Raw genomic sequence first — 56,399 nt, forward strand, 5'->3', positions numbered from 1 at the left:
AGGAAGCGTACCTGGCGATCAAACTCGAACAGAAGTACTCAAAGGAGCAGATCCTGGAGATGTACTTGAATAAGATTTATTTCGGCCATGGTGCCTATGGCATCGGAACAGCTGCTAAAACCTATTTTGATGCGGACAAACTTGATCAGCTTAAGCTTCATCAAGTGGCCCTGCTCGCCGGACTTCCAAAAGCCCCGAGCAACTATGACCCGCTCACGCATCCAAAAGAAGCGGAACAGCGCCGAAACGTTGTATTAGGACAGATGCAAAAGTATGGTTTCATCACAAAGGCCGAAGCGGATAAAGCAAAAGCCACTCCGGTAACAGACGGCCTGCGTAAAGGAAAGCTGCAGGAAACACGGGTTCACGAAGCATACCTGCAGCAAGTCATCAAAGACCTTCATAAAATTAAAGGCATGGAAGATGTCGATGTCTTTGCCGATGGTCTGAAAATCTACACGAACATGGATACAAAAGCTCAGGAAACAACGGAGGATGTGCTTCAGAACGCCTCATTCCTGCGTAATGAGAATAAAAAGCTTCAATCCGGTATCGCGATTGTTGATACGAAGACCGGTGGAATCCGGGCGATCGGCAGCGGACGCGATGAGAACCTAATGAGCGCCTACTATGCTTCTGGAAATCCAAGGCAGCCGGGATCTACGATCAAACCGATCCTTGACTACGGCCCTGCGATCGACAACATGAAGTGGGATACCGGGCACATTCTGAAAGATACACCAGTTACAATCAATGGCGCGACCATCAATAACTTTAATAATGAACAATTTGGAGAAGTAACGATGCGCAAGGCTCTAGAAAAATCGGAGAATACACCTGCCGTCCGAACATTCCTTGAAGTCGGCGAAAGCAAAGCAGTCGATTTCGCCAATAAGCTTGGTATCAAGATTGACTCTGCACCTCCAGCTTATGCGATCGGCGGATTCCAAAAAGGGATCACCCCACTTAACCTTGCGGGTGCCTACGCCGCTTTCGGAAATGAAGGCGTCTATACCGAACCGACAACGATCCGGAAGATTGAGTTCCCGAACGGACAGGTTGTAAAACCAGAGACAAAACCAGTCGCTGCGATGAAGGATTATACTGCTTATATGATCACCGATATGCTGAAAGGCGTCATGAGAAGCGGTACAGGAATTATGGCGAACGTCCCAGGCCTTAATATCGCCGGTAAAACGGGAACGACCAACCTTCCTAAGGAAATCCGAGAACAGTACGGCATCCCTAAGAGCGCAACGAACGATGCGTGGATGGCAGGATATACAACCTCCTATTCCGCTGCTGTTTGGACCGGATACAACAAATACAAAGATGAAGACGGCGTTCACTATCTCGATACGAACCAAAAAAACTATTCCAAGTTAATCTTTAAAGAAGTGATGAGCCGCTTAAATCACAGCAACACTGACTTCAAGAAACCGAACTCTGTAGTAGATGTAACACTTGAAAAAGGAACACATAAAAAAGCAAGCGAATTTACACCTGATGATCAGAAAACGACCGAATTATTTGTTCGCGGAACGGAACCAAGCGAAGTTTCTAACAAGTATGAGAAACCAGCTTCGATTGAAGGCCTGACCGCCAAGTACGATGATAAGAGCAAGTCCATTGATGTGAAATGGAATTACAAAGGCGGCAAGGGCAAAACGGTCTATAAGGTAGCAGCGAGCGTTGACGGCGCAGCTGCTGCTGAACAGACGATCAGCGACAAGAAATTCACCGTGCCAAACGCAGAACCTGGCAAGACGTATACCTTCCAGATCGCAGCGGTTGAAACAGATACTGGGAAAGAGAGCGACCCTGCTCAAACATCCGTAACCGTACCAGGTGAACAGCAACCGCCTGCAGAAGGACAAACGCCTGATCAGGGGAATAACCCTGGACAAGGAAACAACCCGGATCAAGGGAAAAAACCTGGACAAGGGCAGGAAGGCAGCAACCCAGGAACAAATCCTGGAGACAACACCAATCCTGGACAGGGAAATAACGGCGGCAACAACGGCCAGCCTGATCAGGGCGGCGGCCAGCAAGGAGGCGGAACGGAGCCTCAGAATCCGCCAGGACAAGGACAGCAGGATCAGCAACAACGAAAACAAGAAAAGAAACAGCAGCAAGAACAAGGCGGTTTCCCTTCCCTCCCAGACTTAAATCAATAAAGTAAAATAAAACAGGCCATCGCCGTATGCGGCGATGGCCTGTTTTATTATTGAAACCGGATCGTATAGCGGTCCTGAAGGTAGTTCCATAATCCCGGATAATCAAAAGCAAGGTTCCAGAAACTTGCTCCTCCCAGCCGATATTCATCGATCAGATCAAACTTTGCTTTCATGCTGCGGTAATCTTCAAACCAAACCTTATGCTGCTTCTTCTCTTTATCCCAGTATTCATAATATGGAGCCTGAACGTCTTCTGCGTATCGAACAGCGGTTTTCCTTTTTCCTGCGAGCTGCAGCGCCTGAACCGGGCTGAGGGCTTTAGCTTGCGGCCCGCCTTGGACGTAGGGAAGTGTCCAATCGTAGCCGTACAGGTTGATCCCCATCAAAATCTTGCTTCTTGGTATCGCTGTTACTGCATAATCCAGCACCTTTTTTACTTCGTTGATCGGGCTGACCGGGAGCGGAGGGCCTCCGCTGTATCCCCATTCATAGGTCATCAGGATCACATAATCAACAGTCTGTCCATGTGCTTTATAATCGTGTCCTTCATACCAGACGCCTTTTTGTTTTTCTTTAATCTTCGGCGCGAGCGCCGATGTGGCAACATAGCCCTCTTTGTGCATGCGGTCGGTAATATTCCGCAGAAACCGGTTATACCGTTCTTTGTTTTGCCGCCCAATATATTCAAAGTCTACGTTTACCCCTACGTACCCTTTTTCTTTCATGATCTTTACAGTGTTCTCAATGACTTTATTGCTGATCTCAGGACTTTTCAGAATAGTCGTCGCTAGTTCCTGGCTAAACGCGCCGTCTTTGATCGTCGTGATCGAGATAAGAGGCCTGACGTTCTCATTTTTTATCTCACGCAAAAAAGAGCTGTCGTCAAGCGGCTTTAAATCACCCTTTTCGTTCACTTCATAGCTGAACAGCGATATATAGCTTAGTGCTTTTGCTGCTTTTTTAAAATTTTCCCTTGATTTTTCAGATGGTTCTGCAAATGCATTTATCGTCAGCGTCCTCTTCCTCTTTTGCGGGACATTCAGCGTCTGTCCTTCCTTCAATGGCTTGTCATCAGCCTCGGGATTGGCCTGCTTCAGCTCAAATACTGTGACTCCAAGCTTAGAGGCTACCGTTTCAAACGTATCCCCTTTTTTAGCTTTATAAATGAATGGCGCGGGTATGAGCAGCGTCTGCCCGACAGTCAGGACATCCTGAGCACCAAGAGCATTTACGGAAGCGATCTCTTGCCAGGGCAGGTTATAAAACTGAGAGATTTTATAAAGCGAGTCTCCCTTTTGAACCACATGAATCTGCATAGCTCCCCCTCCTACACGTTCTCATGAATTAGTCTATGTAGGGAGAATTTGTCCATATTCCGGTCAGCCATTGTGTTTGATGGCAGCCGCCTTTTTCTGAAGCTCCTGAAACAGCTCGTTCAGCTGGATATAAGAATGATAATGATCCGGCTCTGAACAGATCATCTCGAGGCGTTCTATGACATTCACTGGCTTGATATCCAAAGGTTGAATCTCTTCTTTCCATCCTAACAGGTTGCCGGCAGGCTGGCCGTTGCACCACATCAAAGCCTGCAGAAAACAGCCCAGCTGGAAAATCATCGGATTCCTCGCTTCTTTTCTGTTTCTCTCGGAAAAGAAGGATCGGATAACTGAGCTTGCCGCTTTCCAATTAACAAACTTTGCTTCTATTCCTTGTTTTTGTTGAGTATGCGGAGAAGGCCCCATACCGTTATAAAAGAGGAGTTCTTCCAGAAAAGGGACGTAAGCATCCCTTTCTTCCAGCTGCTCTTCATTGCCGAAAAAAAGGGGATGCCTCATGGATTCAGGAATGTTAAGCATTGGAGCGCGGCGAGTCTTTCTTTAACTTTACTTTCATACGTTTTTGGCCTTCGCGGCATAGTTCCAGGAGTGGACATTCGGGGCACTTCGGGTTTTGCGCTTTGCAATGATACCGTCCAAAAAAGATCAGCCTGTGGTGGGTGACACACCAGTCTTCTTTTGGAACTTTTTTCATCAGCGTCTCTTCCACCTGCAGGACGGAATCCTTCCATTTACAGATGGCAAGCCGCTTGCTGACCCGCTCAACATGGGTATCGACAGCTATGGCCGGCAAACCGAATGCGACTGATACTACGACGTTCGCTGTCTTCCGCCCAACGCCTGGAAGCTTCGTGAGTTCATCCCTTTCTTCCGGCACTCTTCCGCCGTATTCGTCCAGAAGAAGCTCGCACAGCTTTTGAATATTTTTAGCTTTATTGCGGTAAAGTCCGATGGAGCGAATATCATCCTGCAGTTCTTCCAAAGGAACCTGCAGGTAATCTGCGGGTGTTTTATATTTTGCGAACAGGCCCGGTGTAACTTTGTTCACCAGGGCATCGGTACATTGTGCAGACAGGAGTACGGCGATGGTCAGTTCAAATGGATTGCTGTGGTTCAGCTCGCAGTGTGCATCCGGGAACATCTTGCCGATCGTGTCTAGGCAATAGGCGATCTGTGATTTATTAAGCATCGTAACCTCCAGAATTCTTGTAGAGCAGACATAGAAAAATAGACGAGGGTCACTCGTCTACGATTGCTCAAGCCAGTTATAAACGGGAACCGAGAACTGATTGTGGCTCTCAGATTGCTCTGCCGCCCGCGATGTTCCGCGGGTTTGCCGCGCTCTGAACTTCTCCCCGTACGTTCTGGCTTGTTCGGGTGTCTGTATATTATTTTTCTTCCATTCGAACAGAATGCGATCGATATACCGGAAGTTCAGCTTTCCGCTGATCACCGCTTCTTTTAGCGCTGAAATGATCAAAGCAGGCGAGTGCCTGTCCTGGTCGATCCATATTTTTAACGTTTCGCATTCCATCGGCGATAGCGGCCTTCCGAATTCACGTTCAAAGATGGAGTAGACGTTTTCTTCATCTTTTTCTTTTTCCTGCTGATCCTGCTCCGCTTCTTGGCTTGAAAGCAAGGAGAGCAGCTTTTCCCAAAGCGGGTTCAAAGAATAGGCTTCATAGTACATGCCTTTTTCACCGTCTTCGAAATGGTCGATCTCCAGAAGCCCCTGCTGGATAAAACTTCTGAGCAGCGCCATGCATCTTGCAGCTGAGATGCTCATCCGTCCAGACAGTTCTTCCGGTGTCGGAAACGGGTTTCCGGATTCTATAAATGTGTGGACATGAAGAATCAGCATGCATTCTTCATCCTGCAGCCCGATGGCCCGGTAATGTTTAAACAATACATGGGGTATAGAAACCGTGCCTTCAGACAGCCATTTAAGAAACAATGCCTTTTCCATCATAACACCCCTCCTTCATCAGTATACCACGATCAACCCAGCTTCCTGCAATCATGATGAAATCGTGATAGACGAAATGAAGCAAATGGGCATCACTTAGATGGCTAAACGGTGAAAAACCTCCGAAAAAGGAGGTTTTCCATCATCATGGATATAAACGGTTTAACAGTCTTGGGAATGGGATGGTCTCACGTACGTGTTCTGCACCTGTGATCCAAGCAACCGTACGCTCAAGCCCCAGGCCAAAACCTGAATGCGGAACGCTGCCGTACTGGCGCAGCTCGAGATACCATCTGTAGGCATCGTCTGTCAGTCCGTGTTCTTCATAGCGTGCTTTCATGAGCTCCAGGTCATCGATACGCTGGCTTCCGCCGATGATCTCTCCGTATCCTTCCGGAGCGATCAGATCCGCACAGAGAACAACGTCATCACGTTCTGGATGAGGCTTCATGTAGAATGCTTTAATCTCTTTTGGATAGTTCGTGATAAAGACAGGCTTGTCAAAGCTCTCAGCGATGGCTGTCTCATGAGGGGCACCAAAATCGTCTCCCCAATCAATGTCATCGAACCCCTTGTCTTTAAGCAGTGTAATCGCATCATCGTAGGATATGCGAGGGAACGGAGCTTTCACGTTTTCAAGTTTGGAAAGATCGCGGCCAAGTATTGTCAGTTCAAGCTTGCAGCGCTCAAGGACTGATTGAACCACATGGCTGACAAACTGCTCTTGAATCTCGAGAGATTCTTCATGCTCAACAAACGCCATCTCAGGCTCGATCATCCAGAATTCGATCAGGTGGCGGCGAGTTTTTGATTTTTCAGCACGGAACGTCGGGCCAAAGGAGAATACCTTCCCGAGAGCCATTGCTGCAGCTTCCATATAGAGCTGCCCGCTCTGAGAAAGGTAGGCATCCTCATCAAAATATTTTGTATGAAACAGTGTGGTCGTTCCTTCTGCCGAGCTTCCAGTAAGAATCGGCGGATCCACTTTGATGAACTCATTCTTATGGAAGAATTCATACATGGAATGGATGATTTCGTTTCTTACTTTCATAATCGCGTGCTGGCGTTTGGAACGAAGCCATAGGTGTCGATGGTCCATCAAGAACTCTGTTCCATGTTCTTTCGGTGTGATCGGATAATCGACCGCTTCATGGATCACTTTCACATCTGTAACCACCAGCTCAACACCCGTCTGGGAACGGTCGTCCTGCTGAACTTTTCCAGTTACATAAAGGCTTGTTTCCTGAGCAAGGCTCTTTGCAGTCATCCAGATATCTTCAGCGACTTCAGCTTTAACGACGACTCCCTGGACAAAGCCTGTCCCGTCGCGCAGCTGCAAGAACGCAATCTTACCGCTGGAACGCTTATTGCTCAGCCAAGCACCTATGGTAACGGTTTGATCGATATGGCTTTTTAATTGGGATATAGTAGTTTTCACGTGACACCCTCCAAAATATTCTATGTATAAGTGATTATCGTCTAATCACTTACAAAAATCAAATAAGCCTGTATAGATTATTTGCTGTTTTTCTTCATGAAACGTTCAATGCGCTCCAGTGCCTCTTCAAATTTCTCTTGAGAAGTGGCATAGGAAAGCCTGACGTTATCCGGTGAGCCGAATCCTGATCCCGGCACGAGAGCAACCTTTTCTTCCTCAAGCAAGGCAGACACCCATTCGTCTACTGTTTCAAAACCGGTCAGCTTGATCGCTTCTTTTACATTAGGAAACAAGTAAAAGGCACCCTTTGGTTTAACGCAGGTAAAACCGGGAATCTGGATCAATTTTTCATAGACGGTATCCAGCCTGGATTCAAAAGCTTTTCTCATCTCTTCAACCGGCTCCTGGGTTCCTTCATATGCTGCAATCGCCGCATATTGGGAGATGGTCGTCGGATTGGATGTGCTGTGGCTGTCCAGGTTCGTCATCGCCTTAATGATCGCACTGTTTCCAGCAGCATAGCCAATCCTCCAGCCTGTCATGGAATGAGACTTGGAGACGCCATTAATGATGATGGTCTGTCCCTTCAGTTCAGGTGAGAGCTGGGCAATGGAGGTATGTGATGCCCCGCCATAGATCAGCTTTTCATAGATCTCATCAGAAACGATCAGGATGTTATGCTTCAAGCAAACCTCTCCCAGCTGCTTCAGTTCGTCTTCTGAATAAAGAGATCCGGTTGGGTTGCTTGGAGAGTTGATGATGATCGCCTTTGTTTTATTGTTCACTGCCTGTTCGAGCTGTGAAGGAGTGATCTTAAAGGCGTTCTCTTCTTTGCCTTCTACATAGACCGGAACACCTCCGGCAAGCTTCACTTGTTCAGGATAGCTGACCCAATATGGAGTAGGAATGATCACCTCATCGCCGTCATTAAGCAGGACCTGAAAAAGCGTATACAATGATTGCTTTGCCCCTGTGCCTACAACAATTTCAGCCGGTGAATAGTCCAGGTTCTGATCTTCTTTAAACTTTTGCGAAATAGCATGTTTCAATGAAAGCAGGCCGCCGGAAGCCGTATATTTTGTATGGCCTTCCTTCATCGCGCGGTAAGCGGCTTCGATGATATGGTCCGGAGTGTTGAAATCGGGTTCTCCTGCTCCAAGACCGATCACATTGTGCCCTTCAGCCTTCAGGGCGTTAGCCTTTGCTGTTATTGCCAATGTAGTTGATGGTGTCAGTGCTTTAACTCGGTTTGCCAGTTCCATTTCTTTCATCCCTCGCTTTTAGATTTCTTGTTTCATACTATATTTTTTATAGCGTTCACCGTTCTCAAAATAGCCGTAATAAAACGTATATCTTCCTTTTTCATCCAGATAGACAGCTTCCCACAGCACTTGATCATGCTCCATGCCAAGACGGAGATTGACCCATTTTTTCGGGTTCAAATTCCTGTCGACAAAGGCCTTCATCTGATTCTTGGTCAGTCCGTCGATTTGTTTAACAAGCTTTGTTTTATTCTTTGGACCAACGAGAACATAGACTTTTCCGTTCTTTGCGGATGTCCCTTGTACGGTCTCATACGCCTGGTTTCCGTGATAATATTCCACACTGTCGATGCGGGACAATCCATACTGGTCCTTGGCGATTTCCTCCGCTTTGCTTTGGCCAGCTTCCTGGCCCGACAGGATTTGCCGATACATTGAGATTCCCTGCCAAAGAATGACACCTGCACAGGCAATCCCCAAAATAATCCACCATTTTTTCATTTTCGGCCGCCTCTATGTCTTATAGATGGTAAATATCATTGTATTTTCGTCGTGGTCATCAAGTGCCAGGCCAAACATCACATCTTTTGTTTTCAGCGTTTTGTTCAGCTCAGTCACAACTTTATACAAGTCCGGCGATTTTTTTACTTTTACCGTGGAAAGAACTTCAATCTTGCTTTCCAAAGTACTACCTCCTTACAGCTGCCATAATTACAGGCGAAAACGGGACTCACCAGGAAATCGGTGCTGTGCTGCCGTTCCCGCTTTATTCGTCTCGTTTCCTACTATATCAAACTTCAGCCCATTTTGGGACAGGCTTCTGCTATCATTTTTCATGATTCGTTCAGCCAGCCTTCAAGATCGATCAAAAGATCGTGCATCAATCCTTTTTGCACTGGAACTGGAGGGAGAGACGTAATAAATGACTTGCCGTAGCGCGTTTCTGTGATCCTCCTGTCAAAAACAAACACGACACCGGTATCCCGCTGTGTACGGACAAGCCGGCCAAATCCTTGTTTAAAGCGGATGATCGCCTGAGGAAGAGAAAGCTCCATAAAGGGATTGCCGCCCTCGCTTTTCAGTTTCTCCGCTCTCGCCGCGGTTACCGGATTATCCGGTGGAGTAAAAGGAAGCCGAATGATTACGAGGCAGGAAAGATCATCTCCCGGGATATCGATCCCCTCCCAAAAACTGCTCGTGCCGAAAAGGATGGACTGTTCGAACTTCTTAAAGTTCTTTGTAAGGCGTGCACGGCTGCCGCTGTCAATTCCCTGTCCGAACAGAACAAAGTCATCTTGCGCGATGATTCCTTTAAAGACGTTGTACGTTTCCCGGAGCATATCGTTGGACGTAAACAAAACGAGCATCCGTCCTTTTGTGACTTTTGCGATATTGTGAAGCTGGCGGGCGATCACAGCGACGAATGTCTCCTGATCCACTTCATTGATCAGAGGGACATCTGTCGGCACCATAAATTTCACCTGCTGGTCATAAGAAAAAGGAGAAGGAAGATTCGCAGTCATCGGCCCGAAATCATCAAGTCCGAGTCTTGACGTCATATAATGAAACGAATTCCTAACAGACAAAGTAGCTGAAGTCATGATGACACTATTTTTCTTGGCGAAGAATTCATCGGCCAGCAGCTCACTGATCACAATGGGTTTGCTGTATAGATAGACCGCGTTCTTTGCGCCCTTCGCTTCGACCTCAAACCAGAAAACCTCGTTATCATTGACTTCTTTTAGCAGATGGCGAAGCTTTTCTTTCTCTTCCTCAAGCTGGTTTCTCAATCCGTCGAAATCAGCCAGCAGACCTTTTTGCGCAAAGTTCAGATGTTCTTCCTTTTCACCTGCAAGCTTGTTCACTTTTTTTAGCGATTTCCCAAGGTCACCCAACCCGAAGAGCACACGCTCGACCATCTCAAGGATCGCCTGCCACATTGCGCTCTTTGTGTCCCGTCCGCCGTAACGGTAGCTCACACGGCCAAAGTCATTCATGCTGCTCTTCTTGGCTTCCAGCACGTAAGCCCGTATGGAGCGGAACAACTCGTCTATCTCCATCTTTGCTTCAGGCAGCTCCTTCGCGATCTGTTCCAGCACGGGCTCAAGCCCCGGCAGTTCAACAGTCTCTATCAGCTGATAAAGCTTTTTCACCAGTCCGCTGTCATCGTCGTGTCCAATACGTTCAAGCAGTCTCGTAAATACGAAGTAATCGGTCTGAATGCCGAAATGGTCGCTGACCACTTCTTCTACATGATGAGCCTCATCAATGATGACTTCTTTGTAGGAGGGCAAGAGCTGCGCATCGGATTTAACATCGCTGAAGAGCAGTGCATGATTGGTGATCACAAGATCGGATGCCAGTGCGGCTCTTCTTTTTCTATGATAGAAACACCTGGAGTACCAGGGACAGCGGTGGTTCAGGCACGAGGCAGAATCGCTTTTCACCTGATGCCAAAAAAGTTTGCCTCCTGATGCGAGGTTCAGTTCTTCAACATCTCCTTGATCTGTCTCCGTCAGCCAAACGAGCAATTGTGCTTTCGTAAGGTTTGTATCATAATTATCTTCTGAATGATCATCCAGCGACTGTTCAAACTTTCGTAAACAAAGATAATTGTTGCGCCCTTTTAGGACCGTAGCATGGAATGGAAAAGGCAGGATATTTTTCAAAATGGGAATGTCCCGTTCCAACAGCTGCTGCTGAAGCTGGATCGTATGTGTGCTCACTACGATCGGCCGGTCTTCCCGTTTTCCATAAAGGATTGAAGGGATCAGATAGCCCATTGACTTTCCTACTCCTGTTCCAGCCTCGATCATCGCATGCTGATGATCCTCCATCGCATCGTACACCATTTCCATCATCTTCTGCTGGCTCTCACGTACTTCATAATGTTCCATTTCCTGTGACAGATCTTCCAATAATGCAGAAGGATCCATCTTGATCTGCAGCGCATTCTCCTCTTTCTCGATTGGAGAAAAAGACTTCAATACTAGCTGCCTGAAATAGTCCATTCCATGATCATCTTCTATTTTGGAAGATTTCAGGATGATCAGATCCCCTACGATCTCCTCCAGGCTGCTCTGCATCTTTTTAAGAAACGGATCCATCCGCTGCAGTGTGAGCAGAGGAAGCCTGGACAGTCTATGCAGCAGTTCGATCAGCAGGTAAGCCGTCACTTCAGCATCACTGTCCGCTTGATGGGGATTCTCATGAACAATGCCAAGATAATCTGCCAGCTGGCCGAGCTGATATCCATCAGCATGCAGGAGCAGAATCCGCGAAAGTTCAACCGTATCCAGAAGGGGGCCGGTAAATCGCTGATATCCGCTGTTTTCAAACTCTTCCTGCAGAAAGTTCAGATCAAATAGGACGTTGTGGGCAACAAAGTAGGACCCTTCAAGCATCTGCAGAATAACGGGAGCCACCTCTTCAAACAGTGGAGCATCCGCGACCATTTCATCGTTGATGCCGGTCAGCTGTTCAATAAACGGCGGAATGGGTATCTCCGGGTTAACAAAGGAAGAAAACCTGTCAACAATTATGTTATTTTCAACAACAACGGCACCGATCTGAATGACACGGTCTCCGCGGGCAGGAGCGTTTCCTGTAGTTTCTACATCTATGACAACATAACGGTTGTTCATCCTTTTCACCTCGGGTCAAGCGGCTCGGTATTCAATAAATGAATCCAAGTCCTTTATGTAAATAGAAAAACCCCTTTAGCAAGGGGTTAAAGAATCGTTGAAGCCGGTTCATAACCTAGTATTTCAGTAATTGAGTTATTTTCATCCATGATCGCCACTCTCGGCTGGTGGAACGGAACTTCCTCTTCTGCCATCATGGCGTAGGAGATCACGATGATAACGTCTCCTTCCTGAACGAGCCGGGCAGCAGCACCGTTCAGGCACATCACACCTGTGCCGCGGGGCCCCGGGATGATATACGTCTCAAATCTGGCTCCGTTGTTGTTGTTGACGATCTGCACCTTTTCGTTGGGCACCATGTCAACCGCATCCAGGATATCCTCATCTATTGTTATGCTTCCCACGTAATTTAAGTTAGATTCTGTTACGCGGGCGCGGTGTATTTTGCCTTTCATCATTGTTCTGAACATATGAATCACCTATGGTTCCTTCCATCAGGAATTATGGTTAGATTATCAATCAGTCTCGCATTCTTAAACTGAACGGCGAGCGCGATGATCTTTTTCTGGTCTGCTGCTGAAGCTTCTTCAAGTTCCGGATAGGACAATATCTCAAAATAGTCCACTTTCCCGCTTGTATGCTCCTCTAAATACTCTATCATTTTTTCTTTGATGTGTATAACATTTTTCCCTTCCAAGAGACGAGCTGCTGCCTCCTGGAGCGACCGGTATAAGACAGGCGCCTCCTGCCTCTCCTGAGGTGAAAGATAAACATTCCTTGAACTTTTTGCGAGCCCGTCTTCTTCTCGGACGGTAGGACAAGGGACGAGTTCGACCGGAAAGTTCAAGTCTGAGATCAACCCTTCCACGACCGCCACTTGCTGTGCATCTTTCATCCCGAAATAAACCCTGTCAGGTGAGATGATATGAAACAGCTTGGTCAAAACGGTGGCCACGCCGTCAAAATGGCCTTCCCTCGTTCTTCCGCAAAGAGCATCCACCCTCTTGTTTACCCTCATGGTGACTGAAGGCTCGGAAGGATACATATCCTGTACCTCCGGATAAAACAAAGCGTCCACACCATAGTTCAGGGCCACCCGTTCGTCTCGTTCAAAATCCCTCGGATAACGGTCAAAATCTTCGTTTGGGCCAAACTGGAGCGGATTGACAAAAATACTCAGTACGGTAAGAGCATTCTCTTTTCCCGCGCGTTCCAAAAGTGAGGCGTGCCCCTCGTGTAGATAGCCCATCGTCGGTACGAAGCCAATGGTCCTACCCCCGGTCTTCGCTTCAGCACTGAACGCCCTCATCTCGCTGATACTTGTGATGATTTTCACTTTATTTCCCTCCGTACAGCGCTTCTGCTTCTTCCGGCTTCATCGTAAATGAATGCTCTTCAGCAGGAAACGTTCCTTCTTTTACTTCAGTAATAAAGTCTGCAATCCCCTTTTGCATAGCCTCCGCCGAATGGGCGAACATCTTCACAAATTTCGGAACATGATGAAAACCGTAACCGACCAGGTCATGATACACGAGCACCTGGCCGTCGGCAGAATTCCCTGCACCAATGCCGATAACAGGAATTTTCACAGACTCCGCAACGAGCTGTGTCAGCTGTTTCGGTACACATTCAAGCACAAGAGCGAAAGCTCCCGCCTCTTCGATCGCAAGGGCATCCTGGAGCAGCTGTTTTGCCTTTTTCGATTCTCTTCCCTGTACTTTATAGCCGCCAAGCACGCCAGCTGTCTGAGGTGTAAGCCCGAGGTGGCCGATGATTGGAACGCCCGCATCCACTAAATATCCGATCGTTTCGATCACATTCTTTCCACCCTCAAGCTTAAGAGCATGGGAACCTGTTTCCTGCATGATCCTCATTGCGTTCTTCACCGTCTCCGCTCTGCCGGCATGGTAGCTCATAAAGGGCATATCAGTCACGATAAACGTGTTCGGTGCCCCTCGTTTTACAGCGCGGGCATGATGGATCATATCCTCTACGGTTACCGGTACTGTCGAATCGTACCCAAGTACCACCATTCCGAGCGAATCGCCGACGAGAATCATATCCACTGCCGCTCGTTCGGCGAGCTGGGCTGATGGAAAGTCGTATGCAGTAATCATCGTGATCTTTTCTTTCTGTTGCTTCATAGCCGAAAAACTTTGCGTGGTCTTCATCCTTTTTCCTCCTTTTTTGGGAGGAACAGAGGAAAAACCCCTCAAATAAGCAGAGGGGTCCATTGCATCTTTAACATTTCCAATCCCTCTGTCCCGGTCCTTGATGGATCTAGGCAGATGTAAAGCTATCTGTCACACGTTCAAAGAAAGTGCAGTTCCCGCACTGCGGGATACCACCTTTTCTACACTTTATAATGTACCATATTATTTATGTTCCGGGTATCTCAATATCCGCTGAATAGATCGAATGCACCTTTCCGTTATCATCTTCAAGGAGCAGGATGCCTTCATCAGTAATTCCTTTGGCCACGCCCTCAAGCTGCTGGCTCGCTGTCCTCACTTTGATCCGCCTTCCGATGCTGTGGGCATATCCTTCCCACAACAGTTTGATCAGCCCAAAGCCATTGTTTAAATATTCACGATAAAGAACTTCCATCTCTTCAAGAATGGCTGCGATCAGATCGGCTCTTTTCGTCTCATTTCCTGATTCGATCTTTAGCGATGTTGCGATCTTCCTGACATCTTCATTAAAATCCTCGCCTGTTACATTCACGTTCAGGCCAATCCCGATGATCACAGCGTGCACGCGATCAGATTCCGCCTGAAGCTCCGTCAGAATGCCGACTGTTTTTTTGCCGTTGATCAAAATATCGTTCGGCCATTTGATCTCTGCATGCAGCCCTGTCACTTTGTAGATTGCTTTCGTGACACTGACAGCAGCGAGAAGAGTGAGCTGCGGCGTTTTTTGAAGGGGGATTTCCGGCCGCAGGATGAGGCTCATCCAGATTCCGGTGCCCTTTGGAGACTGCCATGGCCTTCCTAGTCTGCCCCTGCCGCCTGTCTGTTCGTCAGCAACTACAAGCGTACCCTCCGGCTTTTGTTCATAAGAAAGCTTTTGTGCGATTTCCTGTGTGCTTTTCACCGATTCTTCATACACGATGTTCTTGCCTAATACATCTGATTTCAGACGGGCGCTGATCTCATGCTCAGTCACGCGGTCGGGAGAAGACACGATACGATAGCCTTTCCGCTGTACGGCTTCAATCACGTATCCTTCTTTCCTCAGCTCTGTGATATGCTTCCAGATCGCCGTACGGGAGCAATTCAGCTCATCACTGATCTGCTGTCCGGAAACAAACGTATTTCCATTCTCAATAAGCATCTGAAGCAAATGCTGTCTCATTTTCCCTTCCAACTCCTCACCCACTCCAAGATGGCCCTTTTTTCATTTAGAACTTTTCCTTCAACTACCCCGTGTTCGATCCTCTGCAGCATCTCCTGTATCCAGGGGCCTTTCTCTGATTCATCAAGACTTACGATGTCCTTCCCGTTTACAGCAAGCTCTTTCCGCTGATGAATCGGCAGTTTTTGAAAGCGCTGCTGAACAGAAACAAGATCCTCATCCACAATCCGGCCCTTCAGTGCATTTCTCACCCTCTGACAGGACACTGCCTGCAATTCTCCCAATTCATAAAGATCGTGCGGCCGCAGTTCCTCCTTGTCCAGATAACGGATGAGCTGCAGTACCGAACGGATCAAAGAATTGGACTGCTTCCAAGCTTTCAGGAAGACGGCTGGATCTTCCTCCCCAAGGAGAAACAGCAGCGCGGCCCACCTTTCTTCATCACTCTCCAAGCAGGCCCACTCCAAAGCATGCAATCGTTCTGAAGAGCTCCTGAAACGGTTGAGCTCAGGAAGGGAGGAAACCACCCCTGTTTCAAACATAAACCTGAGGCATGAAGATGCTTCTATACCTCTTAAAAGTTTTATAAACTCAGCAGCGAGGCGTTCCACTGCAATCTCTTTTAATTCATCAGCCAGTCTTTTAACCGCTTTTTCTGTTTTCTCTTCAAGTGTAAAACCCAAGACAGCCCAAAAACGGAGAGCTCTCATGATACGGAGCGGGTCTTCCATAAACCGCTTTTCAGCGTCTCCGACCGTTTTGATTTTCTTTTCCTTTAAATGCTGCCGTCCGCCGAACGGATCGTGCAAATTTCCGGCCGTATCCATCGCCATGGCATTGATCGTAAAATCTCTTCTTGAAAGATCTTCGAACAATGAATCAATATACTCCACAGAAGAAGGATGACGGCGGTCAACATAAGTGCCTTCTTTTCTGAAAGTAGTCACCTCATATGAATTATGCTGTTCACGCACGATAACGGTCCCGTGCTCCATGCCGACAGGGATCGTTTTTGCAAAAAGCGAACACACCTCTTCTGGAAGCGCAGAGGTGGCGATATCAATATCTCCGATGTCCCGGTTCAAAAGGTAGTCCCTCACACATCCGCCAACCATATACGCCTGGTAGCCGGCTTGCATCAGCCGGTCCATGATAATATGTGCTCCGGCAAAAAGATCGCTCATGATTATCCTATCCTTTTAGCACACTGTAATATAAATCCTCATAATCTCCTACAATCTTAGAAGAATGGAAATGATCCCTGACGTGCTGCATCGCTTGATAGGCGAACGTCTGCTGTTTGTTCTCATCCGTCAGAATAGAAAGGGAGGCCGCTGCGATGCCGTCTATGTCTCCCAGCTCGCAGATATAGCCGGTCTCTCCGTCCAGAATCACTTCTGGAATGCCGCCAATATTCGTACCAACAACGGGCACCCCGCACGCCATAGCTTCAAGAAGAACAAGGCCGAAGCTTTCTTTCTCAGAAAGGAGGAGCTTTAAATCACTGATCGAAAATAGTTCTGCCACATTTTCCTGCTTGCCGAGAAAAAGTACATGATCCTCGATATCCAGTTCCTGCACCATTTTGCAGGCTACCGTAAATTCCGGCCCGTTTCCGATCAAGAGAAGTTTGGCAGGAATCGTGCTCACGATCTTATGGAAAGCCATGATGACATCCGGCACCCGTTTAACTGAACGGAAATTGGAGATATGGATGATCACCTTTTCTTCCGGTTTAATGCCGTATCCCTTTTTAAGATGTGTAGCTTCCTGCTTAAAGTATTCCCGTTCATCGACAAAATTGTAGATCGGCTGAATCTCGTTCTTTACGCCGAGCAGCTTATAAGTATCATCCTTCAGACTGTTAGAAACAGCGGTCACCGCATCTGAATTCTCGATGCCGAATTTGATCATCTCTTTCAGTGAAGGATCGTATCCAAGCACCGTGATGTCGGTTCCATGCAGTGTCGTCACAATCTTTAGTTGTTCGCCGGCCATCTGCTTGGCAAGAAAAGCGCAGATCGCATGAGGAATGGCATAATGCGCGTGGATGATATCAAGTTTCTCGCGTTTGGCGACCTCCGCCATCTTGCTAGCCAATGCCAGATCATATGGCGGGTATTTAAAAACAGAATAGTTGTTCACCTCAACCTCATGATAAAAGATGTTGGCGTATACTTTCCCGAGCCGAAACGGCAGGCTCGAAGTGATAAAATGGATCTCATGCCCCTTTTCTGCCAGCAGTTTTCCGAGCTCAGTTGCTACAACACCCGATCCACCTACAGTAGGATAACAAGTGATTCCTATTTTAAGCTTCATAGCTGTTCTCCTTATAATTTCTTTAATAACAGGGGTTTCTTCATCATAAAGCCTTCCGCATAGTCTACGCCCGCTTCCTGCCCGAACATCTTCTCCCTCGCGCTCACCGACTCGATATAGCCGTTGACCAGCGGTGTATCAAAGCTGTCATCCTGCTTTATGAACTGGCTCTTATAGCATTGAAGCGCAGCTTTCTTCTTCTCATAGACGCTTGAAACATCGACCAAGATCTGAGGCTTATGAAAACCATTGATAAAATAATAATAGATTTTCTTTACCCTGTGTGGTGGCAGGTTGTCAGGATCAATAATATTCCTCACCCCGGCTGAAAAAGCGGCTTCCTCTGCGAGCCTTGAGCAGTTGCCATGATCGGGATGGCGGTCCTCCCAATACGGGATAAAGAGACAATCAGGCTTCTTGCGCCTGATCAATGAAACGATCGCCAGTATGTATTCTTCTTTCATTAACAGACCTCTGTCCGGCAGCTCAAGATTCAAACGCTCGGAAACACCTATAACTTCTGCCGCATGGCCTGCTTCTTCCTTGCGCAGCTCCACTGTTCCATTGGAAGACAGTTCGGCTCTTGTCAGGTCACAGATTGAAACCTTGCCGCCATTGGCCGTATGGATCGCTATCGTACCTGACATTCCGATCTCAACGTCGTCAGAATGGGCGCCGACAGCCAGCCAGCTTTCTTTGTTCATGATTGATTTCCTTCTCTTTCTTTAATAATATTTCTCCAGTTGAAATCGCCTCGCTCCATCGCCCGGATAAAAAGTTCTCCACTCGCCACGTTCGTCGCGACAGGAATCTGATATACATCACAGAGACGGATGAGTGCAGAGATGTCCGGTTCATGCGCCTGCGAAGTTAATGGGTCCCTAAAAAAGAGCACCAGATCCATTTTATTCTGAGCGATCAGTGCACCGATCTGCTGATCCCCGCCAAGCGGGCCTGATTGGAACCGATGGATGTCCAGTCCGGTTGCGTCCATTATCTTTTGCCCGGTCGTTCCAGTGGCAAACAGCTCGTGTTTTCTTAAAATCGGTTCATAAGCCATGGAAAAGTTAATCATTTCCTGTTTTTTATTATCATGCGCAACCAAAGCAATTCTCATCGTTCCCCCACCTTTTACTCTATAATATTTTCCAAGCCATACACGAGATGATCCACATTTACAACCGCTTCTACCGCCATCTTAACACCAGGCATAAACGAAGCACGGTTCATCGAATCATGTTTGATCGTTAAGGTTTGTCCCTCTCCGCCTAAAATAACTTCCTGGTGGGCAACAAGCCCCGGCAGCCTGACACTGTGAATCCGTATTCCATCAAGTTCAGCACCCCTTGCTCCAGGAAGATCTTCTCTCTCATCAGGATGCCCTTGGGATTTTGGCTCTCTGACCTCTCTGATCAGCTGTGCTGTCTTCAAAGCCGTTCCGGATGGGGCATCGAGTTTTTGGTCGTGGTGCTTCTCGATAATCTCAACATTAGGCAAATACTTGGAAGCCATCTGAGCAAACTTCATCATTAAGATGGCACCAACCGCAAAGTTGGGGGCGATGATCGCCCCCAGTTCGTTTTCTTGAGCGAGGTTTTTCAGGCGCTCTAAATCCTCATCCGAGAAGCCTGTCGTTCCGATGACAGGCCTGACATTATGCTCGAGCGCCTGTTCAAGATGGACTTTCCCGATCTCAGGCTTCGTAAGATCGATCAAAACATCCGGCCTGATTTCTGAAAAGCAAAGTGTTGCGTCATCGTATACCGGAATATCGAGGGATGGCATTCCCTCCAGATCTTTCAGTTTCATTCCTGCATGTCTGGAATCAATCACTGCTAAAAGTGTAAAATGTGGAGTTTCGTTGACCAAGTTCACGGCTTCACGCCCCATTTTTCCTCTTGGCCCGGCAATGACAATGGTTATTTGTTTGCTCATGCTACTTTTCCTCTCCTTCTTCGATGCGCGTCCATCGGTCTTTATCTCTCGTATTAAACTTATTCATGACCATATCAAAGGCTTTTTCCATACTAATATCGAGTGAATTGGCAAAACATAGTAAGACAAATAAAATATCACCCAATTCTTCTTCAATGGTCTGCTCTTTTTCAGTGGATTTTTTCGGTTTTTCACCGTAATAGTGGTTAACTTCACGAGCAAGCTCGCCAAGCTCTTCTGTCATCCTGGCCATCATCGCGAGGGGGCTGAAATACCCTTCTTTAAACTGGCCGATATATGTATCAACTTCTTGCTGCATTTCCTGCATGGTTTTTTTCAACGATATCACCTCTTCGACAATCCTATGTTTATGTTAGCGAAGAATAAGACATTTGACAAATTTCACGAGCGATTGAACCCCCCTTCTTTTTCCTTTATAATGAAAACGCAAACAGGGTATCGCATTAGTCTCAGGAGGCACATAAATGACATTTCCAATTCGCAGCAAAAACGTATTTTTTATTTTATTTGGTTCCGCCATCTTTTCATTTGGCATCGTTCACTTCAATATGGCAAACAATCTGGCAGAGGGCGGATTTACAGGAATCACCCTTATTCTTTACTTTTTGTTCCATATTGACCCTTCCTATTCCAACCTCGCCCTCAACATCCCTCTTTTCTTTGTAGGATGGAAGCTGCTTGGAAAAAACGCATTCATTTATACAATGATCGGCACGCTGGGTGTTTCACTGTTCTTGTTCCTCTTCCAGCGTTATTCAACTCTTACTATTAATTTAAAACAGGACATGCCTCTCGCCGCTCTTTTTGCCGGGGTTTTCATCGGTATCGGCCTAGGAATCATCTTCCGTTTCGGGGGAACGACAGGCGGTGTCGATATTATTGCGAGGCTCGGCCATAAATTCTTCGGCTGGAGCATGGGAAAGACCATGTTTATGTTTGACGCGGTGGTCATCACGATGTCGCTAGTTTACCTCAACTACAAAGAAGCGATGTACACACTTGTCGCCGTTTTTGTCGGCGCCCGCGTCATCGATTTTATGCAGGAAGGCGCCTATGCCGGCAAAGCCGCAATGATCATCTCCGAAAAAAATACCGAGATCGCTGCACTGATCATGAAAGAACTCGACCGCGGCGCGACCTTGCTCAGCGCTAAAGGAAGCTTTACTGGCAGCCAGAAAGAAGTTCTTTATTGCGTGTTCGCGCGTAACGAAATCGTCCGGCTTAAGCAAGTAATTGAACGGGTCGATCCCCATGCCTTCGTAACCGTTAACGACGTACACGAAGTCCTCGGAGAAGGCTTCACACTCGATAGTGATAAGAATCCGATAGGGATATGAGAAAAGCTGTAGCGCCTGACCAAAGACGTTAAGGACCGGAACTCTAGAACTTCAACAAGGTTTTTGTGTTGGGGTGAGAGAGTGAAGTCGTTGAGTCTTTAGGCGCTGAAGCTGGATCCCAACTGAAGGAAGGCGTGTTGAAGTAATCAGACTTCAGCACGCTTTTTTTTGCAGCAGCTGTGTAAAATTGAAAGAATATTCAGTATGGAATAACCGCTAGTTTGGTTCAATTATTTTTTCTACGGTTCAATTCTTCACTCAATTGAATCAATTCCGCTCACATACCCGCATTCTTCATCCATCGCACCACAAAAAACAATAAAACCCCTGCCTGAGCAGGGGTTTCGTCATTTAATCGTCATTATTCATTCCAGCAAACATGAGCACGAAGCGTAGAAGCTCCAATACAGCGACCAATGCTGCTGCTACATATGTCAGTGCAGCGGCATTAAGGACTTTTCTTGCCTGGCGCTCTTCGTTGTTACGGATCATACCGGTGGATACGATCTGATTCATCGCCCGGCTGCTCGCGTTAAATTCGACCGGGAGTGTGACCAGCTGAAAGAGAACCGCGGCTGCCATGAAGATAATACCCACTAAAAGAAGGTTAGCAGAGGCGAAAATAGCTCCTGCAATGATCAAAAGATAAGCAAAGTTGGAACCTAAGTTAGCAACCGGCACTAGTGCATGCCGGAAACGCAGCGGCGCGTAGCTTTCCTTATCCTGAATGGCATGGCCGACTTCGTGGGCGGCTACTGCAGATCCTGCAATGGAATGGCCGTAATAGTTTTCTTCGGATAGGCGGACAACTTTTGAACGCGGGTCATAATGGTCGGACAGCCGCCCTCTGACCGGCTCAACCGCGACATTGTATAGCCCGTTGCGGTCCAGTATTTCACGGGCGACTTCCGCCCCTGTTTTTCCGGTTGAGTTTTCAACTTTTGCGTACTTTTTATACGTGCTTTTCACCCTCATCTGTGCCCAGATCGGGATGATCAGCAACAATGCAAAATAGATGAGAAAAGACATTTATAGCATTCCTCCACTATAGTAATTACTTTAATTTTATGATTATGCCATATATATGTCAATCAGAATGCTTTACCGCTTATCTACAGCCTTCACGTTTTCCTTCTCCGCTTTGTATTTTCTCCATCCTACATAAAATAATGTAGAGAAGATGATTCCCCCGATGGAAAAGATCAGCCAGAACAGGGAAGGTTCAGAGTTGTCTTCTTTTGCAGCAAACAGGTTTTCAAAATCGGCTCTAACGGATTCAAGTTTCTTCTTGTCCGCTGAGGATGTGAAAATGCTGGTCCGGCTGCTGTCGATGAACTCGATATCTTTATCCACCTGATCAAAAAATGTATCTTCAACGTCCATGCTGACTGCCGGGCGGATCATGGCGTAGTTGGCCAGAAACTCGTTTGCCGCCTCCTGGTATTCCTGATTATGATTCTTCCCTAAAGCTAGCTGCATATGCTTTAATGGATTGATGAGCTGATACTCCGTTTGTTTCCACAGCGGCTGATGATCGGAAATCAAGGCGTCGACAAGCAGCCTAACACCTGTAAGCCGGTGGAGTTTAACGTCGCGTGGTTCTTCAGCTCTTCCAAGCGTTTCGATTGTATCTTCTACTGTGACATCAACCATGCGGATTTTATCTTCAGCCAAATCGGCCTTCAGGGCGCCCTTACCAAATTGAGATGACAAATAGAAAAGGACTTCGCTCGCTTCTTTATACCGTTCCTCTTTGGCAAGCTCCAGCGCTTTATCCGATAATTGAGTGACGTTTTCAAGGCTGCTGGTCTGTCCGCCGTTCGCGTGCGCAGCAATCGGAAGACTAACCAGCAGTAAACTGAACACAGCGGCAAATTTAAATTTCATTCCTTGTCCCTCCCATACGGTATAACAAATCATATGAGGAAACGGACAAGGTTAGACCTTTATTTGCCGGAGTGAGCCGGCTTCTCCCTCGTTAAATAATACACAAGGACGACGGATACCACACTTAGCCAGAAGGTAAGATATCCGATCAGCTGCATATGTTCCCAGAGTACGTCGTACCTCGGCATCATACCATAAACATAATCGATAATTTCGTTATGAAATACCCAGAGGCCCGCTACTGCCAGATGCCTGAGCTGAATTCGATAGTACGGAGTATAAAGGAGCCCTTCGATCGCCATCCCCAGATGGGAAACGATGAGCATATAATTGGCCCAATACATAGGAGGATCGACTACACCGCCGGCAATATTCATGCCAACCGCCCAGATTCCGTACTTAAAAAGGCTTACCGCGGCCAGTGCTTCGATGTATGGCAGGTTTTTTCCGAAAAGAAACGCAATGAGCACGAAGACAAAGAACAGACTGGCCGTCGGGCTGTCTGGCACAAAAAGAACAAACTTCAGCGGTGTTTCAGCGAGCTGGTCTTTATACCAGTAATATCCATAGGCCGTTCCAAGAATATTGATGATAAGCAAACTGGACAGGAACCATTTTTGCTTCAAAATTCCATAAAGATAAATCATTCTTTTTCTCCTCACTTGCCGATGATGTAAAAAAAGCCGACTCTGCAAGCCAGCTTTTTTTGATGTTTATTTTTTCAGTTTTGAAATGAATGTGGCCAATTTTTTCAAATCGGCTTCATTGCCTTTATAAGCGTTTGCAGGCATAGCCCCTCGCCCTTCTTTGGCAATCTTCATGATCTGTTCAGGTTTTAAACCGGTTCCAATAAGTGATGGCCCCGTTCCGCCTGTCAATTCCGATCCATGGCAGCCTACACAGGACTGGCCTTTGAAGACTTGATAGCCGGGATCGTTCTTGTCGATGTTGGTCTCCACGATTTTACCCTGTTCTTTCGCCTTTTCCCAGTCATGGGTAACAACGGACTCCCATGTTAAATATGTAATGGAAATAAGGGCAAGCAGCATTAATCCTGTAGCAACAGGACGGCGTGAAGGACGGCGTTCCGGCCCTCTGTCCAGCCATGGTGCGAGCAGCAGTGCTCCGAAAGCTAGTCCAGGAATAACGATCGTTCCGATTAACACGTAATCACCTGCAGCATACTTGTATTTCAAAAGCTGATACAAGAATAGGAAATACCAGTCAGGAAGCGGAATATATCCTGCATCTGTCGGATCTGCTTTACGCTCCAGCGGAGATTCGTGAGAAATGGTTAAGATTAAATACCCAATTAAAAAGACGGCACCTACCATCCATTCTTTCAAAAGGAAGTTTGGCCAAAACGCTTCCGTTTTTCCGGGATACTCAGAGTAATCCTTCGGAATGTTCGGCTTGCGCTCTGCAGGAACACGGGAGTCTCCTACAAACTTCATTCCTTTGCCTCGATGCATCTTTCTCCCTCCCTTTTTTAGCGTCTAGAAGCTTATCTGCTCTGACGCAGATGAGCTTTATCTGCCAAGATATATCTCTGATGTAGAGAATGGTCACTCAATTTTAAAAATAAAGATAATTAAAAAAGCAATTTTACAGCGGACCTGAGATACCCTGTTTGCGGATCATGATAAAGTGGGCACCCATGAGCGCAAGCAGTGCAGCCGGCAGGAAGAATACGTGTATCGCAAAGAAACGAGTTAATGTCTGTGCTCCGATGATTTCTCCGCCTGCTAAGAATGTTTTTGCGATCGGTCCGATCACAGGGATTGTTTCTGCGATCTGAATCCCTACTTTTGTAGCGAACAGCGCTTTCATATCCCATGGCAACAAATAGCCTGTGAACCCAAGTCCAAGCATAACACCAAAAATTAATACTCCCACTACCCAGTTCAATTCACGAGGTTTTTTGTAAGCGCCCTGGAAAAATACGCGCAAGGTATGTAAAAACATCATAACAATTACCAAGCTGGCTCCCCAGTGGTGCATTCCTCTTACGATGACACCGAATGCCACCTGATTCTGCAGATAATATACAGATTCCCAGGCATTCACAATATCCGGAACATAGTACATCGTTAAGAACATTCCAGACAAGATTTGGATTACCGTAATAAAGAACGTTAATCCTCCGAAACAATAAACGAACGCGGAAAAATGATGGGCCGGGTTAACGTGCTCAGGCACTTCATGGTCAGCCACATCGCGCCAAAGCGGCGTAATATCCAAACGCTCGTCTACCCAATCGTAAATTTTTTGCAGCATCTATTACGCCCCCTTTCGTGGTTTTGCCTTTCCTAGATACAACTTTCCGTCCTTCACCTTGCTGTCATAAACATCAAGAGGCGCAAGCGGCGGTGTACCTTTAATATTCGTACCGTCTTTCTCATAACGGCCTCCGTGGCAAGGACAATAAAATTGGCTTGGGTGGCTTGGATCAGTGTTCCAGTCGATGGTACATCCCAAATGCTTGCAAACCGGTGAAAGCGCTATTAATTCGCCCTTGCCGTTTTTGTAGACCCACGCAGATTGGGTGACCTCTGATTCGTACCATCCGTCTTTTTGCTTAATTTTAAAGTTAAATCGTTTTGGTTCCTTGCCGATCTTGCTGACTTCAGTAACCGCTACCATATCCTGGTCCGCACCCTTTTCAAGGATGGGGTCGATGGCAAAACGCACCATTGGCATAAGCATCCCTGCAGCCATGAACCCTCCGACACCGGTCAATGTGTAGTTCAAAAACTGGCGTCTGGAGATATCTTCCTTAGACATTTCGTTTCCCCCCCTTGCTGTAAATAAAGTCCATCCGGACATTTGTTTTACACACATATTACTAGGACATTAACATGATAGCGTAAGTTGTCTTTTACTGTCAATATGAACATGTATCTCCAGTGCTTGGTTTTTTAGCTTTCCTGCCACTTATGAAGAATGATCTGAAACAGCTGTTTGACCTGTTCTTTAACGATTTCTTCCTTATATGACGAGTCCATCGTCTCCATCGGTATGACAGGCATCCAAAGGAGTGTTTCTCCTAGCTCATGTTCAGCCTTTTTCCAATCGTCATCGCTCGTCAAGAAAAAAATATGGCGGAACCCTTCTTCCTTAAGTTCGCTGACCCATGAGTGGAGCCGGGCCATGAGAACTTCTTCACTTTCCAGCTTCAAATAGGTAAAGGAAGGCATGAGAAACAAGCGTCCGTGCAGCTGACGTTCTGTCTCTTCTGCAATGAGAAGGGAAAAATCAGCCATCCCTGCGCTTGTCCTCATGGAAGGACCGAAAGAAAGAGGCTGAAGGGGAATGATGACAGTATCCACAAACTCTTTCGACATCTGATAAATGTTAATATCACCTGAACTCCATTTCATCTGTGAAACTCCTTTTATGTAAAAATAGTTTAATATGTATTCCATCGTATCAAAAAAAACAAAATAAAACCCTCTTTTTAAAAAAGAGGGTTACAATTTTCTAAGTTCTTCGGTAAGCTGCTGGAAAGTTTCTTCATCTTTTTGGTCCAGCGCACGGTCAATGTTAACGAGTATTTTCTGTTTTTTAAATTGGGATACCGATTGGTCGAGAATCAGTTCTGCCCACAGTCCATATTTCCGGTCTGTTACCATATTGTCAGGCAGATGCGGATTTTCTTCCAGTACCGAGGCATACTCGGGCGTCAATCTTGAAGAATTAAAGTTTAGTTCAATAAAGATGTCTTCTTCCTGGTTAAGCCGGATATCGTGGAATGATTTTTCTGCATCCGTCGTCAAGACATTCTGTTTATAAAAACGGAATGGAACACCATCGGTACATTGAGCGGACATAATAATGGCTTTAGGGCAATACTCTGCTTTCTCCACAAAGTGAACCTTTTCCATGAGCTGGTCGTCACTGACAAGGTAGTTTAACAACCAGACGCACTCACGTTTTTTTAGTTGATAATGATTTAAAAACCATTTAATAAAATCCTTCTTTTCAAGGACAGAAACGGTGCTGCTCATTGTGATCCCCCCATCATTCCTAACCAAAGTATATTACTTTAGTATATTCTTGCCCTGCTTGATAAATCCTTCTAACCGGAAAGAATATTTACAGAAAAAAGCGGGTTGATTAGTACTCTTCCAGCCGGCTGATTATTTCTTCAACGTGGTGAAGGTTCGGGTTCAATGACAAGGCTTGTTTCAGGATGCCGGCTGCCTTTACAGGTTCCCCTTCTTCGATCAGAAACATGCCATACTCTTCCAAGAAAACTTCATGGTTCGTGAAGGAAGGAAAGGCCGCTTCATATTGTTCTCTGGCCTGTTCATATTCTTCTGCTTCTTTGTATGCAAAGGCCAGATCCCAGATCATCTCCGGCGTTTCGTCACCCTGCTCTGCAACATGTGAGAGCAGTTCGACCATGTCATCAAAGCGTTCTTCTTTTTTAAGCATGGAAGATAAGTGAAGGACAGCTTCAGCGTTTGAAGGATTGAGCGCGATAACCTCCCTCGCATACTTTTCGCCCTCTTCTCTGTTACCTGTCCGGTACATGAGGCGTGCGGCACGTACTTTAAGGTCTTCGTTGAATTCATCCTTGCTGATTCCTTCCCGGATCGCCTCGATCGCCTCGTCAAGTGCCCCCTCTTCCTCATAGGATGAAGCAAGCAAAGGATAAAGCGTCGTATACTCAGGGTCCAGTCCTTTTAATTCTTCAAGCGCAGATATCGCCGTTTTATACTCCCCTGTTTTATACGCGGTCAAACCGTATCCAAACAGACTGTGCAGTTCTTTTTTGGATTCCAGGCCTTTTTTATAAAAGTCAAGAGCTTCTTCAAACTTACCGCCTCTGCTCAGCGCTTCGGCAAGTCTTAGGTAAAGATCTCCTTCGGGAAGAGTCGATGCAATCGGTTCGGCTTCCTTGAAGAAGCCAGCGCTTTTGATAAAATCGCCGCGTTCAAGATACAGTTCACCAAGAGCAAAAGCAAGAACTGGCTCATCTGGTTTGGTCTGCTTGGCTTTCAGGAGCTTTTGCTCCGCAACTTCATGGAGTCCTTGCATAAAATAAAGGTCAGCCTGCAATAGGAGCGATTGGATGTAAGAATCATCGTATGCACTGATCTGTCCCAGTATCTCCAGAGCTTCATCTTCCTTTTCCATCTCAATGAGCAGCTCGGCGGCAAAGATGCCGAGGTCTCCATCCTCCGGGTAAAAAGCTCTCAACTGAGCAACGATCTTCATGGCTTCCTCCAGATGTCCCCAGTTTTCATAAACCCTCGCAATATCATAGAGTGTTTGATGGTCGGCTTCCTTTTTAAGCATTTCGATGAGCTTCATGCCCTCCCGGACATGTCCCATTTCAACAAGGGTGATGGCTTCTTGTAACTTTTCCACTAACAAAAACTCCTTCTCTTACGGCAATCTATTTTGTTTTCATTATACATGAGAGAGTGTGTTCACTTCAAAATCTACGATTCGCCTTCGCCCTTATATAGACAGGCTATGAGTGCACATGCAAAGATATGAGTATAGGAAAACAAAAAAAGCCCTGACTTTGAAAGCGCTGTCAGGGAAAACAATAATATGGATAGGAGTGGAGAGAAACCATATTAGTTATAGTATAGCAGTAACGCTTCAAAAATCAACATTATTTTTCGAAAATTTTGAAATTATCGAGAAAGAGGCCGAGCAGGCCCCTCTTCTCTGATGGATTTACACGGTTTCTTTTTCTGTGTTTCCTGACATCAGCAAATAATTTTCCAGATGCTCAATGATCTCCCCGTTCTGCTGCTTATCGCCGATCGTTATTCTGAGGCTTGTAGGAAAGCCCAGTGCTGATCCAGAACGCACAATGTAGCCTCTTTCAAGAAGATGCTGAAACAAAAGATTTGAGTCTTCCTTAAAATCAATTAGGATGAAATTCGCTTGAGACGGATAGTAATCCAATCCGCGTTTCTGGCAGAATTCATAAAATTGCTGCAGCCCTTCTCTGTTTCTTTCAGAGCAAGTGCTGATGAAATCCTGGTCTTTGATCGCAGCACGGGCTGCTGCCTGTGCAATGCGTGATGTGTTGAACGGCTCTCTGGCCGGTTCAATGGCTGTGATAAGTTTCTCATCACCGATTCCATAACCGATCCGGAGTGCAGCAAGTCCGTAAGCCTTAGAAAACGTCCGCAGGATCACCAAGTTCGGATATCGGTCCAAATAAGTGATGGTCTCTGGAAAATCTTCGGCTTCAACGTATTCATAATACGCTTCGTCACTCACTACGAGTACGTGCGGAGGAACTTCAGCCATAAATGTTTCAAACGATTTTTGATCAATGTAATGGCCGGTAGGATTATTCGGGCTGCACAGCCAAACGATTTTTGTTTGTCCGTCGATCGCTTTGAGCATCTCATTCAGGTCATGTTCTCCGTTAAGCAGCGGAACTTCACGAACTTCTGCTCCTTCAATCACAGCGTTATGCTTGTACTGAGGAAAGGTGTTCGCTGCCATGACCGTGTTTGTTCCTTCATGCAGAAAGCTTCGTGATAAGATCTGCACTACTTCGTCGGAACCATTGCCAAAAATCAAATTTCCTTTTTTTACTCCTAAAAATTCGGAAAGCTCCTCCCTCAGTTCAGCGCTGTAGCCATCAGGATACAGCCCTAAGTGAGCGGCTTCTGATACGATAGCGTCCTTAACCGAAGGCGAGCTTCCGTATGGATTCTCATTTGATGCCAATTTAACGATTTTGTCCAGCCCGTACTCGCGCTTCACTTCCTCGATTGGTTTTCCCGGCTGATAGGGTTTTAAATTCAACAGCTGTGATTTTGCCTCCACAAAGACCCTTCCTTTCTGTTAACTGTAAACATTCAGCGGGACCAGTTTGGAAAGAAAGTCAGAGAACGTTTGAAGCGCCTCTCTTTTCTTGTCCTCCCTGAGAAGATCTGGTCCCAGCTCCTCAATTTTTGATACGATCGTGCTCCCCATGATAAAACCATCACATTTACCCTCAAATTGCTGCATCTGCTCTCTGCTCGACAAGCCGAAACCGATCAATACCGGAACCGAACTCGCAGATCTCGCTTCATCCAGAAAGCGGTCCAGGCCGTTGGCAAACGAAGTCCTTGCCCCGGTAACACCAAGTGAAGAGATGCAATAGAGAAAACCCTGTGCAGCCTCTCCGATTTCTTTTAGCCTTCCTTGAGAAGTAGTGGGCGCAGCGAGAGAAATGAAGCTTAGATCATGGGCGGAACATGACTTCTGAAGGTCTTTGCTTTCTTCAAAAGGCAAATCCGGCACAAGTAGCCCATCAATTTCGTTCTGTGATGCCAATTCAAAAAATTTCTGTTCTCCCAATTGTAACAAAAGATTGTAATAAGTAAAGATAATGACCGGAATGGTTAAACCGGCTGCGCGCATGTTTGCGACGAGCTTCATGGCTTTTTCCAAACTCATATCTTTTTCCAGCGCCCGTTTGGAAGCCCGCTGGATCACCGGTCCGTCTGCAAGGGGATCAGAATATGGAATACCCAGCTCCAGTGCATCCGCCCCTTCGTTTTGAAGAGCGAGAGCCAGGTCAACCGTAACCTCAGGAGAAGGATCACCTGCTGTGATAAAGGGTACGAACAATGGCGATTTCTTTGACTGAAACTCTTTCATTCTACTCCCCATGAGAGACTTCCTCCTTCTGCTGTTCAAAAAGTGTATGAACGTCTTTATCTCCCCTGCCGGACAGGCAGACGATGATGTTTTCGTGAGCACTCATGCTTCGTGCTTCTTTTAATGCTTGTGCCACAGCGTGTGCGCTCTCCAGCGCACATAGAATGCCTTCTTCACGGCAAAGGAGATTCAGTGCCTCAAGCGCTTCCTCGTCCGTGATGTTTTCATATTTGACACGTTCAGTTGATTTTAAGAAAGCATGTTCCGGTCCTACTCCAGGATAATCCAAACCTGCTGAGATGGAATAAGGCTCCTGGATCTGGCCTTCCTGCGACTGAAGCAGGTACGTCAGTGATCCATGGATAACACCGGCTGTCCCGTTCGCCATCGTCGCGGCATGCAGGCCGGTCAAGAGTCCTTTGCCTCCCGCTTCAACCCCGACAAGAGAAACATCTTCATCGACGAACGCTGAAAAAATACCGATCGCATTGCTGCCGCCCCCTACACAGGCCACCACTTTCTCAGGAAGGCTTCCCTCCTTTATTTGAGCAAATTGTGCTTTTGCCTCGTATCCGATTACACTCTGAAACTCTTTGACGATCTTCGGATACGGATGCGGTCCTACGGCTGATCCAATCATGTAGAAAGTATCTTCAACCGATGCAACCCACTGCCTGATCGCTTCATTCGTCGCGTCCTTTAACGTTTTTGTTCCGCTGCTCACTGGAATCACTTCCGCTCCCAGCAGTTTCATGCGGAATACGTTTAGAGCCTGACGGCGGATGTCTTCCTCGCCCATATATACTTTGCATTCCAAACCATACCTAGAAGCAGCAGTAGCAGCCGCAACGCCATGCTGTCCTGCTCCTGTTTCAGCGATGATCTTTTTCTTTCCCATCCTTTTTGCGAGCAGCGCCTGGCCGATCGCATTGTTGATCTTGTGGGCGCCAGTGTGGTTCAAGTCTTCTCTTTTCAGGTAGATGGATGCTCCGCCGGTCTTTTCACTCAGCTTTCCTGCATAGGTTAAAGGTGTAGGCCTGCCGGAGTAATCTGTCAGTTCATGCTGAAGTTCCTCCATGAACTCAGCGTTTTCAATCGCTTCACTAAAACCCTTCTCAAGGTCTTCCAAAGCAAACATGATGGTCTCGGGTACAAACTTCCCGCCAAACTCTCCATATCTTCCCCGGCTGTCAGGATATACTGTTTTCATATTGCATCATCATCCCTTCTAAATCCTTTATTTTTTTCTGGCTTTTTTTACCGTCTTCCTCAATTCCGCTGCTGATGTCTATGCCGTCCGGACTATAGCTCAGCAGTTTTGAAATGTTTTCTGCATGAATCCCCCCTGCAATAAAACAAGGTACACCTTGCCGTTCAGCCTCCTGTAAATACATCGGAACAGCATCCCAGTCAAAGGCTGTTCCTGTTCCTCCGTAAGCTCCCTCTACCCGGGCATCAATTACATAACCGTCTGCGACCCCGGCAAACTCTTTCAGGTTGTTCCATCCGCCTGGCTCGTGGCGTACGGCTTTCCAAATCGTTATTCCTGTTTTTTTCTTTAGTTCTTTTAGAAATCCGGGAGTTTCATCACCATGGCATTGAACGATATCTAAAGGCACGTTTACTAAAGCGGCCTGTATTTCATCAAGAGAAGGGTTCACAAATACTCCTGTTAATTGCTGTTTGAGCGGCTGATTTCCCCTCACCCATTTGCCCGCATCTTCAGGAGCTACCCTTCGTTTGCTCGGGGCAAAAATAAATCCTGCCAGATCTGCGCGTGACTCTTTTACAAGAAGCAGGTCTTCCTTGCTCCGGCATCCGCAAAATTTAAGAAACGGAGTCTTACCGGCCATACAGCGTCTTGATCCCTTCGGCCGGAGATGAAGCACGCATGAGCGTTTCGCCAACTAAAATCGCGTTGATGCTGTGACTGCGCAAGTAATGGAGGTCGTCAGTTTCTTTTATTCCGCTCTCACTCACGGTTAATATGCTCTCTGGAATATGGCTGGCGATGGCCGCTGTATGTTTTACATCCGTTTTGAACGTACGGAGATCCCTGTTGTTGATCCCGACGAGCTTTGGTGTGAACTGCTTCAGGACGCCTTCCAGTTCCTCTACAGAGTGAACTTCCACCAGGCATTCCAGATCATGCTCATGAGCAAACTCGTACAATCCGTGCAGCTTTTTCGGTGTCATGGCAGCTGCGATCAGCAAAATCGCATCAGCGCCGATATGAGCACTCTCGAGCACTTGGAGCTTGTCGATAATAAAGTCTTTTCTCAAGACCGGAAGAGAGACCATCTGTTTTACAGCGACCAGGTCTGCCGCATGTCCCTGAAAAAAACGCTGATCCGTAAGCACCGAGATTGCAGCCGCCCCTCCCTGTTCATATTCAGCAGCAATCTCTGCAGGAACGTAATGCTCCTTAATCGTCCCCTTTGAAGGCGAAGCTTTCTTAACTTCAGCAATGAGCGCAGGCGCATTTTCTGATGTTCTGATCGCCTCATAGAGAGATGCCTTTTTTCTGTTATGTTTTATAGTGAAGTTGTTTTCAAGCTTTGTGATTTCTTCCTTTTTTTGATCAAGAATTTGTTGCAGCATAAGGCAATCCTCCTGTTTGGTTCTGAATCATTTCTAAATGGCGGCTGGCTTTCCCCGTTGCAATAATGTCCCGTGCCAGTTTAACCCCTTCATGGATGGTTGAGGCTCTTCCTGTCAAATATAAAGAGGCTGCGGTATTATAGATCACGATATTTTGTGCAGAAGCAGAAGCTTTACCGCTCAGAACTGCTTTGATCAGGGCTGCGCTCTCCTGGCTGGAGGCCACCGTCACCTCTTCTAAAGTTCCATATGGGAGTCCTGCATCTTCAGGAGTGAGTGTGAATTCGTTCACGTTCCCATTATCCACTTCGAAAAAGTGTGTCGGTGCGAATATGGAGCATTCATCCAATCCGTCTGCTCCTGTAACCACTAAGGTTCTCTGCTCTTTGAAATCAGCAATCGCATGCGCCATTTTTTTTGCCGTTTCCTTGTTATAGGCACCGATCAGCTGATGTGTTGGATGGGCCGGGTTGCATAACGGACCGAGAATATTAAAAACCGTTCGGAAAGACAGTCCCTTTCTTGTTTTGCTCGCATGCCGGAGTGCCGGATGATAGTTTGGCGCAAAAAGGAAACATAGAGAGAACTTCTCCAGACTCTCTGCGATTTCAGACGCATCGCCGCTTGATCCGATCCCGAGCTTCTGAAGCACGTCTGCGCTTCCGCTTTTCGATGTAACAGCTGAATTGCCGTGCTTGGCAACTTTAATGCCCGTTGATGCGAGCAATAAGGAAGACGCAGTGGATATATTAAAGGTTGACGCCCCGTCTCCGCCTGTTCCGCACGTATCAAGGATTTGCGGATATTCCAGGTGAAGCGGCACGGTATGATCCAATATTGAAGTTGAGAATCCAACGATTTCTTCGATGGTTTCCCCCCGCAGCCGGAGTATGGTCAGCAAACTGGAAAGCTGGACTTCCGTCACTTTTCCTTCCAGTATTTCGTTCATCATTTCGTAGGCTTCTTTTTGTGAGTAGGTTTCTCCAAGAATTCCTTTTTGGAGAAGTTCTTTGACGGCCATTGCAATCCCTCCTTAAGATTATAAATGTAATAAGGCAGCAACGATCCGTTCATGTAGGGGATAAATAAAAAGATAGACATAACATTGTGATTATTCACCTCCATCAAAAATGGAGAATGAATGAGGCGAAAAAGAGGTACAAAAAAACCCATGCACGAAGAGGCATGGGTACTATGTATTCATAACCCTCTGCTCGGCTCCACTCATCATTCTCAACTATTCTCATCTCTCAACTAAACTGCTCTCTGGGCTAAATCATTCTGAAAATCCAAATCGTTAAAACACAAGATAAAGCATTACGCACAGTTTGTCAACCCAAAGGGCTGTGCATTTCTGAACTAGACAAGCGGTTTCTGATAAAGAAAAGCTTCCCTTGGCTGCAGATTAAAGCGGCCGGGGTGAAAGATCTGTTCCGTGCTGCCCACGAACAGATAGCCTCCGGGGCGCAATGACTCTGAAAACTTATGAAACAATGCTTCTTTTGCATCTTCTGTAAAGTAAATCATAACATTACGGCAAACGATGAGATCAAAGCTCTTCTCAAAGGCATCTGCCAATAAGTTATGCTGTTTAAACACAATTGGTTTTTTTAGTGCTTCCGTAACCGCAAACCCTCCAGCTTCTTTCCGAAAACTGCTGTTCCTGACTGACTCAGGCACGTTCTTAATCGATGTTTCAGCATATAAGCCCTCCTTTGCCCTTCGCAGCGCAAGCTCATCGAGGTCCGTTGCCAGAATGGAATAGGTGATGTTCCGTCCTGTTTTCTGCAAAAGCGAAGCAAGGGTGTAAGGCTCCTCTCCCGTTGAACATGCGGCACTCCAGATCTTCAGTTTGTTCGTCCTGCTTAAAAGGTCTGGTATGATCTTATCCTTCAAAACCATCCATCGTTCCGGATTCCGATAAAACTCCGAAACATTGATCGTCATCCGGTCAAGTAATTCATCCAGCAAGCAGCGGTCTTTCATAAGAGCTTTCGAAAAGACAGAGAAACTTTCAATGCTCTTCTTGTCACGAAAAGCAGTGAGGCGCCTCTTCATCTGTGCCTCTTTATACAGTGACAGGTCAATAGATGTTATAGATTGAACGTCTTTAATAAAATTTGAATAATCTTGATCCACGTTTCTTACCCCTTTATGCATAGCGTTACTTTAACTATCGGCAAATAAGAAATATTCCTTAACGCTAAACACGCCAAATAAAAAAACCAGCCGTGGCCGGCTGGTTTATAACGCTTACATTAAATCCAAGAAGAAACCGCTTTTTCGTAATTGACAAGTTCTTCTTCCTTGAAGAAAAGACCAATTTCACGAACAGCACTTTCAGGAGAATCAGAACCGTGAATGATGTTATTGCTTACGCTTACGGCAAAATCTCCGCGAACAGTTCCTGCAGCTGCTTCTGAAGGATTGGTTTTTCCCATCATGTTACGAGCAGTAGCAATCACGTTATCTCCTTGCCATACCATAGCGAAAACTGGACCAGAAGTGATGAAGTTTACCAACTCGCCAAAGAACGGACGCTCTTTATGTTCTCCGTAGTGGTTTTCTGCAAGCTCACGTGAGATTGTCATCAATTTGGCTCCAGCAAGCTGAAATCCTTTTTTCTCGAATCTTGAAACAATCTCTCCGATCAAATTGCGCTGTACACCATCTGGTTTTACCATTAGAAACGTTTTTTCCATAATAGTTCTCCCCTATCTTCTATGTATTGGTTCAGGGCTTGTAAGCTAGCTGTGACCCCTAGAAAATAGTATCAAAAATAGTACGATTTAGCAATGAGCTAAAATTTGCGCTTTCCAATATATTTGGCAATCTTGATCATGCTGTTTCTTGCCTGTCCTGCCGGAAGCTGATCGGCGGCGGCAAATGCATCTGCCAGATAGGATTGGGCAGCCATGGAAGCTTTCTGAATGGATCCGCTTTTTTTGATCTGAGCAATAATGCCGGAAAACTCACCCTCATCCCAGGTTTGATAATAACGCTGGATACTGCCTTTTAATTCTGGTATCTGGTCCATTGCATAAAAAACAGGAAGGGTAATGTTTCCCTGCTTCAAGTCGCCGCCTGCAGGTTTGCCCAATTCTTTTTCAGTTGCTGTAAAATCCAGAATGTCATCCGTGATCTGATAAGCCATGCCAACGGAATAGCCAAAACGGTACAGCTGTCTTTGCAGCTGAACAGAAGCATTGGAAGCAATAGCTCCAAGCTGGCAGCTGATAGCGATCAAGAGGGCTGTCTTTCTTTTGATGCGCCGCAAGTATTGTCTTATGTTCTGATCCAGATCAAACTGCTCTTTGATTTGCTGGATCTCACCAAGACACATCTCTTTCATGGAATAGGACAAGACTTGATGTGCTGCAATCTGGCTGACATTGGTCATCATCTCGATCGCTTTGGCAAACAGAAAGTCCCCTGTATACATCGCCACTTTGTTGTCATACTCAGCTTTAACCGTCTTTGCCCCTCTTCGCAGCTCGGCATCGTCAATCACATCATCATGGACGAGTGATGCCATATGTATGGTTTCCAGTGCGGCAGCAACTTTCTTCACACTGCGGATATCGTATTCGCCGAAATGTGCGGAAAGCAGTACGAAAACAGGCCGGATTCGCTTGCCTCCAGCTTTCAGAAGCTGGCTTCCAGCCTTTTGCAAGATAGGGTGGTCTGCTGATATCGATTGCTCCAGTTCGGATTCAATCTGAAGCAGATCTTTTTTTACATGTGAATAGAGTTCAGTCAGTTTCATAGCTTTCACCTAAATGCCCTGTAAGGAGTAGTTAAAAAAAGTAAATTCGGGAACCGTCTGAATCAGTGAATGCTTATGGGCCAGCTCAAAATAATGCTTCAGCCCTTTCAAATGGCTTTCCCCGAAATCATAATTGATGCCATGAAAATAGTTTGCCCAAAAAGAGTATTCCCCTCCATGGGCAGGCAGGATATGGCTGATCATCTCATGATATTGGTCTGACTTTGTCTTTTGTTTGCTCTCTGACATTTCAAATAAGAGCTTCTCCAGAAGAGCCGGCTCTCTTTCAATGCTGTCGTTTCGCACGGCCATGACGGCATAGGTCATCGGAAGCTCTGTATGCTTATACCACAGTTCCCCCAGATCATACACATGAATTTCTTTCTCCTGCCGCCAGTCGGCTTTAATGGCATCCTCCCCGATCAGCAGGCAGGCTGAATGATTCTGCAGCATCTGATCATAGTCTGGTGCCATCGTTTCATAGACAGGATCAAGTCCGTAAAATTCTTTAAGGATCACTTTCAAAAGAACGACCGAAGTTGCAGAACTTGAAGTAAGTGCGATGCTCTTTCCGTCCAGATCTTCAATGGCTGTTTTTGAGAACAATAGAATAGATCCTACCTTACCGAAAGTCGATACGGATAAATTAGGGAAAAGGCTGTATTGATGGCTGTTTTCACCAAAAGAAAAGGAAGAAATACCGCCAAGGTCAATTTCCCCCCTGGCCATTCTCCGGTTCAGCTCAGCCGGTATCTGCGGAATGAACTCCGCTCCGGTATTTTCAATCTCTTTTTTATTCAAATAGAAAAATAGAGGAAGGATGTTTGTATATTTAATCTCGCCGATATTGAGCGCCATTACTCTCCCCACCTTTTAAATAAATCATGTTGCACGCCGAGGCTGTCCAGCGCTTTGCCGACTAAGAAATCAACAAGGTCGTCAAGGGTCTTCGGCAGCTGATAAAAACCAGGCATCGCAGGCAGGATCTTGCCGCCTGCCTGTGATACTTTAAGCATGTTCTCCAGATGAATACTGTTTAGCGGTGTTTCACGCGGCACGAGTACGAGCTTTCGCCCCTCCTTAAGCATTACATCCGCCGCCCTCTCAAGCAGGTTGCCGGACGCTCCGTGTGCGATTCCTGACAGTGTACCCATCGAACAAGGAATGATGATCATGCCGCTGTTCTGATAGGAGCCAGAAGCGATCGGAGCTTTAAAGTCTCTTAGCGTATGATAGTGAAGTTCGCCGCTGCTCCCCTGTATAAAGTATTCTTGAAGAATGCTGCCGCGGTCTGTTGTATCCCATCCGAGCTCTTCGTGAAAAACCTGCCAGCCGGCTTCAGTGACCATGAGGTGCACTTTATGGCCGCCCTTCAGCAGTTCCTGAACAAGGCGTACACCATATACAGCTCCGCTCGCTCCCGTAATTCCTACGGCAAAATTTTTCATAGCAGCAAATCTCCCAACGAGAAAATAAACATAACGACGCTCAGGATTCCATTCATCGTAAAAAAGGCAACGTTCAGCTTCGACAGATCTTCCGGAGAAACCATCGAGTGTTCATAGATCATGATCGCTCCTGATAAAAACACGCCGGCAAAGTATACCCAGCCGAACGATGAGACCGCGCCGAGAACTAAGAAAGCCGAGAAGCTGACGACATGGAAAAAGCGTGCGATGAAAAGTGCCTTTGGAATCCCAAAATAAGAGGGAATGGAATACAAGCCGTGGTTCCTGTCATAATCCGCATCCTGCGTGGCATAGATCACGTCGAATCCTGCCGTCCAGAACAAGACACCTGCATAGAGCAGAAAGGCTTCAGCAGAAAGGGTTCCCGTTGCTCCAACCCATCCTCCAAGCGGGGCGAGAGCGATCGTTGCACCGAGAATGACGTGGCATAAGTATGTAAAACGCTTCGTATAGGAATAGAATACTAGAAAAAATACAGCCAGAGGCAAAAGCCATACGGAAAGAAGGTTAAGCTGTGAAGCACTTACAAACAGCAGAACAAAAGAACCGGCAATAAACAGCACAGCTTCTTTCTTGCTGATTAACTTTGCAGGAATAGCCCTCGTCGCCGTTCTGGGATTTTTTTGGTCGATCCTGGCATCGATGACACGGTTGAGCGTCATCGCAGCGCTTCTCGCGCCTACCATCGCCAGTGTAATCCAGATCCATTCCGTTATGGACGGAAAAGTTCCTTCTTCCACTACATTTCCGAGAATCGCCCCCAAAAATGCAAATGGAAGCGCAAATAAAGTATGTTCAAACTTTATCATTTCAAGAATGATAGCTAATTTCTTATACACGAGCGATCTCTCTTTCTATGTTTGTTTAATTCCCATGTGCATAGCCGCCGTTCCGAACGTATATGGCTTAACTGTAACTTGGGATAACCCCGCTTCTTCAAATAACGCCTTCAATTCATTCCTATCAAGGAATTCTCCGGCAGATTCCTGAAGCCAGGAATATTCATTATAGCTTTTTGCCAGAAGTCTGCCGAGAAACGGCATGACGACCGAAAAATAAAAACGGAAGACATGCTTTACGATCGGTGTGGTCGTCTGAGAAGTTTCCAAACAGACCACTCTGCCTCCCGGTTTAACCACGCGTTGCATCTCCTTGATTACCTGGAGATAATCCGGAACGTTCCGAAGACCGAACCCGATGGTCACGTAATCGAACGTATTATCGGGAAAAGGCAGTTCCATAGCATTCCCGTGGATCAGCTTTACATTCGGGCACTTCAGCTCCGAAAGCTTTTTCTTGCCGACTTCCAGCATGTTCTTGCTGAAATCCAGTCCGGTTACCGACCCGGATGCTCCGACCGCTTTCGCGAGAGCGATGCTCCACTCCCCTGTGCCGCAGCATACATCGAGCGCACGGCTTCCTTCTTTCACAGCCATGTGCTTCATCGTATCATTGCGCCATCTCGTATGCTGCTTAAAGCTGATCACGTTGTTCATAAAGTCATATTGACCTGATATTTTTTCAAAGACCGAATGGACACGCTGTTCTTTTAATTGTTCCATCGCTTATCCTTCCTCCGGCAATAAATAGTGAGGTGCTTCAAGCAGTGCCCTCATTCTCTTTTCCATGACAGCTTTTAAGGTAGCCGGCTGCTTTTGTGTCTTAAGTTTGTGGCGGGCTAGCAGCAGATCATTTTTAATCTGATGGTGATAATCTGAAAAAAGAGGATCAGGGCATTGAGAAGCAGCAGAAACAAACAAGAACTCAGAGATAAACGGAATGAACTCTTCCTTGCCAAAGTGGCGTGCTACCCTTGTCAGGATACCAGCCTCCATGCTTTTGATTCCGTTTGTGATCTCATCAGGTTTTGATTGTTTGCTGTAAAAAAGCTTCATCTTGCTTTCGTTTACATCCTGAATCCCAAGTGAGAGTACCCGTATTAACGGAAGATCTTCACAGAGGGATAGCATAAAATAGTAGAGGCTGCTGTAATAGTCTCCCGCCAGAACGGTCAATTGCCGCTCTTTTACTTCGTCCTTTTGAATCTTCAGTATGTATTCATGCATATCGAGTGCACTCTGGACGAGCATGACAGCTGCGTAATATTCCTGTAATTCCTCGCCTTCGTATCCGCTTTCTTTCAGAAGCGAATAGGCAATCAGGCATTTATCGTTATTGATCCGGGGAACATCGACATACTGCTTTAGAAAAGAATGTTCCATCGTTCGTAAAACATATTCATTTAACTTATTTATTTCTTGGATGATCTTCATGTCCCTGCCCCCACATCCTGCAAATACAGCTTACTCTATCTATTATTTATTATATCATACCGGCCATTCAATAATTGTTTACACCTTAAAGTATCAGGCGTAAAGAAAACTTGGCACAAGCCAAGCTTTTATACTTCCGTGTCAACTTCACCGTGCCGTGTATAAATGACCGCCTTGCCTCTTACTTTAACCGCAGATGTATGCTCAGTGAACTGAGCGAGCATGACCTCTCCCTTATCAAGCTTCTCTGAATGGTGGAACCTGGTCTCAGTCCCCCTTGTCAAGCCAATCACGTTAACTCCGTTTTCTTTCGCTTTAATCACAAAAAACTCATTCTCGTTCATTTTCTCGTTCGTTTTCATGCCGCACACTCCGTTTCTTTTAAATTAACCGCGAATAAACGTGAGCACTTCTGCTCTTGCAGCCGCATCCTTAACAAATATCCCTCTAACTGCAGAAGTTATGGTTTTTGAGCCGGGCTTTTTCACTCCGCGCATGGTCATGCACATATGCTCAGCCTCGACAACGACGATCACACCATGAGGTTCAAGCGTCTCTACGAGCGCATCAGCAACATCTGATGTAATTCTTTCCTGAAGCTGCGGCCTGCGGGTCACTGCCTCAACAGCTCTTGCAAGTTTGCTCAGACCGGTTACTTTTCCTCCTCTTGGGATATAGCCGATATGCGCTTTTCCAAAGAAAGGAACAAGATGGTGTTCACACATGGAATAGAACGGAATGTCTTTCACGAGTACCAGCTCTTCATGATCCTCTCCGAAGATCGTAGCAAAGTGCTCTTTCGGATCCTGGTTCAGTCCCTGAAACACTTCCTGGTACATTTTAGCCACTCTTTTCGGTGTATCAACAAGTCCTTCACGCGACGGATCTTCTCCAATGGCATCAAGGATCATGGTAACTGCCTGTTCAATTTTTGCTCGATCGAATTCCTTCACTGCGGTAGCCTCCATTTTCATTCCTGCAACGTTTCATGTAGGTTCATTTTCACGTTTGCTGTACGTTTTTCTAAAACCGATTCTAGCATATGTAACAAGCAATGGCAAAAAAGGAGAGCTCATTCCACACTTTTAACACAAAAATAAAAGAACCGCATAATGCGGTTCTTGCTTGCCCTATGTATAAGATTATTTTAGAGCATCCTTAAGGGCTTTTCCTGGTTTGAAAGCAGGCACTTTGCTTGCTGCGATTTCGATCTCTTGACCAGTTTGCGGGTTGCGACCCTTACGAGCTGCACGCTCACGAACTTCGAAGTTACCAAAACCGATAAGTTGTACCTTGTCACCTTCTTTAAGTGTTTCAGCGATCGCCTCGAATACTGCATCAACAGCTTTAGTGGCATCCTTTTTAGAAAGTTGAGTTTGTTCAGATACTGTATTTACAAGATCAGTCTTGTTCATTCCATTCACCTCCTCTCAAAGAACGCTATTATCTATGCATTTGTTTTTCGGCTGTCTTACTATCATAAAGCGCTGGGCCCTGTTTTATACAAGATTTACTAAATACTTTCGTAACAAGCCTTATATTAAACGATAAGTCATAAGAATTCAATATTTTTATGCGGAAAATAGCGAAAAGCCGACTTTTATAGAGTCTTTTTGCCTATTTCCAACAAAAAAAGACTCCATTTAAGGAGCCTCTCATTATAAAATAATAGCGATTAATCCTCCAGAGCCTTCGTTTATAATGCGCTCAAGGGTTTCCTTCAGCTTGTATCTTGCATTCTCCGGCATGAGTGAAATCTTGCCCTGAATGCCTTCCCTCACGATGGAATTCAGCGATCGTCCAAAGATATCAGAGTTCCAGATGGATAGCGGATCCTCTTCAAAATCCTGCATAAGATACCTTACGAGTTCTTCGCTCTGTTTCTCTGTGCCGATGATCGGCGCAAATTCTGATTCCACATCAACTTTAATCATATGAATAGAAGGCGCTACCGCTTTCAGCCTGACGCCGAACCTGGAGCCTTGTCGGATGATTTCCGGTTCATCGAGGCTCATGTCGGTCAAGGCTGGAGCAGCTATTCCGTAACCTGTTTGTTTGACCATTCTCAGTGCATCAGCTACCTGGTCATATTCCTGCTTTGCATAGGCGAATTCTTGCATCAGCTGCAGCAAGTGATCTTTGCCCCTGATCTCTACTCCTACAACTTCTTTTAAGATCTGATCATAGAGGTCATCTGGAGCAAACAGGTCAATCTCTGCAATCCCCTGACCCATCTCAATGCCTGCAAGCCGTGCTTCGTCTATAAATTCGAAGTCGCTGAAGCTGCCTACTACCCGGTCGACATCCCTCAGCCTTTTGATATCCTTCACCGTTTCCCTTACTGCTTCTTCATAGCTTTCCCGCAGCCAATGTTCCTCCCTCAGCACCATGACCCAGCTTGGCAGGTTCACATTGACTTCAAGAACCGGGAACTCATACAGCACTTCTCTGAGAACATTGTTTATATCATGCTCTGTCATGCTCTCTACACTCATGGCCAGAACTGGAATATCATATTTCTCGCACAGTTCTTTGCGCAGCTGTTCTGTATCAGGATGATGCGGCTGCACAGAGTTGACCACCAGGATGAACGGCTTGCCGACTTCCTTCAATTCATCGATAACTCTTTCTTCCGATTCGATATAGTCGTACCTTGGAATCTCTCCGATCGAACCGTCTGTGGTGACAACCACTCCGAGGGTGGAATGCTCCTGGATGACTTTTCTTGTGCCGATCTCAGCAGCTTCATGGAAAGGAATCGGTTCGTCATACCATGGTGTATGAATCATTCTTGGCCCGTTCTCATCCTCATAGCCTTTTGCGCTCGGCACTGCATAGCCTACACTATCCACCAGCCTTACATTAACATCCAGGCCTTCTCCGACATGGATTCTGACCGCATTGTTCGGAACAAACTTAGGTTCCGTTGTCATGATGGTCTTTCCTGCTGCACTTTGAGGAAGCTCATCCTGTGCCCGCTGGCGCTCACCGTCATTTTGGATGTTCGGCAGCACGACCAGCTCCATAAACCGTTTAATAAAGGTAGATTTCCCTGTACGAACAGCACCGACTACTCCGAGATAAATGTCTCCTCCTGTCCGTTCAGCGATATCTTTGAAAATATCGATTTTTTCCATTCATTTCCCTCCCGATCCAAATAAGTTCCGGATGCTATTCTTGGACATTACATAATATGATGTTGTCCCAAAAATATGATAAGGAATGAAAGTTTTTTCATACAAAAATCAGCGATGGACCTCAGTTCGTTTTATAGACCGGGAGAGAAGCACAATCAATTGTGATCTTCCGTGTGCAAACTGTCCAGGTTATCACCATGTCCGTTTTTATATAAAAAACCCTCCTCCTTTTCTATGAATGTATTAAAAAGGAGGAGAGTTCATGCCAATTATTTATCTCGTGTTGTATAAAGTTATTGATCAGATGCCAAAAAAACAGGCTCTCCGTTCTTTACAGTATAGGGAACGGAACGCACCGGCACAAAAAATGAGTCCTGCACAAGGAGCGGACGGATGTCTTCTCCTTTTTTTACATGCTGCCCCTTTTTCAGCAGATGGTAGAGATCGATAGAATAATCCACATGAACTTTTGAATCATTATCTACAATAAATGGAAGGTTCTTGCCGGAATAAGGGCTTACTGCGTATGGTGCTTCTTTGTAGCCCATCTTTTTATAATCAAGGGTATACCTGCCATTAGCCAATATCTTTTGATATGGCGGATATTTATGGGTTCGAATATATTCTTTCAATCTGGTTTCCAGATCCTGAGCTTTGTTTACGATCACCAGGTCAATCAGCCTTACTTTTGGTTTCGTTTCCGCATCGATGAGCACATATTGAAACGTGCCTCCTTTTTCGAACGAATTGCCGGGAGGCTGCTGCATGTATTTTGGAATCAGCCTTCCAAAATCAATCGGATACTTTTCATAAACGTCTGTGGAGGCGTCTTTGTTTTTAATCGGAAGCACAGACGTGTCTTTATGGTAATCATCCACTGCGGACTGAACCATGGCCATCTGATCCTTGTATGGTATACGGTTTTCGCTTTTTTGGCTGTCTGGATACAGGCAGCCCGTCAGGCTGAAGAGCAGGCAGACTAAGAACGTGAGAGAACAGATTTTTTTCATGGTTCTGGCGTACCTATCCTTTCACCGGTCCGCTAAAGACTACGAGAACAATTAAGATGCCTGCTGTAATCATGCAAATATATGCGATAGCCGCCAGTATGTATTTAAAGATTCCTTTCAGTTTCGATCTGCTGATCATAATAGAAAAAACCGCAATAAACATCAATGCGATTGATGAAAGCGCAACCCACATTTTCATTAATCCTGCGTCCATATGTATCCCCCTTTGCATACAGCGTAAATTATAGCATAAAACAAAAGAAAAGCGTAAGCGCTCATGTTTTGGTCCGATAAGCGCTGTAGCTAGACATTCCTTCTTTCTTACAACAAAAAAAGGCAGGCCGATGTCTGATACACCGCCTGCCGAATGACTAAAAACCCCAATTTGCAGATTGATTGGCTATCCGTTAAAGTTGTCCCTACTTGTTCTCGAACATTTTAGATAATGTGCTGAAATCAAGAGGCACATTGTTATTGATTACAGCACTGACAATTTGGTCTTCTTTTTGTTTGGAAACAGGGACACCGGCCAAGGAGGCTACCTGGGAAATCAGTCTTCTTAGAGTGCGCTCATCCCGCAGATTTTCATTGCTGACGGTCTGGGCAAGTTTAAAGATATCTTCTTTCTTAACGTTTGTTTTCTTTTCAACTTTATCAAAAAATTGATTGTTACGATCCATTTTTCGTCCTCCTCCAACAACCTATTCACCATTATCCTATGCGTTAGTCTAATAATCGTGAAAGAAATCGGAGAGATAAACCAAATGGATTATTCCGTAATATTTAAATTAGATAAAAGAGAAGAGACGTCTTCCACTTCATGGGTCCTGCTTCTTCTCATCAGTTCATCCACAGCTTCTTTCGCATTTTTTCCGTCGAACAGCACGTCATGAAGAACATTTGTGATCGGCATCTCTACATTTTCCTTCTGAGCCAGCTGGTAAGCCGCTTTTGTTGTTCTGACACCTTCGACAACCATGCCCATTTTTTCAAGTACCGCATCGAGCGCTTCCCCTTTGCCGAGCATGTTTCCGGCTCTCCAGTTCCTGCTGTGGACACTCGTACATGTAACGATGAGATCTCCGATTCCTGTCAAGCCTGCGAATGTCAGCGGGTTGGCTCCCATTTTCGTTCCAAGCCTGGCGATTTCAGCAAGCCCACGCGTGATAAGAGCGGCTTTGGCATTGTCTCCATAACCAAGCCCGTCAGACATACCGGCTCCAAGCGCGATAATATTCTTCAGTGCTCCGCCGAGTTCAACCCCTACAATATCCGGGTTCGTGTAGACCCTGAAGTTCTGGTTAATAAACAGATCCTGAACAATCTCCGCTTCTTCTACATCGGCTGAGGAAACCGTAACCGTGGTCGGCTGCCGTAATGAAACTTCTTCCGCATGGCTTGGCCCTGAAAGCACAACAATGGATTTGCGCACTTCAGCAGGTACTTCTTCTTCAATGATTTCAGATACACGCTTATACGTTTCCGGTTCTATTCCTTTGCTGGCATGGACGATCGTTACCGGATGATCCAAGTGCGGTACCAGATCGCCAAGCACTTCTCTTATCGCCTTTGTAGGAGCGACAAGCAAGATCATGCCCGCGCCTGAGACCGTTTCCTGAAGATCGGTAAATCCGCGGAGCTCTTCTGGAAGCGAGACACCCGGCAAATATTTTTCATTGGTATGTAAAGAATTGATTTCGTTGATCTGTTCTTGTCTTCTTCCCCATAACCGGACATCGTGTCCATTATCCGCTAAAACGAGGGCCAGCGCTGTACCCCAGCTGCCGGCACCGATTACTGCTACTTTTTCCATTCCTACTCCACTCCTTACTTAATGCCCTATTTTTCTTTCATTTCCTTTTAAAAGTCTGGAGATATTGGTGCGGTGCCTCCATATGGAGAGAACACCGATCAGTGAAGCGCATAGCGCCGCGTCAAAAGGTATTGTTTTTAAAATAAACATTAATGCAGGCGTCAAAATCATAAAAACGATGGAACCTAAAGAAACATAACGGGTAGCTGCAATGAGAAGAATCACAACGATCCCAGATATGAGTGAAGGGATGAACGAAGCTACCATAAAAACACCGATGGTCGTCGCTACCCCTTTACCTCCTTTAAATCCGTAATAGATGGGCCAATTATGCCCGATAATGGCCATCGCTCCCGCAACGATGGCTGCGGTCATATTGTAATGGAGGCCAATTGCAGCCCACACAGGGATCATCCCTTTTAGCCCGTCCAGAAGGAGCACGCCGATGGCAGGTCCTACACCGATAACCCGCAGTGTGTTCGTGGCTCCTGCATTTCCGCTCCCCAATTTGCGTATATCCTCTTTTTTCAGCCCTTTAGTGATGATATAACTGAAACTGATGGAGCCTAATAAATAAGCACCGATAAACAGCAAGACAATCTGCATGCCGTCTACCTAATCATTTTTTTTGCGGGCAACGATTCTGATCGGGGTACCAATAAAGCCAAACGTCTCCCTTACCTTGTTTTCAAGGAACCTGCGGTATGAAAAGTGAAGAAGTTCAGGATCATTGACAAAAAGAGCGATCGTAGGCGGCTTAATGGCTACCTGAGTGGCATAGTTGATTTTCAGGCGCTTGCCGTTGTCCGTAGGTGTAGGATTCATTGCCACAGCATCCATGATCACATCGTTCAGAACGTTCGTCTGAACACGAAGGGAATGGTTTTCGGCCACTTGATTGATCAAAGGATAGAGAGTATGAAGTCTCTGTTTTGTTTTTGCTGATACAAAAAGAATAGGAGCATAGCTTAGGTACAGGAAATGATCCCGGATCTTCTGTTCAAATTCACGAAGTGTTTTATCATCTTTTTCAACGGCATCCCATTTATTCACGATGATAATGACCGCTTTTCCTGCTTCATGGGCAAAGCCTGCCACTTTTTTATCCTGCTCGATGATTCCTTCTTCCGCATTCAGAACAACACAGACAACATCGGCTCTTTCAATGGCTTTTAAAGCACGAAGAACACTATACTTTTCGGTATGCTCATAGACTTTTCCTCTTTTTCGCATCCCTGCAGTATCAATAATCGTATATTTCTGTCCTTCACGGGTAAATTCTGAATCGATCGCGTCTCTTGTTGTGCCGGCAATATCGCTTACGATCACACGCTCCTTGCCTAAGATCGCATTAACGAGTGAGGATTTACCAACATTTGGGCGTCCGATTAAGCAGAAACGGATCGTTTCATCATCTTCCTCTTCCTCGGGCTGTTCCGGAAAATGGCTGAATACCGCATCGAGAAGGTCTCCAAGGCCAATACCGTGCGAACCCGAAACTGGAAAAGGCTCTCCCATTCCAAGGGAATAAAAATCATAGATCAAATCCTTGCGTTCAGGATTATCTATTTTGTTGACTCCAAGAACAATGGGTTTCTTTGAGCGATGAAGAAGTTTTGCCACCTCTTCATCTGCGGCGGTTACCCCTTCTTTCCCATCGGCAAGAAAAACAATAACATCCGCTTCATCGATAGCGACCTCAGCTTGCTGTCTCATCAGATGCAATAACGGTTCATCTCCGATTTCAATTCCGCCCGTATCAATTATATTAAATTCACGGTTCAGCCATTCAGCTGAACTATAGATTCTGTCTCTTGTCACACCTGGCATATCTTCCACGATAGAAACCCGGTCTCCGACAATACGGTTAAATATTGTGGACTTCCCCACATTTGGTCTTCCGACGATGGCCAAAACTGGCTTTTGCATGTCGACACATCCTTTTTACTTAATAGTCCAAAAAAAGAAAACCCTTCCGCGATGAAGGGCCGCAATAATAGCTAATTTATTTTAGCAGATAAAAGTATAACCCACAACCGTCATTCAATGCAGACTCACCTTGATACACGTTTTATCATTTTTCCTCTCCCTGCTTCTGCGGACAAAAAATGTCCGAATTGCTGTACGCCTTCAAAGACAAAGCACAGGGCAACTGACAAGGAAACAACATCAAGGAAATTAAGACTTCCCAGTTCAATGCTCCAGGTTAGTTTTTTAATAACAACGTGATAGACAGCCTCCCCTTCGCAATATCCCGCTGCGAGCACGATGGGACGAAAACGCGGATGTTTGATTAATAATAAAGAAAGAACAAAGAGAGCACCGGCAAGCAGCCATTTTACTTGTACAACCATCCAAACTGGATCATACATCGAGAATAGAAGCATGGCATTATAGGAAAGAGCGATCAGAAAAGAACAAAATACGTAATATAGGACCATCTTAAACGGCAATCTAAAAATCCATAAATAACAGCTTAAAAACAGAAATAGAAATGTAAAATTAATGCTCACAAGACCGGTGTCCAAAACGAAGCCATGCGCGATCAGCAGGGTGAGAAGCGAGGCTGAATAGACCGTCCGCAGGGGCGATGCTTTCATTAAAAACGTGCTGTAGGCCCATCCAATCCATGCAAACCAATAAAAGAAAATTCCATCCATCATGCTCTCCTCCTCTACCCCCATTATGGCTCAATCGAATAAAACCTAATCATGCAGTCATAATAAAAGCAAACAGAAAGGAGGCAGCAGCATGGGAAAAGACCGCCAGGAAAAAAAACTCCGCGAATCACACAGAGTAGAATCCGACCGTGACCAGAGTCTGAAATATTCTGGAGCTACATCGCTGGAAGGCCCGGAAGAAGCCAAAAGAAGAAATAACCAAAAAAGCTGAAACAAAAGAAAAGAACTCCGCAGCGGGAGTTCTTTTTTTATCTTAATCTTTTTTTAATCCTTTAAGCTGGTCACCGATCATATCGGCAAGCGAGAAGCCTTTTTCTTCTTTAGGGAAGTTCTCACGGATGTTCTGCTGCTCTTTCGCTTCCTGTGCAGCACGGATACTGAGGGAAATTCTTTTTTCTTTCCGGTCAATATCCAACACTTTTACAGTAACCTTCTCACCTTCAGAAAGCACTTCTCCAGGACTTCCAATGTGGCGGTTGCTGATCTCTGAGATGTGTACAAGCCCTTCAACACCTTGTGCGATTTCAACAAAAGCACCGAAGGAAACAAGGCGTTTAACCGTACCCTGGATCACTTTGCCTGGTGCAAGACCAGATTCAAGGCTCTCCCAAGGTCCTGGCTGGGTCTCTTTTATGGAGAGAGAAACACGCTCATTATCCCTGTCAACGGAAAGGACCTTAACTTTGACAGCATCTCCTTCTGAGACGACTTCAGACGTATTATCCACCCGTTTATGGGAAAGCTGAGAAATGTGAACGAGGCCGTCAAGACCGCCGATGTCAACAAACGCACCGAAATCGGTTAAACGCTGTACAGTGCCATCAAGCACTTGGCCGGATTCCAAATTGTTCAGGAGCTCTTGTTTCCGCTGTGATTCCAGCTCTTCCTCGACGGCTCGATGGGAAAGAATGACGCGGTTTTTCTCTTCATCGAGCTCCATAATTTTAACCGTCAGAGAACGGTTTTTATAATCACTGAAGTCTTCAATGAACCTTTTTTCGACCATGGATGCGGGGATGAAACCGCGTACGCCAAGATCGACGACGAGTCCTCCTTTTACAACTTCATGAACCGTTACTTCAAATGTTTCATTCTGGTCAAACTTTTGTTTCAGTTCTTCCCAGGACTTGACAGTGTCGACCGCTTTTTTGGAAACGGTGAGCTGTTCTTCAGTAAGAGATGTGACTTTTACCGCCACTTTATCTCCTTCTTTTAGAAAATCTGATGCTTTTTCTACGAAAACATTGGAGATTTCATTCACAGGCAATACAGCATCCTGCTTGTAGCCCACATCTATAATGGCCAGCTTATCTTCAACCTTTAAGACAGTCCCTTCAACTACATCTCCAACTTCGAGCACTTTTGTCTCTTCTAAACTTGTGTTCAACTCATCAGCCATACAACAATGCCTCCTCAATTTCGTATAAGTATATATTTCAACCTTCAATATGAAGGAAGTATACAGTATTCCTTTTACGATACAGAATCCATAAGAAGCTTTTCTATATTTAACATTATAAGGTTTGTTGCATCTTTTGCGGAAGCTTTTTGCTCTCTCATTTCTGTAAAATCGATCGGCTTCCCGAAAATAATGGTGATTTTTTTGCCGCGTTTATACTCGCCTTTAATGGCACACGGCACGACAGCTGCTTCTGATTTCAGAGCGAAAAAACCTGCGCCTGCAAGTCCCTGGCCCAATTGGCCTGTTTTGCTCCTCGTGCCCTCAGGGAATAACCCAAGTACTTTTCCCTCTTTCAGTATGCTCAATCCATTCCTTAATGCCTGTTTGTCGCTCATTCCCCGCTTTACAGGAAACGCATTGATTTTTGGAAGGATTGTCTTTAAGACAGGCATACTGAACAGTTCAGCTTTGGCCATAAAATGAACATCTCGTGGTGCGGCCACTCCGACTAGCGGAGGATCAAAATTATTAATATGGTTGCTGCAAAGAAGAATTCCGCCATCGGCAGGTACATTTTCGAGCCCTTGAATATCAATTTTGTACATGCTTTTCAAAAAAGCACCGCACACCGCTTTACCGAATTTGTAAAGGTTCACTTTTATCCAGCCCTTTCACTCACCAAATGAAGGATTTCATTAACAACATCTTGAATGGACATTGATGTGGTGTCAAGCTCAATCGCGTCATCCGCTTTTTTTAACGGAGCAAACTCGCGCTCTGAATCGCGTTTATCGCGGAGGCTGATCTCTTCTTTCAGTTTCTCAAGATCGGTTTCATACCCTTTGCTTTTATTTTCATCATATCTTCGTTTCGCACGCTCTTCTACAGATGCGATCAAAAACACCTTCAATTCAGCATCAGGCATAACATGGGTGCCGATGTCACGGCCGTCCATTACTACTCCGCCTTCGCTTGCAAGTTCCTGCTGCCGCCTGACCATCTCTTCTCTGACCTCTTGCGGAGTAGCGACAAAGGAAACGTTGTTCGTCACATCCGAGCTTCTAATTTCTTTGGAGACATCACTTCCATCAAGGATGACAGCCTGGCCGTCTCCTGTAATCTCTAATTCTATGTTCGTTTCTTTTAGAAGAGATTGCAGCATGCTGCCGTCATGCAGATCAGACTTGGAAGACAGGGCTTTGTAGGTTAATGCCCGGTACATTGCACCCGTGTCTATGTATATATAGGAAAGCTTGTCCGCGACCAATTTTGCAACTGTACTTTTGCCCGCTCCTGCTGGGCCGTCAATGGCGATCTTTAATTTCTTGTTCATGTTTCCTCCTGCATACACAAAAATCTTTTTTTTGAAACCATACGAATAAAAGCAGGTATACACCCTGCTTTTTATAGTTAAGAAATTATATTATTCAACTCCACTTACAAGGGTATTGTCTGGCTCCAGCGCTTCTGCTTTTCTTAACTATTCATAGGCAACTTTTCGCCATTAACTATAACATAAACGCATCAAGCGGTCTATGGTTTCCATAGTGCCTGGGTTCTTTCCTTTAATGACGCCTTCATAATAAATACTTTTGTTTACGTTCCGTTTCCAAGTGTCATGAGTCAGTATCCATTGTGAAAGGATCAGGAATACAAAATGGATAATGGCCAGCCTTATGAGCAGACCTTCAATTTTTTTCAAGCCGATCAGCCTCCGATACATGAAAATAATATATCCAAGCCTGAAAGGTTCTATTCGTTTAAAAGCTTCTTTTTCTCAGCGAGCTGCTGTTCAAAACAATAGCGGACAAGGTTTTGCTGTGCGGCTTCCCCCAGATTTTCAAAATGGACAGATGCTTTTTCTCTCTCTCCGTCATGCAGGATCCGCAGCACTCTGCATTCTGCTTTCAGATAATGGATAGCGCCTGTCCGCATAGGAAGAACCACACCGCATAAAACCTGCATCCCTTCCTGTAAAGGATGTCCCTCCTGCAAAACAATTCTTAGCCCTCCCGCACTGATATCCGAAGTGACAGAAGTGAAGGGATCAAAAGAAGAGAGTTCCTCTAATGGATGAACCGCAATATCCAGCATGGTCTCGATTCTAATAAATTGCCTCCGCTGCAGCTTTACCAGCGAATTTTCAACCGGATAATGGATGGCCAAGAGCGGAATCCTGTCGATCTTGCGTCCGCATAGTTTTGTATGAAACATATATACATTTTGATCATTATGATAAAATGTTGCTTTGAATGCTGTTCCATTCATGAAAAATTCCATTTTCCCTGTTTTTTCATTGAACGGATAATCAATATAGATCTGTTCATCCGACAGTTCCATCACTTTACATTTGTAGCGCATACCGTGATCCGATACTGCCGGCTCTAAAAATAGAGTGTCTCCTATAGCAAACAACCAAATCCCCCATTATAAGACTATTTTACCATTAATTATGCCATATTTCCCAGAAAGTACAAGACCATTTAAAAAAGGAAAGCGCTGGCGCTTTCCTTTTACTATCTTACATGGAGCTGTAATCCGGTTCTCCTTCTTTCAATTTCTTAACCTGTTCTTCGTCTCCGTTTAGTGCACTGATGTAGATTACATACGTTTCGTCGCCGAGAAGACCTAAGAACTCATAACAGTAAACTTCCTGCTGCACATCATTCTTGATGATCGCCATGTGTTTTTCCATGACCTTGAATTTCGGGTTAAGCTTCGTTCTTGCCTGTTTTTCATTGATTTTTGCAGGAGGAATGGTCCGGTCGTGATGGGAAGTCAAGAAATCGGTTCCCTGGTACCCCATTATATCTCCATTGTCCAGAGCAACTTTGATGGAAATGCTGTCCGGATAAATCCTTACGCCATCCTGAACACTTACGAAAGTGAAGACAGCGATGTTATCGTACTGGTTGGCTGAAACGACCTCCATCTTACTTTTCATATGAAGAGTAAGGAACGAAATGGCTTCCTTCTGTGCATCGTTCAAGCTGATCTTCTGGGCCCCTACTTTCCTGTCTTGCAGCACCCATAAAGGATAACCGCCTTTTTTCGTCACATCCATGTAGGTTGTGGCTTTTGTGTCAGGATTGTACATCGTGATGGAATATGCTTTATATTGCGAGCCCTTTCCCGTTTCCTTTACGTTGATCCTTACATTTTTCTTAAGCTGAAAGAACTTGATCGCGAGCTTTTTCGCCTCCTGTTTCGTAATGTTCTTTCCTTCAAGCTTTGATACATTTCGCTTTTTCGCATTATGCATATTTGAAACTTCAGGACCAAAATCCGTCTGAGAATAACCTTCTGAAGATTTGTCCACGGTCTTAAAACCATCGATAATCGTATTGTCCTCCGGCTGTTTGTTGTTAGCGAGCGCCATTTCAACATCCATCCAGCGAAGGTTGTTTTTTGAAGCCAGTGCTTCGGTCTTGCGAAGTTCATTCTGTATTTCTGAAGAGTTGGCATACAATTCTTTGAGTGTAGCATGTTCTTTATCCGAGAGCGGCTTCTTTTCAAGATCTCTCAGTGAGACACGATAACTGAAATCCCCCATCTTGGTTAAAAAATCTTCCGTCTTATTAAATGGAAGCAAAGAAAGCGGCAATTGCCCAACATTGTTATGTGCTTCTGACGTAAGCCTCCACACTTGTGTCAGTGTCGGTGAAAGCTGGCGCTTGGAGTTCATGGCCAATGTTTCCCCAATTTTGTCATGCAGAGCATCTACATTAAAGTTTAAGTCATGGAATGCACGCTGATAGTTATTTTCCGCCTGAATGAGGATAGCGTTCTTTTGCTGGTGTTCACTGTATCCCCAATACCCTGTACCCGCTATGGCTAATACTAAAAGAGCAATTAATACTGTTCGTATCAATGAAATCACCTCCGTTATTTGGTATAGATGTGCTTACCAATTTTTTTGATTTGAGGCCTTGTCCAGATCCATCCGGATGTCGCTGTATCAGGATTGAAATAATAAAGCGCTTCTCCTGTCGGATCCCATCCGTTCAGAGCATCCATCACAGCTTTTTTCGCTTGCTGATTCGGCGTCAGGTAAATCTGTCCGTCTGCAACGGCTGTGAACGCACCTGGTTCAAAAATGACACCGGATACGGTATTAGGAAACTCCGGACTTTCCACCCGGTTGATGATGACAGCTGCTACAGCAACCTGGCCGATATAAGGTTCTCCGCGGGACTCACCGTAAACGGCGTTTGCCATCAAATTAATATCATTCTGAGAATACCCATCCGGGATGTTTTTGCCTGGTCTCGGCTTGCTTACCTTAGCAGCCGGCTTGTTACCTGGCTTTGCGGGTCCAGCTTTTTTTCCTGGTCTTGCAGGCTGGGCTGCATTCTTCCCGCCTCCCTGCTTGACTTGTTTTTCTTTTGGAACACCGCCATAAGTGGTAAATTTATTGCCTTTGCGGATCTGCTTATGAACCCATCCATAATTAAATTTTGTCTGGTCCGCCAGCTTCTTCTTTGTTGTAAACCCAGCGAGCCCATCAATCTTTAACCCGTTCTCATACTGGAAATTGCGCAGAGCCCAATAGGTTCTCCAGCTGAAGACACCATCTATGGGGCCATTGTAATATCCGATATATTGCAGCCTTGACTGCAGCTCCACTACGTCTTCACCCGTGGCACCTTTTTGGATGACTTGGGGCGTAAAGGCATGAGTGGTCTCCGGAGTGTATCCGGCTATAATACATGACATAGCAACTAAAAAAAACAGCGTCCTTTTTATGTAACGCATTGGTTTTTTCATGAGAAAATGCCTCCTGTGAAATATTCTCAGCTTTGTATGATAAAAGTAGCTTTTGTAAATCTCAGCATTTTATGCAACGTATTGTACAAGAAAAGCGCAAGCGTCCTGCTTAGGTCCGACAAGCGCTGGAGGTCTTACACAGCAACACGCTTTTTGTGTTGAGGTGTAAGACCGAGCGACCAAAGACGAAAACAGTACTCTATTTGTTCTCCGAGGACCTAAGACGAAATAGCTATTTCGTCCTTGGACGCTGTAGCTAGACAAGAATTAGACATAAAAAAACCCGGAGATTTTTATCTCCGGGTTAGGATCCTACATTTTTCTGCCGTGTCAGCCAGGCTGTTTTATGGGCATTTGCGAGCTTCACTTTTTTTAGTCCCAGCCACCATAAGAACAGCATGAAAGGCAGCATGGCGATGAGAAAGTCTTTTTCAAAAACAAGCAGAATCCAGTTATAGATTCCATGCAGTCCGAACGGAATTATGATCGAAAGACTTAAAAACACCTTTTTCCGGGAACCGGATGAAAACTTGGCCTTCCCAAAGTAATATCCACTGATGACTCCGAAAAGAGCATGGCTGGAAACCGGCATTAAAGCTCTGCCCATCGCTTCGTTAACCCCATGCACGTACAGGTAAAAAATGTTCTCCATTGAAGCGAACCCGAGGGATAAGGCCACGGCATAAACGATACCGTCATAAGGCTCATTAAATTCGGCATGCTGATAAGCGCAATAGAAAACAAGAAACCACTTCAGAAACTCTTCGAGCAGAGCAGAAAGAAAAAAGCCTTCTGTAAAAGAAGAAACCATCATTTCCTCTTTAAATCCAAATTGGATGACCATAATCGGAAAAACAAGCAAAGCTCCAAAAATATATAATCGAATGACCATAGAAACAGGCTCGGTTTCATATTTATCTTTTAAATAAAAGAAAGCAAGCAGGGCGACAGCAGGAGCGACCCCTGCCGAAACAATTCCTAACATAGCAGCCCTCTTTTCAGCTGTTTTTTTACAATGGTATCATGTAACACCCAGAATGGAAACCCTAGCTGATGTTTATGAAAAAATTGTAACATCTTCCTAGAAAATATTTTGGATGCGATCTCCCTCACAGGCAGCCAGGAGCACAGCCAGACGAATCCTTGCTTTCTTGCTGTCATAGTCTTTTCCAAG

At 45.7% G+C, this 56,399-nt stretch carries 66 protein-coding genes (2 of these 66 cut by a window edge); 3 read left to right on the forward strand and 63 right to left on the reverse strand.

Annotation, left to right across the window (positions count from 1 at the left end; all coding sequences use genetic code 11):
• Positions 1-2,177 carry the 3' portion of a transglycosylase domain-containing protein gene (locus tag M1K46_RS10025; protein ID WP_256225932.1) on the forward strand. The gene continues 493 nt to the left of window position 1, outside the view, so only the last 2,177 of its 2,670 coding nucleotides appear in the window; the start codon falls outside the window, past its left edge; its stop codon occupies positions 2,175-2,177.
• A 47-nt stretch (positions 2,178-2,224) separates the two neighbouring features.
• On the opposite strand, the gene M1K46_RS10030 is transcribed toward M1K46_RS10025, so the two are convergent.
• The 20 genes from M1K46_RS10030 to M1K46_RS10125 form a co-directional block, all read right to left on the reverse strand.
• Positions 2,225-3,493, reverse strand: a complete 1,269-nt coding sequence (locus M1K46_RS10030; RefSeq protein ID WP_091004939.1) for a glycosyl hydrolase family 18 protein — start codon at positions 3,491-3,493, stop codon at positions 2,225-2,227.
• Positions 3,494-3,556: 63 nt separating this feature from the next.
• The gene (locus tag M1K46_RS10035; protein ID WP_091004937.1) at positions 3,557-4,033 is read right to left on the reverse strand and encodes a YpoC family protein; all 477 of its coding nucleotides are present in this window, start codon (positions 4,031-4,033) and stop codon (positions 3,557-3,559) included.
• Positions 4,026-4,703, reverse strand: a complete 678-nt coding sequence (nth, locus tag M1K46_RS10040) for an endonuclease III (protein WP_062235439.1) — start codon at positions 4,701-4,703, stop codon at positions 4,026-4,028. The genes M1K46_RS10035 and nth overlap by 8 nt, the downstream gene beginning before the upstream one ends.
• Before the next feature lie 57 nt (positions 4,704-4,760).
• On the reverse strand, positions 4,761-5,480 hold the full coding sequence (locus M1K46_RS10045; protein WP_062237030.1) for a DnaD domain-containing protein: 720 nt from the start codon (positions 5,478-5,480) through the stop codon (positions 4,761-4,763).
• 145 nt (positions 5,481-5,625) lie between these two features.
• Positions 5,626-6,918: an asparagine--tRNA ligase gene (asnS, locus tag M1K46_RS10050; RefSeq protein WP_256225933.1), complete on the reverse strand. Its 1,293-nt coding sequence runs from the start codon at positions 6,916-6,918 to the stop codon at positions 5,626-5,628.
• Positions 6,919-6,995: 77 nt separating this feature from the next.
• The gene (locus M1K46_RS10055; RefSeq protein ID WP_091004935.1) at positions 6,996-8,180 is read right to left on the reverse strand and encodes a pyridoxal phosphate-dependent aminotransferase; all 1,185 of its coding nucleotides are present in this window, start codon (positions 8,178-8,180) and stop codon (positions 6,996-6,998) included.
• Between the two features lie 18 nt (positions 8,181-8,198).
• Positions 8,199-8,681 carry a DUF5590 domain-containing protein gene (locus M1K46_RS10060; protein ID WP_256225934.1) on the reverse strand — a complete coding sequence of 161 codons (483 nt, stop codon included), beginning with the start codon at positions 8,679-8,681 and terminating at the stop codon, positions 8,199-8,201.
• 12 nt (positions 8,682-8,693) lie between these two features.
• A complete protein-coding gene (locus M1K46_RS10065) occupies positions 8,694-8,864 on the reverse strand; it encodes a YpmA family protein (RefSeq protein ID WP_082683449.1) in 171 nt (56 codons plus the stop codon).
• A gap of 27 nt (positions 8,865-8,891) precedes the next feature.
• The gene (locus M1K46_RS10070) at positions 8,892-9,017 is read right to left on the reverse strand and encodes a hypothetical protein (RefSeq protein ID WP_255357568.1); all 126 of its coding nucleotides are present in this window, start codon (positions 9,015-9,017) and stop codon (positions 8,892-8,894) included.
• Positions 9,014-11,824, reverse strand: coding sequence for an ATP-dependent DNA helicase DinG (dinG, locus tag M1K46_RS10075; RefSeq protein ID WP_256225935.1), 2,811 nt, complete (start codon positions 11,822-11,824; stop codon positions 9,014-9,016). Before dinG ends, M1K46_RS10070 begins: the two co-directional genes overlap by 4 nt.
• An 86-nt stretch (positions 11,825-11,910) precedes the next feature.
• Positions 11,911-12,294: an aspartate 1-decarboxylase gene (panD, locus tag M1K46_RS10080; RefSeq protein WP_062235427.1), complete on the reverse strand. Its 384-nt coding sequence runs from the start codon at positions 12,292-12,294 to the stop codon at positions 11,911-11,913.
• A gap of 5 nt (positions 12,295-12,299) precedes the next feature.
• Positions 12,300-13,160 (reverse strand): pantoate--beta-alanine ligase, encoded by an 861-nt coding sequence (panC, locus tag M1K46_RS10085; protein ID WP_053358081.1) that lies wholly within the window; start codon positions 13,158-13,160, stop codon positions 12,300-12,302.
• Between the two features lies 1 nt (position 13,161).
• Entirely contained in the window at positions 13,162-13,995 is an 834-nt protein-coding gene (gene panB, locus M1K46_RS10090; protein WP_256225936.1) for a 3-methyl-2-oxobutanoate hydroxymethyltransferase, read from the reverse strand.
• 208 nt (positions 13,996-14,203) lie between these two features.
• Positions 14,204-15,190 carry a biotin--[acetyl-CoA-carboxylase] ligase gene (locus M1K46_RS10095; protein ID WP_062235421.1) on the reverse strand — a complete coding sequence of 329 codons (987 nt, stop codon included), beginning with the start codon at positions 15,188-15,190 and terminating at the stop codon, positions 14,204-14,206.
• Positions 15,175-16,362 (reverse strand): CCA tRNA nucleotidyltransferase, encoded by a 1,188-nt coding sequence (locus M1K46_RS10100; RefSeq protein WP_256225937.1) that lies wholly within the window; start codon positions 16,360-16,362, stop codon positions 15,175-15,177. Before M1K46_RS10100 ends, M1K46_RS10095 begins: the two co-directional genes overlap by 16 nt.
• A 7-nt stretch (positions 16,363-16,369) precedes the next feature.
• A complete protein-coding gene (bshA, locus tag M1K46_RS10105) occupies positions 16,370-17,497 on the reverse strand; it encodes an N-acetyl-alpha-D-glucosaminyl L-malate synthase BshA (protein ID WP_256225938.1) in 1,128 nt (375 codons plus the stop codon).
• Between the two features lie 11 nt (positions 17,498-17,508).
• Positions 17,509-18,201 carry a bacillithiol biosynthesis deacetylase BshB1 gene (bshB1, locus tag M1K46_RS10110; protein ID WP_062235412.1) on the reverse strand — a complete coding sequence of 231 codons (693 nt, stop codon included), beginning with the start codon at positions 18,199-18,201 and terminating at the stop codon, positions 17,509-17,511.
• The gene (gene mgsA, locus M1K46_RS10115) at positions 18,198-18,614 is read right to left on the reverse strand and encodes a methylglyoxal synthase (protein WP_053358075.1); all 417 of its coding nucleotides are present in this window, start codon (positions 18,612-18,614) and stop codon (positions 18,198-18,200) included. Before mgsA ends, bshB1 begins: the two co-directional genes overlap by 4 nt.
• Before the next feature lie 14 nt (positions 18,615-18,628).
• Positions 18,629-19,432, reverse strand: a complete 804-nt coding sequence (dapB, locus tag M1K46_RS10120; RefSeq protein WP_062235409.1) for a 4-hydroxy-tetrahydrodipicolinate reductase — start codon at positions 19,430-19,432, stop codon at positions 18,629-18,631.
• 1 nt (position 19,433) lies between these two features.
• Positions 19,434-19,760 carry a nucleotide pyrophosphohydrolase gene (locus M1K46_RS10125; RefSeq protein WP_053358538.1) on the reverse strand — a complete coding sequence of 109 codons (327 nt, stop codon included), beginning with the start codon at positions 19,758-19,760 and terminating at the stop codon, positions 19,434-19,436.
• A 157-nt stretch (positions 19,761-19,917) separates the two neighbouring features.
• On the opposite strand from M1K46_RS10125, the gene M1K46_RS10130 reads away from it, so the two are divergent.
• Positions 19,918-20,790 (forward strand): YitT family protein, encoded by an 873-nt coding sequence (locus M1K46_RS10130; RefSeq protein ID WP_053358073.1) that lies wholly within the window; start codon positions 19,918-19,920, stop codon positions 20,788-20,790.
• Positions 20,791-21,141: 351 nt separating this feature from the next.
• Here the strand turns inward: M1K46_RS10130 and M1K46_RS10135 are convergent, their stop codons facing one another.
• The 34 genes from M1K46_RS10135 to M1K46_RS10300 form a co-directional block, all read right to left on the reverse strand.
• Positions 21,142-21,819 (reverse strand): zinc metallopeptidase, encoded by a 678-nt coding sequence (locus M1K46_RS10135; RefSeq protein WP_053358072.1) that lies wholly within the window; start codon positions 21,817-21,819, stop codon positions 21,142-21,144.
• Positions 21,820-21,891: 72 nt separating this feature from the next.
• Complete coding sequence (locus tag M1K46_RS10140; RefSeq protein WP_256225939.1) at positions 21,892-22,677, reverse strand: sporulation protein YpjB; 786 nt, start codon at positions 22,675-22,677, stop codon at positions 21,892-21,894.
• Positions 22,678-22,736: 59 nt separating this feature from the next.
• On the reverse strand, positions 22,737-23,324 hold the full coding sequence (locus M1K46_RS10145) for a DUF1405 domain-containing protein (protein WP_062235403.1): 588 nt from the start codon (positions 23,322-23,324) through the stop codon (positions 22,737-22,739).
• Between the two features lie 66 nt (positions 23,325-23,390).
• Entirely contained in the window at positions 23,391-24,149 is a 759-nt protein-coding gene (locus tag M1K46_RS10150) for a menaquinol-cytochrome c reductase cytochrome b/c subunit (RefSeq protein WP_053358069.1), read from the reverse strand.
• A gap of 133 nt (positions 24,150-24,282) precedes the next feature.
• Positions 24,283-24,954 (reverse strand): menaquinol-cytochrome c reductase cytochrome b subunit, encoded by a 672-nt coding sequence (gene qcrB, locus M1K46_RS10155; protein WP_053358068.1) that lies wholly within the window; start codon positions 24,952-24,954, stop codon positions 24,283-24,285.
• A 3-nt stretch (positions 24,955-24,957) separates the two neighbouring features.
• Positions 24,958-25,461 carry a ubiquinol-cytochrome c reductase iron-sulfur subunit gene (locus M1K46_RS10160; protein WP_062235401.1) on the reverse strand — a complete coding sequence of 168 codons (504 nt, stop codon included), beginning with the start codon at positions 25,459-25,461 and terminating at the stop codon, positions 24,958-24,960.
• Positions 25,462-25,595: 134 nt separating this feature from the next.
• Positions 25,596-26,057: a YpiF family protein gene (locus M1K46_RS10165; RefSeq protein ID WP_256225940.1), complete on the reverse strand. Its 462-nt coding sequence runs from the start codon at positions 26,055-26,057 to the stop codon at positions 25,596-25,598.
• Between the two features lie 90 nt (positions 26,058-26,147).
• Complete coding sequence (locus M1K46_RS10170) at positions 26,148-26,684, reverse strand: ReoY family proteolytic degradation factor (RefSeq protein WP_053358065.1); 537 nt, start codon at positions 26,682-26,684, stop codon at positions 26,148-26,150.
• A gap of 109 nt (positions 26,685-26,793) precedes the next feature.
• Complete coding sequence (locus M1K46_RS10175) at positions 26,794-28,053, reverse strand: tetratricopeptide repeat protein (protein ID WP_256225941.1); 1,260 nt, start codon at positions 28,051-28,053, stop codon at positions 26,794-26,796.
• Between the two features lie 318 nt (positions 28,054-28,371).
• Positions 28,372-29,484: a histidinol-phosphate transaminase gene (gene hisC, locus M1K46_RS10180; protein WP_256225942.1), complete on the reverse strand. Its 1,113-nt coding sequence runs from the start codon at positions 29,482-29,484 to the stop codon at positions 28,372-28,374.
• Between the two features lie 18 nt (positions 29,485-29,502).
• Positions 29,503-30,318 carry a tryptophan synthase subunit alpha gene (gene trpA, locus M1K46_RS10185; protein WP_091004903.1) on the reverse strand — a complete coding sequence of 272 codons (816 nt, stop codon included), beginning with the start codon at positions 30,316-30,318 and terminating at the stop codon, positions 29,503-29,505.
• Complete coding sequence (gene trpB / locus M1K46_RS10190) at positions 30,308-31,516, reverse strand: tryptophan synthase subunit beta (protein WP_256225943.1); 1,209 nt, start codon at positions 31,514-31,516, stop codon at positions 30,308-30,310. The genes trpA and trpB overlap by 11 nt, the downstream gene beginning before the upstream one ends.
• A complete protein-coding gene (locus M1K46_RS10195; protein WP_256225944.1) occupies positions 31,497-32,159 on the reverse strand; it encodes a phosphoribosylanthranilate isomerase in 663 nt (220 codons plus the stop codon). The genes trpB and M1K46_RS10195 overlap by 20 nt, the downstream gene beginning before the upstream one ends.
• The gene (gene trpC / locus M1K46_RS10200; RefSeq protein ID WP_256225945.1) at positions 32,149-32,907 is read right to left on the reverse strand and encodes an indole-3-glycerol phosphate synthase TrpC; all 759 of its coding nucleotides are present in this window, start codon (positions 32,905-32,907) and stop codon (positions 32,149-32,151) included. The genes M1K46_RS10195 and trpC overlap by 11 nt, the downstream gene beginning before the upstream one ends.
• Complete coding sequence (gene trpD / locus M1K46_RS10205; RefSeq protein ID WP_256225946.1) at positions 32,888-33,928, reverse strand: anthranilate phosphoribosyltransferase; 1,041 nt, start codon at positions 33,926-33,928, stop codon at positions 32,888-32,890. The genes trpC and trpD overlap by 20 nt, the downstream gene beginning before the upstream one ends.
• A gap of 338 nt (positions 33,929-34,266) precedes the next feature.
• Positions 34,267-35,067, reverse strand: coding sequence for a CheR family methyltransferase (locus M1K46_RS10210; RefSeq protein ID WP_256225947.1), 801 nt, complete (start codon positions 35,065-35,067; stop codon positions 34,267-34,269).
• 98 nt (positions 35,068-35,165) lie between these two features.
• Entirely contained in the window at positions 35,166-35,609 is a 444-nt protein-coding gene (gene ndk / locus M1K46_RS10215) for a nucleoside-diphosphate kinase (protein WP_053358056.1), read from the reverse strand.
• 98 nt (positions 35,610-35,707) lie between these two features.
• Positions 35,708-36,673 carry a heptaprenyl diphosphate synthase component II gene (gene hepT / locus M1K46_RS10220; protein WP_256225948.1) on the reverse strand — a complete coding sequence of 322 codons (966 nt, stop codon included), beginning with the start codon at positions 36,671-36,673 and terminating at the stop codon, positions 35,708-35,710.
• A gap of 9 nt (positions 36,674-36,682) precedes the next feature.
• A complete protein-coding gene (locus tag M1K46_RS10225; protein WP_256225949.1) occupies positions 36,683-37,531 on the reverse strand; it encodes a menaquinone biosynthetic enzyme MqnA/MqnD family protein in 849 nt (282 codons plus the stop codon).
• Positions 37,531-38,121, reverse strand: a complete 591-nt coding sequence (locus M1K46_RS10230) for a UbiX family flavin prenyltransferase (RefSeq protein WP_062235368.1) — start codon at positions 38,119-38,121, stop codon at positions 37,531-37,533. Before M1K46_RS10230 ends, M1K46_RS10225 begins: the two co-directional genes overlap by 1 nt.
• A complete protein-coding gene (locus M1K46_RS10235; RefSeq protein WP_082316216.1) occupies positions 38,118-38,981 on the reverse strand; it encodes a UbiA-like polyprenyltransferase in 864 nt (287 codons plus the stop codon). Before M1K46_RS10235 ends, M1K46_RS10230 begins: the two co-directional genes overlap by 4 nt.
• A 15-nt stretch (positions 38,982-38,996) precedes the next feature.
• Positions 38,997-39,704, reverse strand: a complete 708-nt coding sequence (locus tag M1K46_RS10240) for a demethylmenaquinone methyltransferase (protein WP_256225950.1) — start codon at positions 39,702-39,704, stop codon at positions 38,997-38,999.
• Positions 39,705-39,707: 3 nt separating this feature from the next.
• Positions 39,708-40,415: a heptaprenyl diphosphate synthase component 1 gene (locus tag M1K46_RS10245; protein WP_256225951.1), complete on the reverse strand. Its 708-nt coding sequence runs from the start codon at positions 40,413-40,415 to the stop codon at positions 39,708-39,710.
• Between the two features lie 128 nt (positions 40,416-40,543).
• Complete coding sequence (mtrB, locus tag M1K46_RS10250) at positions 40,544-40,777, reverse strand: trp RNA-binding attenuation protein MtrB (RefSeq protein WP_053358050.1); 234 nt, start codon at positions 40,775-40,777, stop codon at positions 40,544-40,546.
• A gap of 24 nt (positions 40,778-40,801) precedes the next feature.
• Positions 40,802-41,368: a GTP cyclohydrolase I FolE gene (folE, locus tag M1K46_RS10255; RefSeq protein WP_256225953.1), complete on the reverse strand. Its 567-nt coding sequence runs from the start codon at positions 41,366-41,368 to the stop codon at positions 40,802-40,804.
• Between the two features lie 189 nt (positions 41,369-41,557).
• Complete coding sequence (locus tag M1K46_RS10260; RefSeq protein WP_053358048.1) at positions 41,558-41,830, reverse strand: HU family DNA-binding protein; 273 nt, start codon at positions 41,828-41,830, stop codon at positions 41,558-41,560.
• Between the two features lie 243 nt (positions 41,831-42,073).
• Positions 42,074-43,552, reverse strand: coding sequence for a stage IV sporulation protein A (spoIVA, locus tag M1K46_RS10265; protein WP_053358047.1), 1,479 nt, complete (start codon positions 43,550-43,552; stop codon positions 42,074-42,076).
• Between the two features lie 293 nt (positions 43,553-43,845).
• Complete coding sequence (locus M1K46_RS10270) at positions 43,846-44,562, reverse strand: hypothetical protein (RefSeq protein ID WP_053358046.1); 717 nt, start codon at positions 44,560-44,562, stop codon at positions 43,846-43,848.
• A 13-nt stretch (positions 44,563-44,575) separates the two neighbouring features.
• Positions 44,576-44,776 carry a DUF2768 domain-containing protein gene (locus M1K46_RS10275; RefSeq protein WP_053358045.1) on the reverse strand — a complete coding sequence of 67 codons (201 nt, stop codon included), beginning with the start codon at positions 44,774-44,776 and terminating at the stop codon, positions 44,576-44,578.
• A 205-nt stretch (positions 44,777-44,981) separates the two neighbouring features.
• The gene (locus tag M1K46_RS10280) at positions 44,982-45,242 is read right to left on the reverse strand and encodes a stage VI sporulation protein F (RefSeq protein ID WP_053358044.1); all 261 of its coding nucleotides are present in this window, start codon (positions 45,240-45,242) and stop codon (positions 44,982-44,984) included.
• 89 nt (positions 45,243-45,331) lie between these two features.
• Complete coding sequence (locus tag M1K46_RS10285) at positions 45,332-46,375, reverse strand: NAD(P)H-dependent glycerol-3-phosphate dehydrogenase (protein ID WP_256225954.1); 1,044 nt, start codon at positions 46,373-46,375, stop codon at positions 45,332-45,334.
• 18 nt (positions 46,376-46,393) lie between these two features.
• Positions 46,394-46,981, reverse strand: coding sequence for a glycerol-3-phosphate 1-O-acyltransferase PlsY (gene plsY, locus M1K46_RS10290; protein WP_053358042.1), 588 nt, complete (start codon positions 46,979-46,981; stop codon positions 46,394-46,396).
• 9 nt (positions 46,982-46,990) lie between these two features.
• Positions 46,991-48,304: a ribosome biogenesis GTPase Der gene (der, locus tag M1K46_RS10295; RefSeq protein ID WP_053358041.1), complete on the reverse strand. Its 1,314-nt coding sequence runs from the start codon at positions 48,302-48,304 to the stop codon at positions 46,991-46,993.
• Positions 48,305-48,429: 125 nt separating this feature from the next.
• Positions 48,430-49,038, reverse strand: a complete 609-nt coding sequence (locus M1K46_RS10300) for a YphA family membrane protein (RefSeq protein ID WP_256225955.1) — start codon at positions 49,036-49,038, stop codon at positions 48,430-48,432.
• An 88-nt stretch (positions 49,039-49,126) separates the two neighbouring features.
• Between M1K46_RS10300 and M1K46_RS10305 the strand changes: the two genes are divergently transcribed.
• Positions 49,127-49,267: a YpzI family protein gene (locus M1K46_RS10305; RefSeq protein WP_082316214.1), complete on the forward strand. Its 141-nt coding sequence runs from the start codon at positions 49,127-49,129 to the stop codon at positions 49,265-49,267.
• Between the two features lie 42 nt (positions 49,268-49,309).
• Here M1K46_RS10305 and rpsA read toward each other — a convergent pair whose 3' ends face one another.
• The 9 genes from rpsA to M1K46_RS10350 form a co-directional block, all read right to left on the reverse strand.
• Positions 49,310-50,455: a 30S ribosomal protein S1 gene (rpsA, locus tag M1K46_RS10310; RefSeq protein WP_053358039.1), complete on the reverse strand. Its 1,146-nt coding sequence runs from the start codon at positions 50,453-50,455 to the stop codon at positions 49,310-49,312.
• A 74-nt stretch (positions 50,456-50,529) separates the two neighbouring features.
• A complete protein-coding gene (locus M1K46_RS10315) occupies positions 50,530-51,114 on the reverse strand; it encodes a lysophospholipid acyltransferase family protein (protein WP_062235338.1) in 585 nt (194 codons plus the stop codon).
• Between the two features lie 2 nt (positions 51,115-51,116).
• Positions 51,117-51,791 carry a (d)CMP kinase gene (cmk, locus tag M1K46_RS10320; RefSeq protein WP_256225956.1) on the reverse strand — a complete coding sequence of 225 codons (675 nt, stop codon included), beginning with the start codon at positions 51,789-51,791 and terminating at the stop codon, positions 51,117-51,119.
• Between the two features lie 171 nt (positions 51,792-51,962).
• Positions 51,963-52,160 (reverse strand): DUF5359 family protein, encoded by a 198-nt coding sequence (locus tag M1K46_RS10325; RefSeq protein ID WP_256225957.1) that lies wholly within the window; start codon positions 52,158-52,160, stop codon positions 51,963-51,965.
• A gap of 50 nt (positions 52,161-52,210) precedes the next feature.
• The gene (locus tag M1K46_RS10330) at positions 52,211-52,873 is read right to left on the reverse strand and encodes a flagellar brake protein (RefSeq protein WP_256225958.1); all 663 of its coding nucleotides are present in this window, start codon (positions 52,871-52,873) and stop codon (positions 52,211-52,213) included.
• Positions 52,874-52,979: 106 nt separating this feature from the next.
• On the reverse strand, positions 52,980-54,329 hold the full coding sequence (ypeB, locus tag M1K46_RS10335) for a germination protein YpeB (RefSeq protein ID WP_256225959.1): 1,350 nt from the start codon (positions 54,327-54,329) through the stop codon (positions 52,980-52,982).
• A gap of 14 nt (positions 54,330-54,343) precedes the next feature.
• Positions 54,344-55,174: a spore cortex-lytic enzyme gene (gene sleB / locus M1K46_RS10340; protein ID WP_256226143.1), complete on the reverse strand. Its 831-nt coding sequence runs from the start codon at positions 55,172-55,174 to the stop codon at positions 54,344-54,346.
• 355 nt (positions 55,175-55,529) lie between these two features.
• Positions 55,530-56,210, reverse strand: a complete 681-nt coding sequence (gene prsW / locus M1K46_RS10345) for a glutamic-type intramembrane protease PrsW (protein ID WP_053358033.1) — start codon at positions 56,208-56,210, stop codon at positions 55,530-55,532.
• A 96-nt stretch (positions 56,211-56,306) separates the two neighbouring features.
• A protein-coding gene (locus tag M1K46_RS10350) for an asparaginase (RefSeq protein ID WP_256225962.1) crosses the window boundary here: on the reverse strand, positions 56,307-56,399 show its final stretch. It continues 873 nt past the right edge of the window; 93 of the gene's 966 nt are visible here — the last part of the coding sequence; the start codon falls outside the window, past its right edge — the gene reads right to left on this strand; it ends in the stop codon at positions 56,307-56,309.

Origin of the sequence: Fictibacillus sp. WQ 8-8 (assembly GCF_024494405.1) — a bacterium.
GTDB classification, from domain to species: Bacteria; Bacillota; Bacilli; order Bacillales; family Fictibacillaceae; genus Fictibacillus_C; species Fictibacillus_C marinisediminis.

Bases quoted from the DNA above. Each gene is read 5' to 3' on its own strand.
- M1K46_RS10030 (WP_091004939.1), bottom strand. From the start codon at position 3,493: ATGCAGATTCATGTGGTTCAAAAGGGAGACTCGCTTTATAAAATCTCT.
- M1K46_RS10035 (WP_091004937.1), bottom strand. From the start codon at position 4,033: ATGCTTAACATTCCTGAATCCATGAGGCATCCCCTTTTTTTCGGCAAT.
- nth (WP_062235439.1), bottom strand. From the start codon at position 4,703: ATGCTTAATAAATCACAGATCGCCTATTGCCTAGACACGATCGGCAAG.
- M1K46_RS10045 (WP_062237030.1), bottom strand. From the start codon at position 5,480: ATGGAAAAGGCATTGTTTCTTAAATGGCTGTCTGAAGGCACGGTTTCT.
- M1K46_RS10055 (WP_091004935.1), bottom strand. From the start codon at position 8,180: ATGGAACTGGCAAACCGAGTTAAAGCACTGACACCATCAACTACATTG.
- M1K46_RS10060 (WP_256225934.1), bottom strand. From the start codon at position 8,681: ATGAAAAAATGGTGGATTATTTTGGGGATTGCCTGTGCAGGTGTCATT.
- M1K46_RS10070 (WP_255357568.1), bottom strand. From the start codon at position 9,017: ATGAAAAATGATAGCAGAAGCCTGTCCCAAAATGGGCTGAAGTTTGAT.
- dinG (WP_256225935.1), bottom strand. From the start codon at position 11,824: ATGAACAACCGTTATGTTGTCATAGATGTAGAAACTACAGGAAACGCT.
- panD (WP_062235427.1), bottom strand. From the start codon at position 12,294: ATGTTCAGAACAATGATGAAAGGCAAAATACACCGCGCCCGCGTAACA.
- panB (WP_256225936.1), bottom strand. From the start codon at position 13,995: ATGAAGACCACGCAAAGTTTTTCGGCTATGAAGCAACAGAAAGAAAAG.
- M1K46_RS10100 (WP_256225937.1), bottom strand. From the start codon at position 16,362: ATGAGCGATCTTTTTGCCGGAGCACATATTATCATGGACCGGCTGATG.
- bshA (WP_256225938.1), bottom strand. From the start codon at position 17,497: ATGAAGCTTAAAATAGGAATCACTTGTTATCCTACTGTAGGTGGATCG.
- bshB1 (WP_062235412.1), bottom strand. From the start codon at position 18,201: ATGAACAAAGAAAGCTGGCTGGCTGTCGGCGCCCATTCTGACGACGTT.
- mgsA (WP_053358075.1), bottom strand. From the start codon at position 18,614: ATGAGAATTGCTTTGGTTGCGCATGATAATAAAAAACAGGAAATGATT.
- dapB (WP_062235409.1), bottom strand. From the start codon at position 19,432: ATGAGCAAACAAATAACCATTGTCATTGCCGGGCCAAGAGGAAAAATG.
- M1K46_RS10125 (WP_053358538.1), bottom strand. From the start codon at position 19,760: ATGCAGGAAATGCAGCAAGAAGTTGATACATATATCGGCCAGTTTAAA.
- M1K46_RS10130 (WP_053358073.1), top strand. From the start codon at position 19,918: ATGACATTTCCAATTCGCAGCAAAAACGTATTTTTTATTTTATTTGGT.
- M1K46_RS10135 (WP_053358072.1), bottom strand. From the start codon at position 21,819: ATGTCTTTTCTCATCTATTTTGCATTGTTGCTGATCATCCCGATCTGG.
- M1K46_RS10140 (WP_256225939.1), bottom strand. From the start codon at position 22,677: ATGAAATTTAAATTTGCCGCTGTGTTCAGTTTACTGCTGGTTAGTCTT.
- M1K46_RS10145 (WP_062235403.1), bottom strand. From the start codon at position 23,324: ATGATTTATCTTTATGGAATTTTGAAGCAAAAATGGTTCCTGTCCAGT.
- M1K46_RS10150 (WP_053358069.1), bottom strand. From the start codon at position 24,149: ATGCATCGAGGCAAAGGAATGAAGTTTGTAGGAGACTCCCGTGTTCCT.
- qcrB (WP_053358068.1), bottom strand. From the start codon at position 24,954: ATGCTGCAAAAAATTTACGATTGGGTAGACGAGCGTTTGGATATTACG.
- M1K46_RS10160 (WP_062235401.1), bottom strand. From the start codon at position 25,461: ATGTCTAAGGAAGATATCTCCAGACGCCAGTTTTTGAACTACACATTG.
- M1K46_RS10165 (WP_256225940.1), bottom strand. From the start codon at position 26,057: ATGAAATGGAGTTCAGGTGATATTAACATTTATCAGATGTCGAAAGAG.
- M1K46_RS10170 (WP_053358065.1), bottom strand. From the start codon at position 26,684: ATGAGCAGCACCGTTTCTGTCCTTGAAAAGAAGGATTTTATTAAATGG.
- trpA (WP_091004903.1), bottom strand. From the start codon at position 30,318: ATGGGGAGTAGAATGAAAGAGTTTCAGTCAAAGAAATCGCCATTGTTC.
- trpB (WP_256225943.1), bottom strand. From the start codon at position 31,516: ATGAAAACAGTATATCCTGACAGCCGGGGAAGATATGGAGAGTTTGGC.
- M1K46_RS10195 (WP_256225944.1), bottom strand. From the start codon at position 32,159: ATGGCCGGTAAGACTCCGTTTCTTAAATTTTGCGGATGCCGGAGCAAG.
- trpC (WP_256225945.1), bottom strand. From the start codon at position 32,907: ATGCTGCAACAAATTCTTGATCAAAAAAAGGAAGAAATCACAAAGCTT.
- trpD (WP_256225946.1), bottom strand. From the start codon at position 33,928: ATGGCCGTCAAAGAACTTCTCCAAAAAGGAATTCTTGGAGAAACCTAC.
- M1K46_RS10210 (WP_256225947.1), bottom strand. From the start codon at position 35,067: ATGCATAAAGGGGTAAGAAACGTGGATCAAGATTATTCAAATTTTATT.
- ndk (WP_053358056.1), bottom strand. From the start codon at position 35,609: ATGGAAAAAACGTTTCTAATGGTAAAACCAGATGGTGTACAGCGCAAT.
- hepT (WP_256225948.1), bottom strand. From the start codon at position 36,673: ATGAAACTGACTGAACTCTATTCACATGTAAAAAAAGATCTGCTTCAG.
- M1K46_RS10225 (WP_256225949.1), bottom strand. From the start codon at position 37,531: ATGGCGCTCAATATCGGCGAGATTAAATATACAAACATCCTTCCTCTA.
- M1K46_RS10230 (WP_062235368.1), bottom strand. From the start codon at position 38,121: ATGAAAAATTTTGCCGTAGGAATTACGGGAGCGAGCGGAGCTGTATAT.
- M1K46_RS10240 (WP_256225950.1), bottom strand. From the start codon at position 39,704: ATGGAACAATTAAAAGAACAGCGTGTCCATTCGGTCTTTGAAAAAATA.
- M1K46_RS10245 (WP_256225951.1), bottom strand. From the start codon at position 40,415: ATGAAGATCATCCAAGAAATAAATAAGTTAAATGAATATGTTTTACGA.
- mtrB (WP_053358050.1), bottom strand. From the start codon at position 40,777: ATGAAAACGAACGAGAAAATGAACGAGAATGAGTTTTTTGTGATTAAA.
- M1K46_RS10260 (WP_053358048.1), bottom strand. From the start codon at position 41,830: ATGAACAAGACTGATCTTGTAAATACAGTATCTGAACAAACTCAACTT.
- spoIVA (WP_053358047.1), bottom strand. From the start codon at position 43,552: ATGGAAAAAATCGATATTTTCAAAGATATCGCTGAACGGACAGGAGGA.
- M1K46_RS10270 (WP_053358046.1), bottom strand. From the start codon at position 44,562: ATGAAAAAAATCTGTTCTCTCACGTTCTTAGTCTGCCTGCTCTTCAGC.
- M1K46_RS10275 (WP_053358045.1), bottom strand. From the start codon at position 44,776: ATGGACGCAGGATTAATGAAAATGTGGGTTGCGCTTTCATCAATCGCA.
- M1K46_RS10280 (WP_053358044.1), bottom strand. From the start codon at position 45,242: ATGGATCGTAACAATCAATTTTTTGATAAAGTTGAAAAGAAAACAAAC.
- M1K46_RS10285 (WP_256225954.1), bottom strand. From the start codon at position 46,375: ATGGAAAAAGTAGCAGTAATCGGTGCCGGCAGCTGGGGTACAGCGCTG.
- plsY (WP_053358042.1), bottom strand. From the start codon at position 46,981: ATGCAGATTGTCTTGCTGTTTATCGGTGCTTATTTATTAGGCTCCATC.
- der (WP_053358041.1), bottom strand. From the start codon at position 48,304: ATGCAAAAGCCAGTTTTGGCCATCGTCGGAAGACCAAATGTGGGGAAG.
- M1K46_RS10300 (WP_256225955.1), bottom strand. From the start codon at position 49,038: ATGATGGATGGAATTTTCTTTTATTGGTTTGCATGGATTGGATGGGCC.
- M1K46_RS10305 (WP_082316214.1), top strand. From the start codon at position 49,127: ATGGGAAAAGACCGCCAGGAAAAAAAACTCCGCGAATCACACAGAGTA.
- rpsA (WP_053358039.1), bottom strand. From the start codon at position 50,455: ATGGCTGATGAGTTGAACACAAGTTTAGAAGAGACAAAAGTGCTCGAA.
- cmk (WP_256225956.1), bottom strand. From the start codon at position 51,791: ATGAACAAGAAATTAAAGATCGCCATTGACGGCCCAGCAGGAGCGGGC.
- sleB (WP_256226143.1), bottom strand. From the start codon at position 55,174: ATGTCATGTATTATAGCCGGATACACTCCGGAGACCACTCATGCCTTT.
- prsW (WP_053358033.1), bottom strand. From the start codon at position 56,210: ATGTTAGGAATTGTTTCGGCAGGGGTCGCTCCTGCTGTCGCCCTGCTT.